46 protein-coding genes (2 of these 46 cut by a window edge) are annotated in these 57671 nt (G+C 72.0%); 29 read left to right on the forward strand and 17 right to left on the reverse strand.

Annotated features, from left to right (window positions below):
- A protein-coding gene (locus ACIQAC_RS07170; RefSeq protein WP_402187839.1) for a WhiB family transcriptional regulator crosses the window boundary here: on the reverse strand, positions 1 to 217 show its 5' portion. It extends 29 nt beyond the left edge of the window; the window shows 217 of its 246 coding nt (coding positions 1-217); the start codon lies at positions 215 to 217; the stop codon falls past the left edge of the window.
- A gap of 255 nt (positions 218 to 472) precedes the next feature.
- On the opposite strand from ACIQAC_RS07170, the gene ACIQAC_RS07175 reads away from it, so the two are divergent.
- Entirely contained in the window at positions 473 to 1267 is a 795-nt protein-coding gene (locus ACIQAC_RS07175) for a VOC family protein (protein ID WP_402187841.1), read from the forward strand.
- 13 nt (positions 1268 to 1280) lie between these two features.
- On the opposite strand, the gene ACIQAC_RS07180 is transcribed toward ACIQAC_RS07175, so the two are convergent.
- The 3 genes from ACIQAC_RS07180 to ACIQAC_RS07190 form a co-directional block, all read right to left on the reverse strand.
- On the reverse strand, positions 1281 to 2303 hold the full coding sequence (locus ACIQAC_RS07180; RefSeq protein WP_402187843.1) for a LacI family DNA-binding transcriptional regulator: 1023 nt from the start codon (positions 2301 to 2303) through the stop codon (positions 1281 to 1283).
- A 581-nt stretch (positions 2304 to 2884) separates the two neighbouring features.
- Positions 2885 to 3820 (reverse strand): ornithine cyclodeaminase family protein, encoded by a 936-nt coding sequence (locus ACIQAC_RS07185; protein WP_402187844.1) that lies wholly within the window; start codon positions 3818 to 3820, stop codon positions 2885 to 2887.
- Positions 3821 to 3834: 14 nt separating this feature from the next.
- Positions 3835 to 4824, reverse strand: coding sequence for a multicopper oxidase domain-containing protein (locus ACIQAC_RS07190; RefSeq protein WP_402187846.1), 990 nt, complete (start codon positions 4822 to 4824; stop codon positions 3835 to 3837).
- A 168-nt stretch (positions 4825 to 4992) separates the two neighbouring features.
- Here ACIQAC_RS07190 and ACIQAC_RS07195 point away from each other — a divergent pair, with 168 nt between their 5' ends.
- Both ACIQAC_RS07195 and ACIQAC_RS07200 read left to right on the forward strand, forming a co-directional pair.
- Positions 4993 to 7500, forward strand: coding sequence for a ThuA domain-containing protein (locus ACIQAC_RS07195; RefSeq protein WP_402187847.1), 2508 nt, complete (start codon positions 4993 to 4995; stop codon positions 7498 to 7500).
- Positions 7501 to 7559: 59 nt separating this feature from the next.
- The gene (locus tag ACIQAC_RS07200) at positions 7560 to 9713 is read left to right on the forward strand and encodes an OmpL47-type beta-barrel domain-containing protein (RefSeq protein WP_402188205.1); all 2154 of its coding nucleotides are present in this window, start codon (positions 7560 to 7562) and stop codon (positions 9711 to 9713) included.
- A 10-nt stretch (positions 9714 to 9723) separates the two neighbouring features.
- Here the strand turns inward: ACIQAC_RS07200 and ligD are convergent, their stop codons facing one another.
- Positions 9724 to 10773, reverse strand: coding sequence for a non-homologous end-joining DNA ligase (gene ligD, locus ACIQAC_RS07205; protein WP_402187848.1), 1050 nt, complete (start codon positions 10771 to 10773; stop codon positions 9724 to 9726).
- 95 nt (positions 10774 to 10868) lie between these two features.
- Here ligD and ACIQAC_RS07210 point away from each other — a divergent pair, with 95 nt between their 5' ends.
- Positions 10869 to 11939, forward strand: coding sequence for an ATP-dependent DNA ligase (locus ACIQAC_RS07210; protein ID WP_402187849.1), 1071 nt, complete (start codon positions 10869 to 10871; stop codon positions 11937 to 11939).
- Between the two features lie 193 nt (positions 11940 to 12132).
- Positions 12133 to 13128 (forward strand): DUF3048 domain-containing protein, encoded by a 996-nt coding sequence (locus tag ACIQAC_RS07215; protein ID WP_402188207.1) that lies wholly within the window; start codon positions 12133 to 12135, stop codon positions 13126 to 13128.
- Between the two features lie 47 nt (positions 13129 to 13175).
- Here ACIQAC_RS07215 and ACIQAC_RS07220 read toward each other — a convergent pair whose 3' ends face one another.
- Positions 13176 to 13640, reverse strand: a complete 465-nt coding sequence (locus ACIQAC_RS07220) for a MarR family winged helix-turn-helix transcriptional regulator (RefSeq protein ID WP_402187851.1) — start codon at positions 13638 to 13640, stop codon at positions 13176 to 13178.
- A gap of 217 nt (positions 13641 to 13857) precedes the next feature.
- Here ACIQAC_RS07220 and ACIQAC_RS07225 point away from each other — a divergent pair, with 217 nt between their 5' ends.
- The 7 genes from ACIQAC_RS07225 (at position 13858) to pcaD (ending at position 20396) form a co-directional block, all read left to right on the forward strand.
- Positions 13858 to 14613, forward strand: a complete 756-nt coding sequence (locus ACIQAC_RS07225; protein ID WP_402187852.1) for a CoA transferase subunit A — start codon at positions 13858 to 13860, stop codon at positions 14611 to 14613.
- Complete coding sequence (locus ACIQAC_RS07230) at positions 14613 to 15257, forward strand: CoA transferase subunit B (protein ID WP_402187853.1); 645 nt, start codon at positions 14613 to 14615, stop codon at positions 15255 to 15257. The genes ACIQAC_RS07225 and ACIQAC_RS07230 overlap by 1 nt, the downstream gene beginning before the upstream one ends.
- On the forward strand, positions 15254 to 16456 hold the full coding sequence (locus ACIQAC_RS07235; RefSeq protein ID WP_402187855.1) for a thiolase family protein: 1203 nt from the start codon (positions 15254 to 15256) through the stop codon (positions 16454 to 16456). Before ACIQAC_RS07230 ends, ACIQAC_RS07235 begins: the two co-directional genes overlap by 4 nt.
- 151 nt (positions 16457 to 16607) lie before the next feature.
- Positions 16608 to 17375, forward strand: a complete 768-nt coding sequence (gene pcaH / locus ACIQAC_RS07240; protein ID WP_402187857.1) for a protocatechuate 3,4-dioxygenase subunit beta — start codon at positions 16608 to 16610, stop codon at positions 17373 to 17375.
- 5 nt (positions 17376 to 17380) lie between these two features.
- Positions 17381 to 17986: a protocatechuate 3,4-dioxygenase subunit alpha gene (pcaG, locus tag ACIQAC_RS07245; RefSeq protein ID WP_402187858.1), complete on the forward strand. Its 606-nt coding sequence runs from the start codon at positions 17381 to 17383 to the stop codon at positions 17984 to 17986.
- Positions 17983 to 19278, forward strand: a complete 1296-nt coding sequence (pcaB, locus tag ACIQAC_RS07250; RefSeq protein ID WP_402187860.1) for a 3-carboxy-cis,cis-muconate cycloisomerase — start codon at positions 17983 to 17985, stop codon at positions 19276 to 19278. The genes pcaG and pcaB overlap by 4 nt, the downstream gene beginning before the upstream one ends.
- Positions 19275 to 20396 carry a 3-oxoadipate enol-lactonase gene (gene pcaD, locus ACIQAC_RS07255; protein WP_402187862.1) on the forward strand — a complete coding sequence of 374 codons (1122 nt, stop codon included), beginning with the start codon at positions 19275 to 19277 and terminating at the stop codon, positions 20394 to 20396. The genes pcaB and pcaD overlap by 4 nt, the downstream gene beginning before the upstream one ends.
- A 33-nt stretch (positions 20397 to 20429) precedes the next feature.
- Here pcaD and ACIQAC_RS07260 read toward each other — a convergent pair whose 3' ends face one another.
- Complete coding sequence (locus ACIQAC_RS07260; RefSeq protein ID WP_402187863.1) at positions 20430 to 23120, reverse strand: ATP-binding protein; 2691 nt, start codon at positions 23118 to 23120, stop codon at positions 20430 to 20432.
- A 180-nt stretch (positions 23121 to 23300) separates the two neighbouring features.
- On the opposite strand from ACIQAC_RS07260, the gene ACIQAC_RS07265 reads away from it, so the two are divergent.
- Positions 23301 to 24617, forward strand: a complete 1317-nt coding sequence (locus tag ACIQAC_RS07265) for an MFS transporter (protein WP_402187864.1) — start codon at positions 23301 to 23303, stop codon at positions 24615 to 24617.
- A 29-nt stretch (positions 24618 to 24646) separates the two neighbouring features.
- A complete protein-coding gene (locus ACIQAC_RS07270; protein ID WP_402187865.1) occupies positions 24647 to 25816 on the forward strand; it encodes an anhydro-N-acetylmuramic acid kinase in 1170 nt (389 codons plus the stop codon).
- A gap of 506 nt (positions 25817 to 26322) precedes the next feature.
- On the opposite strand, the gene ACIQAC_RS07275 is transcribed toward ACIQAC_RS07270, so the two are convergent.
- Positions 26323 to 28269, reverse strand: coding sequence for an FHA domain-containing protein (locus tag ACIQAC_RS07275; protein ID WP_402187867.1), 1947 nt, complete (start codon positions 28267 to 28269; stop codon positions 26323 to 26325).
- Between the two features lie 327 nt (positions 28270 to 28596).
- On the opposite strand from ACIQAC_RS07275, the gene ACIQAC_RS07280 reads away from it, so the two are divergent.
- Both ACIQAC_RS07280 and ACIQAC_RS07285 read left to right on the forward strand, forming a co-directional pair.
- On the forward strand, positions 28597 to 30453 hold the full coding sequence (locus ACIQAC_RS07280; RefSeq protein ID WP_402187869.1) for a serine/threonine-protein kinase: 1857 nt from the start codon (positions 28597 to 28599) through the stop codon (positions 30451 to 30453).
- Between the two features lie 109 nt (positions 30454 to 30562).
- Complete coding sequence (locus ACIQAC_RS07285) at positions 30563 to 31852, forward strand: DUF2510 domain-containing protein (RefSeq protein ID WP_402187870.1); 1290 nt, start codon at positions 30563 to 30565, stop codon at positions 31850 to 31852.
- Between the two features lie 150 nt (positions 31853 to 32002).
- Here the strand turns inward: ACIQAC_RS07285 and ACIQAC_RS07290 are convergent, their stop codons facing one another.
- Positions 32003 to 32650, reverse strand: coding sequence for a TetR/AcrR family transcriptional regulator (locus ACIQAC_RS07290; RefSeq protein WP_402187872.1), 648 nt, complete (start codon positions 32648 to 32650; stop codon positions 32003 to 32005).
- 191 nt (positions 32651 to 32841) lie between these two features.
- Here ACIQAC_RS07290 and ACIQAC_RS07295 point away from each other — a divergent pair, with 191 nt between their 5' ends.
- A complete protein-coding gene (locus ACIQAC_RS07295; RefSeq protein ID WP_402187874.1) occupies positions 32842 to 33639 on the forward strand; it encodes a phosphatase PAP2 family protein in 798 nt (265 codons plus the stop codon).
- Positions 33636 to 34601 (forward strand): hypothetical protein, encoded by a 966-nt coding sequence (locus ACIQAC_RS07300; protein WP_402187875.1) that lies wholly within the window; start codon positions 33636 to 33638, stop codon positions 34599 to 34601. Before ACIQAC_RS07295 ends, ACIQAC_RS07300 begins: the two co-directional genes overlap by 4 nt.
- A 12-nt stretch (positions 34602 to 34613) precedes the next feature.
- Here the strand turns inward: ACIQAC_RS07300 and ACIQAC_RS07305 are convergent, their stop codons facing one another.
- Positions 34614 to 36668, reverse strand: a complete 2055-nt coding sequence (locus tag ACIQAC_RS07305) for a phosphocholine-specific phospholipase C (protein WP_402187877.1) — start codon at positions 36666 to 36668, stop codon at positions 34614 to 34616.
- A 387-nt stretch (positions 36669 to 37055) separates the two neighbouring features.
- On the opposite strand from ACIQAC_RS07305, the gene ACIQAC_RS07310 reads away from it, so the two are divergent.
- The 9 genes from ACIQAC_RS07310 to ACIQAC_RS07350 all read left to right on the forward strand — a co-directional run bounded on the left by ACIQAC_RS07310 (position 37056) and on the right by ACIQAC_RS07350 (position 47397).
- Positions 37056 to 37583 (forward strand): hypothetical protein, encoded by a 528-nt coding sequence (locus ACIQAC_RS07310; RefSeq protein WP_402187879.1) that lies wholly within the window; start codon positions 37056 to 37058, stop codon positions 37581 to 37583.
- Between the two features lie 435 nt (positions 37584 to 38018).
- Entirely contained in the window at positions 38019 to 40148 is a 2130-nt protein-coding gene (locus ACIQAC_RS07315) for a hypothetical protein (RefSeq protein WP_402187880.1), read from the forward strand.
- Between the two features lie 85 nt (positions 40149 to 40233).
- On the forward strand, positions 40234 to 41757 hold the full coding sequence (pelF, locus tag ACIQAC_RS07320; RefSeq protein WP_402187881.1) for a GT4 family glycosyltransferase PelF: 1524 nt from the start codon (positions 40234 to 40236) through the stop codon (positions 41755 to 41757).
- Positions 41754 to 43160 carry a hypothetical protein gene (locus ACIQAC_RS07325; protein ID WP_402187883.1) on the forward strand — a complete coding sequence of 469 codons (1407 nt, stop codon included), beginning with the start codon at positions 41754 to 41756 and terminating at the stop codon, positions 43158 to 43160. Before pelF ends, ACIQAC_RS07325 begins: the two co-directional genes overlap by 4 nt.
- A gap of 94 nt (positions 43161 to 43254) precedes the next feature.
- Entirely contained in the window at positions 43255 to 44256 is a 1002-nt protein-coding gene (locus ACIQAC_RS07330; RefSeq protein ID WP_402187884.1) for a GDP-mannose 4,6-dehydratase, read from the forward strand.
- A gap of 49 nt (positions 44257 to 44305) precedes the next feature.
- On the forward strand, positions 44306 to 45019 hold the full coding sequence (locus ACIQAC_RS07335) for a sugar phosphate nucleotidyltransferase (RefSeq protein ID WP_402187886.1): 714 nt from the start codon (positions 44306 to 44308) through the stop codon (positions 45017 to 45019).
- Positions 45020 to 45026: 7 nt separating this feature from the next.
- Entirely contained in the window at positions 45027 to 45938 is a 912-nt protein-coding gene (locus tag ACIQAC_RS07340) for an NAD-dependent epimerase/dehydratase family protein (protein WP_402187888.1), read from the forward strand.
- Positions 45935 to 46597: a spherulation-specific family 4 protein gene (locus ACIQAC_RS07345; RefSeq protein ID WP_402187889.1), complete on the forward strand. Its 663-nt coding sequence runs from the start codon at positions 45935 to 45937 to the stop codon at positions 46595 to 46597. Before ACIQAC_RS07340 ends, ACIQAC_RS07345 begins: the two co-directional genes overlap by 4 nt.
- On the forward strand, positions 46594 to 47397 hold the full coding sequence (locus ACIQAC_RS07350; RefSeq protein ID WP_402187891.1) for an endo alpha-1,4 polygalactosaminidase: 804 nt from the start codon (positions 46594 to 46596) through the stop codon (positions 47395 to 47397). Before ACIQAC_RS07345 ends, ACIQAC_RS07350 begins: the two co-directional genes overlap by 4 nt.
- A 73-nt stretch (positions 47398 to 47470) precedes the next feature.
- Here ACIQAC_RS07350 and ACIQAC_RS07355 read toward each other — a convergent pair whose 3' ends face one another.
- The 7 genes from ACIQAC_RS07355 to ACIQAC_RS07385 form a co-directional block, all read right to left on the reverse strand.
- Positions 47471 to 49603, reverse strand: coding sequence for a discoidin domain-containing protein (locus ACIQAC_RS07355; protein WP_402187893.1), 2133 nt, complete (start codon positions 49601 to 49603; stop codon positions 47471 to 47473).
- Positions 49604 to 49708: 105 nt separating this feature from the next.
- Positions 49709 to 51319 carry a glycoside hydrolase family 13 protein gene (locus tag ACIQAC_RS07360; RefSeq protein ID WP_402187894.1) on the reverse strand — a complete coding sequence of 537 codons (1611 nt, stop codon included), beginning with the start codon at positions 51317 to 51319 and terminating at the stop codon, positions 49709 to 49711.
- A 44-nt stretch (positions 51320 to 51363) separates the two neighbouring features.
- Complete coding sequence (locus ACIQAC_RS07365) at positions 51364 to 52224, reverse strand: carbohydrate ABC transporter permease (protein WP_402187896.1); 861 nt, start codon at positions 52222 to 52224, stop codon at positions 51364 to 51366.
- The gene (locus ACIQAC_RS07370; protein WP_402187898.1) at positions 52221 to 53177 is read right to left on the reverse strand and encodes a carbohydrate ABC transporter permease; all 957 of its coding nucleotides are present in this window, start codon (positions 53175 to 53177) and stop codon (positions 52221 to 52223) included. The genes ACIQAC_RS07365 and ACIQAC_RS07370 overlap by 4 nt, the downstream gene beginning before the upstream one ends.
- A gap of 6 nt (positions 53178 to 53183) precedes the next feature.
- Positions 53184 to 54530 carry an ABC transporter substrate-binding protein gene (locus ACIQAC_RS07375; protein ID WP_402187900.1) on the reverse strand — a complete coding sequence of 449 codons (1347 nt, stop codon included), beginning with the start codon at positions 54528 to 54530 and terminating at the stop codon, positions 53184 to 53186.
- A gap of 132 nt (positions 54531 to 54662) precedes the next feature.
- The gene (locus tag ACIQAC_RS07380; protein ID WP_402187901.1) at positions 54663 to 55661 is read right to left on the reverse strand and encodes a LacI family DNA-binding transcriptional regulator; all 999 of its coding nucleotides are present in this window, start codon (positions 55659 to 55661) and stop codon (positions 54663 to 54665) included.
- A gap of 358 nt (positions 55662 to 56019) precedes the next feature.
- A complete protein-coding gene (locus ACIQAC_RS07385; protein WP_402187903.1) occupies positions 56020 to 56691 on the reverse strand; it encodes a hypothetical protein in 672 nt (223 codons plus the stop codon).
- A gap of 224 nt (positions 56692 to 56915) precedes the next feature.
- Between ACIQAC_RS07385 and ACIQAC_RS07390 the strand changes: the two genes are divergently transcribed.
- Positions 56916 to 57572, forward strand: a complete 657-nt coding sequence (locus ACIQAC_RS07390; RefSeq protein ID WP_402187905.1) for a helix-turn-helix domain-containing protein — start codon at positions 56916 to 56918, stop codon at positions 57570 to 57572.
- 32 nt (positions 57573 to 57604) lie between these two features.
- Positions 57605 to 57671, forward strand: the beginning of a protein-coding gene (locus tag ACIQAC_RS07395; RefSeq protein WP_402188209.1) for a toxin-antitoxin system, toxin component. Its footprint extends 455 nt past the window's final position; 67 of the gene's 522 nt are visible here — the first part of the coding sequence; the start codon lies at positions 57605 to 57607; the stop codon falls past the right edge of the window.

Consider the following 57671-nt stretch of genomic DNA (forward strand, 5'->3'; position numbering starts at 1 on the left):
GCTCCTTCTCGGACATCCCGCCCCACACACCGAAGCGCTCGTCGTTCTCCAGGGCGTACTCCAGGCACGCGGTGCGCATCTCGCACATACCGCAGATGCGCTTGGCCTCGCGCACCGAGCTGCCCGGCTCGGGGAAGAAGAAGTCCGCCCCGGTCTGCGCGCACAGGGCCTGGTCCCGCCAGGCGGGGGCGGCCGGGGTAATGGTGTCGAAGTGCATGGTCCAGATGGTGTCGGGCCGCGCAAAACGTTCGCTCAACGCCGGATCAACGCCGCCGTCCATGGCCCCAGGCCGTCCGATCGTGCACCCGCCGGGTGACACGGCGCACGGCGGCGCGCGGACGGCACCGGAACTCGCGGCGTCCGGGCCTTCACCCACCGTCACGGCGAACGCGTCCGTTCCGGCAGCGATTGTCGGTGCGCGGTGCGAGACTCGGCACTGTTGGCAGCGGGCCCCTTTCCCAGGAGGGCGATCATGCTCACCACCCGTTTCGTCACCGGCGCGCCGAACTGGCTCGATCTCGGCACGCCCGACATCGACCGAGCCGCCGGCTTCTACGACGCCCTGTTCGGCTGGCAGTTCCAGTCGGCGGGCCCCGAGGCCGGCGGATACGGCTTCTTCCGGCTCGACGGCCGCACGGTGGCCGGCGGTATGCAGACCGGCGCCGAAGACGGCCCGCCCGCCTGGACGGTGTACTTCCAGAGCCCGGACGCCGACGCCACCGTGAAGGCCGTCGAGAAGGCCCACGGCAGCGTGCTGATGGCCCCCATGGACGTCATGGCCCAGGGCCGGATGGCGCTGCTCACCGACCGCGCGGGCGTGCCCTACGGGATCTGGCAGCCGGGGCAGTTGAAGGGCCTCGACGTGGTCTCCGAGTCGGGGTCGCTGTGCTGGCTGGAGCTGTACACGCCGGACATCGCGGCCGCGGCGGGGTACTACAACGCGGTGCTGGGCTGGGAGACGTCGTCGGTGTCGTTCGACGAAGGTTTCTACACGTGCTTCAACCCCGGCGGTCAGAGCGAGGACACCATGTTCGCCGGTCTCGTCCAGCTCCACGACGACCCGACGGACTCGGGCGCCGCCCCGTACTGGCTGCCGTACATCGCGGTCGACGACCCCGACGGGGTCTGCGAGCGGGCCGGCCAACTGGGCGGCACCGTGCGGCTGGCGCCGACGGACGTGCCGGACGTGGGGCGCATGGCCAAGCTGGCGGACCCGTTCGGTGCCCGGTTCGCGGTGCTGAGGCCGGAGCCGCGGCAGGAGGGGTGACGGGTCCGTCGTCCTAGGCGGAGGCGCGCCGGACCAGTGTGGTCGGCAGGATCACGCTGTTCGACGACCCGGAGTCGAGCGGTTCGTCGCCGCGCAGGGCGCTCAGCAGCCGCCGGGCCATCAACTGGCCCATGCCCAGGATGTCCTGGCGGACCGTGGTGAGCGGCGGGTCGGACTGCTCCACGATGGCCTGCATGTCGTCGAACCCGACCACCGCGACGTCCTGCGGGACCCGCAGGCCCCGTTCCCGCAGCGCGCGCAGCGCCCCCACCGCGGTCAGGTCGTTCGCGGCGAACACGGCGTCCAGGTCCGGGCGCCGGTCGAGCAGTTCGCGCATCGCGCGCTCGCCGCCGAAGTACGTGAAGTCGCCGTGCGCGACGAGTCCCGGGTCGGCGTCGCCGACGACGTCCCGGTAGCCGTCGAGCCGGTCCGCCGCGGAGGTCTGGTCGAGGGCGCCGGTGATGTGCGCGACCCGGGTGCGGCCGAGGGCGAGGAGATGCCGTACGGCCTCGCGGGCGCCGCCGCGGTTGTCGCTGTCGACGTACACCGTGGGTTCCGTGTCCGGCTCCGGACGGCCGCCGAAGACGGCGGGGACGCCCGCGCGCCGGATCAGGGCGGGGAGCGGGTCGTCGAGGTGCAGGGAGAAGACGAGGGCGCCGTCCACGTGGCCGCCGGCGAGGTAGCGGCCCACGCGGGCGTGGTCGTGGCGGCCCTCGGTGAGGAGGAGGACGAGCTGGTTGTCGTGGGCCGTCAGCTCCTTGCTGATGCCGCGGAGCTGGAGGGCGAAGAAGGGGTCCGCGAAGACGCGGGTCTCCGGTTCGGCGACGACCACGGCGATGGCGTCGTGGCGGCGGGTGACGAGGCTGCGGGCGGCCTGGTTGGGGACGTAGCCGAGTTCCTCGACGGCTTGGCGGACTCGTTCCACGAGGGGGGGTCTTACGCCGTCGCCGCCGTTTACCACGCGGGATGCGGTGGCTCTTGATACGCCTGCCAGCGCTGCCACTGCTTCCAGTGTGGGGCGCGCTGTGTCGGTCACGTGGGGGTCCTCTCGGCGGTTGCCGATCAGAATAGCGACGGCCCTCCGGGCGGGGGGTTGGGCGGGTGCGGGTCTGTGACGGTTGTTCGCGCAGTTCCCCGCGCCCCTGTCGATCACGGGCGTCGCCCCGGTGCGGGCAGTTGGTGGCCGGTCGCGCCGTTCCCCGCGCCCCCGAGGGCCCATCGGTCGCCATTCGGCCGCGGGCCCGGTGGGGGTTTGTCGCGCAGTTCCCCGCGCCCCTCAAAAGGTCGTCGGTCGGGCGCGGGCCGGTGGGGGCGTGTCGCGCCGTTCCCCGCGCCCCTGAAAAGGTCGTCGGTCGGGCGCGGGCCGGTGGGGGCGTGTCGCGCCGTTCCCCGCGCCCCTGAAAAGGTCGTCGGTCGGGCGTGGGCCGGTGGGGGTTTGTCGCGCAGTTCCCCGCGCCCCTGAAAAGGTCGTCGGTCGGGCGCGGGCCCGTGGGGGCTGGTCGCGCCGTTCCCCGCGCCCCTGCAAGCCCGCGTAGCCGCGGGAAGGCGTGTCGGTGGGCGGCACGGGTGGGCTTGGTGGCGGACCGTTGCGCCGGGCTGCGCAACGCCCCCCGGCGGTCAGTTCAGGAGGTTTAGCTGTTGGCCTATGTTCCTGTGGGTCGCGTGGTCGTAGGCCAGCCAGGCGAGGGCCAGGTCTTGCCAGGGTTGGCCGACCGGGGCGTAGACCGTGAGGGTGGTTGGGGACGTGCGGCCCGGGTGGGTGCCGTTCAGGACCTCGCCGAGGGTTGCGTCCGCGGCGTCACCCGGCAGTCCCGCCGACGCCAACACACCCGTCTCCAGCGCAAGTTGCCGGTCGTCGACGACCAGCAGCGCCGAAGTCAGCAGATCCGCCGCCAGCTCCCGCTTGCCCGGCTCGTCCGCCCCCAGGCTGGTGAAGTGCTGTCCCGGCGCCGCGTCCGCCAGGGCGAGCAGGGGCTCGCGCGACCACGTCGCGAGTACCACCGTGCCGGCCGCCGCCGCGACCTCCCCCGGCGACCCCGCCACCCGGCCCCCGTGGCGGGCGGCGAAGGACGCGGCACGCTCCGGGTCCGCGTCGTACACCACCAGCTCCCGCCGGTCCCGCAGCGCCGCCAGCCCCCGTACCGTCAGCTCCGCCTGCGCTCCCGCGCCGATGACCCCGACATCCTCCCCCGGCCCGGCCAGGACGTGCGTGCCGAGGGCCGCCGCGAGACCCGTCCGCCACGCCGTGACCGTCGCGGAGTCGAGCAGCGCGAGGAGTTCGCCGTCCCGGCCGCTGTGCAGGCAGACCACACCGCGCAGGGCCGGACGCGCGTCCGGGAACTTGGCGTTGACCTTGACCGTGTAGGCGTCGATGCCGGGCAGCACACCCGGGATCAGCGCGGTCGCCGTACCGGGGAAGGGCAGATCGGTGCGTACCCGCCGGCCGGCCACCGTCGCGTCCGGCGCGCGTACGAACCCCTCCCGCAGCGCGGCCACGCACGCCACGGGATCGAGTACGGCTTCCAGGTCGCTTCGGGTCAGGACACGGGTCACCCGTCCATGATCCCTCAGTGGTCGTGCTCCGCGGCGGCGTCCGGCTTCGCCCCCGTGCCGTGGCCGCCGTGCGGGTCGTAGCCCGGGATCGTGCCGTCCGTCTTCTTCACCAGGAACAGACCCACCATCCCCATGTCCGAGTGGCTCTGGACATGGCAGTGGTACATCCAGGCGCCCGCGCCCACACCCTCGCCCGCGATCACCTGGAAGCCGAAGGAGTCCGCCGGGCCCACGATCTTGTTGTCGATGACCTGGCTGGGGTCGTCGGGGCCGGTCAGCATGCCGGTGCGGTTGTCCGCCCAGCGATGACCGTGCATGTGGAACGTGTGGTAGTACTCGCCGTGCGTGATCATCACGAACTCGACCCGGTCGCCCACCGTCGCCTCGAAGTCGGGGCCGGAGTGCGCGGGCCGGTTGTTGATCTGCATGTCGTTGAAGACGACCGTGTGGGTGCGGTCCGGGAGGATGTCGCCCTTGCGCCGGACGACGACGGGACCGTAGAGGCCGTTGCGGATACCGCCGGTGCCGTGTTCCGAGCCGACGACGTGGTCGTGGTAGTGCCAGTAACCGGCGCTGCCCGCCCGCCAGGTGCCGTCCTTGCGGCGGCCCGGCGCGTGGGTGCGCCAGGTGTAGGTGCGGGTGCCGCCCGGCTCGACGTCGCTCTTGTTCATCCGGGTGCCGTCGCTGGTGATCTCGTAGTCCAGGCCGTGGACGTGCAGACTGACGGCGACGTCCATGGTGTTCTCGAACTCGACGTGCAGGGTGTCGCCCTCGTTCAGCTCGATCAGCGGGCCGGGTATGGACGCCTTGCCCTTCTCGAAGCCGTAGCCCATCCTGCCGCCGTCGAGCCGCTCGGCGTAGAGCTTGATGCGCCGGACCTCGCCGCCGGCCGGTGCCGTCCTGGCCGGTCCGTCGGCGCTCACGGCATCGGGCCCCAGGGACAACGATGTCGCGACCGCCGCGCCTCCCAGCAGCACACTCCGGTTGAACGCGCGTCTTTCCATGCCGAACTCCCCACTCCGGTACGGGATTCAGGACGGTAGCCGGAGCCGAGTCGTTTATCCACACTCAGGACAAAGTTTGTGCCATCCCGGTCATAGCTATTGGCGAAGTGAGCAAAGAGGTCTAGCTTCCTTTGCGCTGTCTGTGACCGACGAGGGGTGGAAGACCACATGCGGTCGACATCGCACCAAAGACCCGTTCCTTCAAGAGGGTTGGGCGCCGGAAGACGAGGCCTCACGGCCGTCCTGGCTGCCGGATTCGTCACCGCGGGGCTGCTGTCCGGCCCGTCCGCGAGCGCGATCCCGGCCCCGGATCCGTCCCTGACAACGATGTCCGTCAAGTCGCCCCCGGGCGGCGCGAACGTACGAGTGCTGGTCTTCTACGGATCCGCCGCGGCCGGTGACGAGTCACCGGTGGTGAACGCCGGCATCGAGGCGATCGAGAAGATCGGCCTGACCGGACCCGCGAACCAGCGCTTCACGACCGTGGCGACGGACGACGCCTCGGTCTTCACCAATGCGACCAAGCTGGGCCGTTACAACGCGATCGCGTTCCTGACCGGCGGCGGCGACATCCTCGACCCGGAGCAGGAGGCCGGCCTGGAGGCGTACATGGAGGCCGGCGGCGGCTTCCTGGGCGTCCACGACGCGGCCAGGGCCGAGCCGTACTCGGACTGGTACACGGGCCTGATCGGCGCCCGTCCGGCCGCGTCGAGCCCGACCGCCGTACAGCGGGCCACCGTTGAGCTCGGGGACCGGCAGCATCCGGCCACCAAGGACCTGCCGCTCACCTGGAAGCGGCCCGACCAGTGGGCGAACTGGGTGAAGAACCCGTCCGGCGACGTGCACACCGTCGCCCGGGTCCGCGAGTCCTCGTACGCGCCGGGTGCGAGCGCCAACGGCGCGGACCACCCGATCAGCTGGTGCCGCGACTACGACGGCGGTCGGTCCTTCTACACCGGTATGGGCGGCACGGTGTCGTCGTACGACGAGACCGACTTCCGTGGTCATCTGCGCGGCGCGCTGCTGTGGACGACCCGTCTGGTGCAGGCCGACTGCACGGCGACGATCAACGGCAACTACAAGGCCGAGCGGCTGACCAAGCCCAACCAGCCGGGCCAGAACGACCAGATCGGTGAGCCGCACGGCCTGGTCACCGCGCCCGACGGCCGGGTGCTGTACATCGGCCGCGGCGGTATGGACTCCACCCAGCCGGTGATCATCGACTGGAACAACCCGGACATCGGCAAGGGCAAGGGCGAGATCCACGTCTACGACCCGAAGACCAAGCAGGTCACATTGGCGGGGGCGCTCACCGTCTTCGGCAACAAGGGCGGCGGCGACGAACTGGTCAAGGTCGAGGAGGGGCTGCTCGGTATCGAGCTGGACCCGCGGTTCGAGCAGAACGGCTGGGTGTACCTGCACTACACACCGCACTCGGGGCTCAACCGCGACACCCGGATCGCCGAGCGGCGCGTCTCGCGCTTCACGCTGGACCTCGCGACCAACAAGCTCGACCTGGGCAGCGAGAAGGTGCTGCTCAAGTGGCCGGTCCAGGTGCACAGCTGCTGCCACTCGGGCGGCGGGATGACCTGGGACTCCAAGGGCAACCTGTACATCGCGACCGGCGACAACAACTCCAGTGGCTTCAGCGGCGGTTACTCGGGCAACAACCCGCAGCCGAACTACAAGGGCGTGTCCTTCGCCGACGCGCGCCGCACCGCCGGCAACACCAACAACCTCAACGGCAAGATCCTGCGCATCCACCCGGAGGACGACGGGACGTACACGCTGCCCGCCGGGAACCTCTTCACCGGCCGGGAGACCGACGAGGGCGGCGGCAAGACACGCGGCGAGATCTATGTGATGGGTGTGCGCAACCCGGCGCGCATCTTCGTCGACCAGCAGACCGACGTGCTCTACGCGGGCTGGGTGGGCCCGGACGCGGGAGCCCCGTCGACCACGTGGGGTCCGGCGAAGTACGACACGTTCGCGGCGATCACCAAGGCGAGCAACCGCGGCTGGCCGTACTGCATGGGCAACAAGCAGCCCTACCGGGACCGCAACCTGCCCGATCCCTCGCAGCCGCTGGGCTGGTACGACTGCAACGCGCCGAAGAACGAGTCGCCGAACAACGACGGCCTGGTCAATCTGCCGCCGGTCACCGGCAACAACATCTGGTACTCACCGCAGGGCGGTGGCCCGGACTTCCCGCGCAACGCGAGCGGTGTCCCCTCCTACAAGCAGGAGGAGGCCACCTACCAGCTGCCGTGGCTCAAGGGCGGCGGACAGGCCGCGATGAACGGCCCCGTCTACCGCTACGACGCGGACAGCACCAGCACCACCAAGTGGCCGTCGTACTGGGACGGCAAGTGGTTCGTCGGTGACTTCTACGACGCCGACCAGCCGCGCAACGCGGTGGTGATGGACCCGAAGACGATGGGTGACGGCGGTATCCCGGTGCACTCGGAGTCACTGAAGAAGATCGTGCCGATCGGCAACGACGGCATCAAGAACCTCATGGACTGGAAGTTCGGTCCGGACGGCGCGCTGTACGCGCTCGACTACGGCCGGGGCTTCTTCACCTCGGACGCCAAGTCGGCGCTGTGGCGGGTCACGTACACCGGCGGCGGTCCGACGCCGACCGCCGACCAGCTCGCGAGGGGGACTGCGCAGTGAGTACAGGGCAGTTGCAGGTGCGCTACCGAAGACTCCTGGTGGTGCTGCTCGCCGTCTCGATGGTGATCGTCGGCCTCCAGACGTCCCGGGCGAGCGAGCGGACCGAGCCGGCCGCCGCCGCGGCCGAGCAGGTGCTGAACTGGACGGCGGGCGACCCGATCGACCGGTATCTGTCGGCGCCGACGACGGCGGTGGCGGGCACGGCGACGATCGTCTTCGAGAACAGCACGGCGACCGGCAACTCCACCGGGATGCCGCACACGCTGACGTTCGTCACCAGTGACCCGGAGTTCAACAGCGACGTCCAGCTGAACATCCTGGCCAACCCGGGCGACGCACAGGGCGGCAAGCACACCGCCCAGGTCAATCTGACACCGGGCCGCTACTTCTACCACTGCACGATCCCGGGCCACGGGCAGATGCAGGGCATCCTGGTGGTGACCGAGGGCAACGGTGAGGACAACACCGCGCCCGAGGCCTCCGCGCACGTCACCGGCACACAGAACGCGCAGGGCCAGTACGTGGGTTCGGCGACCGTGGCGGTGCACGCCACCGACGAGTCCGGCGGCTCCGGTGTCGACCGGGTCGAGTACGCGATCGGCGACGACGGCGCCTGGCAGCCGTACACCACGCCGGTCGTCGTCGACCAGGTCGGCGACCACAAGGTGAGATACCGGGCCACCGACAAGGCGGGCAACACGGCGGCGGAGAAGAGCGTCCAGTTCACGGTCGTGCCGCCGCCGACGGAGGACACGACGGCGCCGGAGACCTCGGCGACCGTGACCGGTGAGCAGAACCCGGACGGCTCGTACATCGACATGGCGACGGTGACGGTCTCCGCCTCGGACACCGGCTCCGGCGTCAACACCGTCGAGTACGCGATCGCAACGGGTGCCTGGCAGCCGTACTCGGCGCCGGTGATGGTGCACTCGCCGGGTGACCACACGATCCGCTACCGGGCCACCGACAAGGCGGGCAACGTGGCCGCCGAGAAGAGTGTGCGGTTCAAGGTGGTGGCCGCGCCGCCGGAGGACACCACTGCGCCGACTACGGGTGTGACGGTCGACGGCTCGCGCAACTCCAGCGGGGCGTACATCGGCAACGCGAAGGTGACCGTGTCCGCGACGGACCACGGTTCGGGTGTCGAGCGGATCGAGTACTCGCTCGACGGCGGGCCCTATCTGGCGTACTCCGCGCCCGTGGTGGTCGACCGTGCCGGTGCGCACGCGCTCGCCTACCGGGCGACGGACAAGGCCGGCAACACCTCCGCGGCGCTCACCACCCGCTTCACGGTGGTGGCGAGCGGTCCGCCCGCGCCCAACTGCGCCGAGTACGACGAGCGGTTGACGGTCATCGTCGGCCAGGTCGACTCGGGTGTGCCGAACCGGCTCACCGAGAGCCGGTGCCGGATCAACGAGCTGATCGAGGACGAGAAGGAGTGGACGTCCCACGCCCTGTTCCTCAAGCACGTGAAGACGGTCCTCGACAAGCTCCTCAAGGACGGTGTGCTCGACCAGCGCGAGTACAACGCGGTCACGAAGGCGGCCAAGCAGTCCGGGATCGGCAAGCCGGGTTCGACCACCGGGTACACGCCGATCTTCGACGGTTCGGCGGAGTCCTTCGCGAACTGGCAGCACGTGGGCGGCGGTTCGTTCGGGCTCAACGCGGACGGGTCGATGACCAGCGGCACCACCCGGGGCGGTCTGGGCATGCTGTGGCTGCCGGAGCGCAAGTACGGCGACTTCTCGCTGCGGCTCCAGTGGCGGGACGACGCACCGGGCACCGGGAACGCCAACTCCGGTGTGTTCGTGCGCTTCCCGTACCTCCATGACCACCCGGAGGAGTCACGGCCCGAGTGGGTCGCCATCAAGTACGGGCACGAGGTGCAGGTGTTCGACTCGCCCGTCGGCGACATGTACAAGACCGGGTCCGTCTACGGCTTCGACCGGGTGGGTCTGGCCGGCGCGGGTGTGACGCAGAAGGGCACCTGGAACGACTACGAGATCCGTGTGGTCGACCAGCACTACTCGGTGTACCGCAACGGTGTGCTGATCAACGAGTTCGACAACACCGGTGGCCAGGCGTTCACTCCGCCGCGCGGGGACGACCCGGGCACGGACGGACGGCGGTTCGCCTCCGGTTACATCGGGCTCCAGGTGCACGGCACGACGGACGTGGTCTCGTACCGCGACATCCGGATCAAGGAGCTGTAGGCCCCGGCAGTCACGTGGCCGAAGGTCCGGGCGGCGCCTCCTCGGGGGGCGCCGCCTTCTTCGCGCGGCTCGGCTGGACCCGCTTGGGCTCGCCCGGCATCTTCGGGTACTCGGGCGGGTAGGGCAGGTCACCGAGCCCGTGGTCCTGCTCGTCCTTCGCGGCCAGTTCGAGGAGGGCTTCGAGGGAGTAGCGCCGGTCGTCCATGTCGGCGTGCACGTCGCCCACCTCGGCGAACCGCACCGGCATGGTCGCGAGGTCGAAGTCCCGCGGATGGGCCACGCCCACCTCGTCCCAGGTCAGCGGCGCCGAGACGGGGGCGTGCGGGCGGGGCCGCACGGAGTACGCGGAGGCGATGGTGCGGTCCCGGGCGGTCTGGTTGTAGTCGACGAAGATCCGCTCGCCGCGCTCCTCCTTCCACCACTTGATGGTCACCCGGTCCGGCATCCGGCGTTCCAGCTCCCGGCCCACCGCGATGGCGGCGCGGCGGACCTGGGTGAAGGTCCAGCGCGGTTCGATGGGCACGAAGACATGGAGTCCGCGTCCGCCGGAGGTCTTGGGGAAGCCGCGCAGGCCGCCGAACTCGTCGAGGACCGCGCGCAGTTCGTGGGCGGCGCGGACGGCGTCGTCGAAGTCGGTGCCGGGCTGCGGGTCGAGGTCGATCCGGAGTTCGTCGGGGCTGTCGACGTCGGCGCGGCGGACCGGCCAGGGGTGGAAGGTGAGGGTGCCGAACTGGGCGGCCCACACCACGGCGGCCTGTTCGGTCGGGCACATCTCGTCGGCGCTGCGGCCGCTGGGGAACATGATGTGCGCGGTGGGGATCCAGTCGGGCATGTTCTTGGGCGCGCGCTTCTGGAAGAAGGACTCGCCGGTGACGCCCTCGGGGTAGCGCTCCAGGGTGGTGGGGCGGTCGCGCAGGGCGCGCAGGATGCCGGGGCCGACGGCGATGTAGTAGCGCGCGAGGTCCAGCTTGGTGAAGCCGCGCTCCGGGAAGAAGATCTTGCCCGGACTGGACAGCCGTACCGTGCGGCCGTCGACTTCCAGCTCCACCGCTTCGCCCATGGACGACACGGTAGGCGCACCACCAGCCCCCCGCACATCGGCCGGCGGCCCCGGATTTCGCGCGGATCGCGGCGATCACGCGCAGAATCTGAGGCATGGATCTCCCGGTGATGCCGCCCGTCAAGCCGATGCTCGCCAAGTCCGTGGCGAGGATTCCGCCGGGCATGCAGTACGAGGCCAAGTGGGACGGGTTCCGCGCGATCGTGTTCCGCGACGGCGCCGAGGTGGAGCTGGGCAGCCGTACCGGAAAGACGCTGACCAGGTACTTCCCGGAGCTGGTGGCGGCGCTCGCGGAGCGGATCCCGCGGCGGTGCGTCCTGGACGGGGAGATCGTGATCGCGCGGGACGGGAAGCTGGACTTCGACGCGCTGACCGAGCGGATCCACCCGGCGGACTCCCGGGTGCGGCAGCTCGCCGAGCGCACCCCGGCCTCGTTCGTCGCCTTCGATCTGCTGGCGCTGAACGACGAGTCGGTGCTGGACGTCGAGCTGGGCGACCGGCGGGCGCTGCTGGCCCGCGCGCTGTCCGGGGTGACGGCCCCGGTGCATCTGGCGCCGGCCACGACGGACGTGGACGTGGCCCGGCGGTGGTTCGAGCAGTACGAGGGCGCGGGCCTGGACGGGGTGATCGCCAAGCCGCTCACGCTGCGCTATCTCCAGGACGAGCGCGCCATGTTCAAGATCAAGCACGAGCGCACGGCGGACGTGGTGGTCGCGGGCTACCGGTTGCACAAGAGCGGCCCGGTGGTCGGCTCGCTGCTGCTCGGCCTGTACGACGACCGGGGCGCGCTCCAGCACGTGGGGGTGTCCGCAGCGTTCACGATGAAGCGCCGCGAGGAGCTGATCGGGGAGCTGGCGCCGCTGCTGATGGAGGACACGTCCGGGCACCCGTGGGCGGCCTGGGCCGAGGAGGCGGCGCACGAGTCGGCGCGACTGCCGGGGGCGCCGAGCCGCTGGTCGGGCAAGAAGGACCTGTCGTGGGTGCCGCTGCGGCCGGAGTGGGTGGCCGAGGTGGCGTACGACCACATGGAGAACGGGGCACGGTTCCGGCACACGGCCCGCTTCCGCCGCTGGCGCCCGGACCGTACGCCGGAGAGCTGCACGTACGCGCAGCTGGAGGAGCCGGTGCGCTACGACCTCGCGGAGATCCTCGGCGGAACCGGCTGAGGCTCCCGCCGCCGGGCGGGGTGCTACACCCCGTCCGGCGGGTCCGCAACTCCACACTGCGCCGAACGGCCGACGCCTTCGCGGGCCATCGGTGTACTTCGCCGTGCTTGTCGATCGCGGACAGAAAACGACCGGGTATGGCCACCAAAGAACCTATAAGCGCACAATTGAGCACACGATTGGGCGGGTGGCGATGGTGGGCAGGGCAGGAACAGCGCGCGGACGGCGCGCGGCGAGAACGGCGGCGCTGCTGGTCGCCGCGGCGGCGGTCGCACTGACGGCGAGCTGCACCACGGGGCACGACCGCGGTCCGCGCGACGACGGCAGGGCACCGGTCAAACCGCCGGCCACCAGCCGGACGGAACCCGCGAAGGTCCCCGGGTCGGTGCTCGCGGTGAAGATCGACAACGTGCCCCAGGCCCGTCCCCAGACCGGTCTCGACGCGGCGGACATCGTCTACGTCGAGCAGGTCGAGGGCGGTCTCAGCCGGCTGATGGCGGTCTACGGGACCCGGCTGCCGGAGGTCGTCGGACCGGTGCGCAGCGCCCGCGAGAGCGATCTGGAGCTGCTGCGGCAGTTCCATGAACCGACGCTCGCCTTCTCCGGCGCCCAGGGCAGGCTGCTGCCCCTCATCGACCGGGCGGAGCTGCGCGCCGAGCCGCCCGGCACCGCGTCCGACGCCTACTTCCGCGGCCCCGACCGGCCCTCCCCGCACAACCTCTTCCTGCACCCCGACGACGTGCTGCCGAAGGCGCCCGGCGCGGAGGGACTGACCACCGGATTCACGTTCGGCGCGCCGCCCGCCGGTGGCACCGAGGCGCACTCGCGGACCGTGCGCTACCCGTCCGCCGAGTTCCGCTTCACCTGGTCCCAGGAGCGGGGGCGCTGGCTGGTCGCCATGGACGGCACGGACGCCGTCTCGACCGACGGCGGGCCCCTGGCGCCGGCCACGGTCGTGGTCCAGCACGTGAAGATCCGCCCGTCCGCCTTCCACGACTCGCTCGGCAACAACACGCCGTACACCGAGACAGTGGGCTCGGGGACCGCCGAGGTGCTGCGCGGCGGCAAGTCCTACGACGTGAAGTGGGAGCGGCCGGAGGCCTCGGACGGCACCCGGTTCACCACAAAGGACGGCAAGCCGGTGGACTTCGCCGACGGACAGGTGTGGGTGGTCTTCACCAAGGCCTGAGCAACTCTGCTTCACCAAGGGCTGAGCACGGTCCGCGTACGGCGGGGTCAGGCCCGGCCGACGAGGGGTTCCGCGGGGTTGCGGAGCCCCTCGGCCGCGTCCGCCACCCGCTGGACGAGATCGAGGAACACGGTCTGCTCGGCGGCGGAGAGCGGGGCGAGGAAGACCTGGTTCATCCGCGCGGTCCGCACGGTCAGCCGGCGGTGGGTACGCACACCCTCCTCGGTCAGGCCCAGCACGAAGCGGCGGCCGTCCTGCGGGTCGCGCACCTTGTCGAGCAGTCCGCGGCGGCCGAGACGGCTGATCACCTCGGCGATGGTCGACCGGTCGAGCCCCACCCGCTCCCCCACGGTCCGCTGGTCCAGGCCCGGCTCGGCGACGAGCGCGTTCAGGACGGCGAACTGCGGCGAGGTGATCTCCTCGGAGACCATGGTGTTCCACAGCAGGTAGTGCGCCTGCTGGAGCCGCCGGGCGAGATGCCCGGGGTGGGCGGAGAGATCCACCGCGGCCATGTGCGCTCCCTCGTCGATTTCATCGGTGCACTGACGATACCCGGACCGGGCGGGGATGTCTGCGGATGCGGAGTCCCGCGTCCCGCCATATCCTCGCAGGTACAGGCCGAGGTATTGACGCCCTCGTATCCCGGTGGCAGCGTGAGTGAAGTCGCGAAATTAATCAGTGCCCTGACTAATACCGTGGTCGGGACGCCTGGCAGATGGGACTTCGCGGATGGACAAGGTGGTCGCCTCGACGCTGGAGGCGGTGTCCGACGTACCGGACGGCGCGTCGCTGGCGGTGGGCGGATTCGGCCTGAGCGGTGTGCCGAACGTACTGATCCAGGCGCTGTACGAGCGCGGGACCGGCGGGCTCGCGGTGGTGTCGAACAACTGCGGCGCGATGGAGTCGGGCCTGGCGGTACTGCTGGCGGCCGGTCGCATCGCGCGGGTGACGGGGTCGTACATCGGGGCGAACAAGGAGTTCGCGCGGCAGTATCTCGGCGGTGAGCTGGAGGTCGAGATGATCCCCCAGGGCACGCTCGCCGAGCGGCTGCGGGCGGGGGGCGCCGGGATCCCGGCCTTCTACACCCCGGCCGGGGTGGGCACCCAGGTCGCCGAGGGCGGACTGCCGTGGCGCTACGACGGCTCCGGCGGCGTCGCGCTGGCCTCGCCGGCGAAGGAGGTGCGGGAGTTCGACGGCACCGAGTACGTGCTGGAGCGGGGCATCCGTACGGACTTCGCGCTGGTGCGGGCCGCGAAGGGCGACCGGCACGGGAACCTGGTCTTCAACAAGTCGTCCCGGAACTTCAACCCGCTGGCCGCGATGGCGGGGCGGGTCACGATCGCCGAGGTCGAGGAGCTGGTGGAGCCCGGCGCCATCGATCCGGACGCGGTGCATCTGCCGGGGATCTTCGTGCAGCGGGTGCTGGCCCTGACCCCCGCGCAGGCGGCGGACAAGCGGATCGAGCAGCGGACGGTGAGTTCCTGATGGCCTGGACACGCCAGGAGATGGCGGCGCGCGCGGCCCGCGAGCTTCAGGACGGGCAGTACGTCAATCTGGGCATCGGGCTGCCGACGCTGATCCCGAACCACCTTCCGCCCGGTGTGGAGGTGGTCCTGGAGTCGGAGAACGGCATCCTGGGCACCGGGCCCTACCCGGCCGAGGACGAGGTCGACCCGGATCTGATCAACGCCGGCAAGGAGACCGTGACGGTCCTGCCAGGGGCGTCCTTCTTCGACTCGGCGCTGTCGTTCTCGATGATCCGCGGCGGGCACATCGATGTCGCCGTGCTGGGCGCGATGCAGGTCTCGGCGGGCGGGGATCTCGCGAACTGGGCGATCCCGGGGAAGCTGATCACCGGGATCGGCGGGGCGATGGATCTGGTGCACGGCGCCCGGACGGTGATCGTGGTGATGACCCACACCGCGAAGGACGGCTCACCGAAGATCCTGCCCGAGTGCACCCTGCCGCTCACGGGCAGGGCGTGTGTGAACCGCGTCATCACCGACCTGGGTGTCCTCGATGTCACGGAGGACGGGATGGTGCTGGTCGAGTGCGCGCCGGGCGTCACCGCCGAGGAGATCGTCGCCGCCACCGGCTGTGCGCTGACCGTCGCGGAGGTGCCGCTGTGAACACGGTCTACGTCGTCGACGCCGTACGCACCCCGATCGGCCGCTACAACGGCGCCCTCGCCACCGTGCGCCCGGACGACCTGGCCGCCCACGCGATCCGTGAACTCCTCGCCCGCACACCGGAGTTGGATCCGTCCCGGATCGACGACGTCTACTTCGGCAACGCCAACGGCGCGGGCGAGGAGAACCGCAACGTCGGCCGGATGGCCGCCCTGCTCGCCGGTCTGCCCACGTCCGTGCCCGGCGTCACCGTCAACCGGCTGTGCGCCTCAGGCCTGGAGGCCGTCATCCAGGCCGCCCGCGCCATCGCCGTCGGGGACGCCTCGATCGCCCTGGCCGGCGGGGTGGAGTCCATGACCCGGGCCCCGTACGTCCTGCCCAAGTCCGACCGGCCCTTCCCGGCCGGCAACGCCGAGCTGTACTCCACCACCCTCGGCTGGCGCATGGTCAACCCGCGTATGGAGCCCCGGTGGACCGTGCCGCTGGGCGAGAGCGCCGAGCTGATCGCCGAGAAACACAAGATCACCCGTGAGCAGCAGGACGAGTTCGCGTACGGCAGCCACCTCAAGGCCGCCGCGGCGCAGGCGGCGGGGCTGTTCGACGCCGAGATCGCCGCGGTGAGCGTGCCGCGGCGCAGGGGTGAGCCGGTGGTGTTCGGCGCCGACGAGTCCGTACGGCCGGATGCCTCGCTGGAGTCGATGGCCCGGCTCAAGCCGTCGTTCCGCACGGAGAACGGGACGGTGACCGCGGGGAACGCCTCGCCGCTCAACGACGGTGCGGCGGCGTTGCTTCTCGTCGACGAGGCGGGGCTTGCCGCCAGCGGGCGTGAGCCGCTTGCCCGGGTGAGTGCGAGTGGGGTGTCCGCGATCGAGCCCCAGTACTTCGGGCTGGCGCCGGTCGAGGCGGTGGCGCGGGCGCTGGGCAAGGCCGGTCGGTCGTTCGGGGACCTGGCCGTGCTGGAGCTCAACGAGGCTTTTGCCGCGCAGGTGTTGGGGTGTCTTGCCGAGTGGCCCGAGTTCGACACCGGGGTGCTCAATCCGCAGGGTGGGGCCATTGCGCTGGGGCATCCGCTCGGCGCGTCGGGGGCCCGGCTCGCCGGGACCGTCGCTCATCAGTTGGCGCGGCGGGGGTCGGGGGTCGGGGTTGCCTCGCTGTGCATCGGTGTGGGGCAGGGTCTCGCGCTTGTGCTGGAGCGGTGATGTCGCGCGAGCGGTGTTGTTCTTCGGCTGCGGGCCGGTCATGGCTGGTCGCGCCCGCGCGGCGGAGCCGCAGACCGATGCCGCCCGCGCCCCTGTCGGCGGCGTCGACGGCCCGGAGTTCACAGTCCACCCCTCGTCCTAGGAAGACGTCATGACTCTTGACCAGCGCGATATTGATCTGGAGATAGCGGCCAGGCACGCCGCTTACGAGAAGGGGGTTGCTGACGGGGGTGTGGTCGAGCATCAGCCTCGGCGGGACTACGCGCCCTATCGGTCCTCCGTTCTTCGGCATCCGAAGCAGGCACTGGTCGCTGTGGCCCGGGATCCGGAGTCGGTGGAGCTGGGGTCGCCGGCCTTCGGGGAGCGGGACCTCAGTGAGAGCGACAGTGATCTGACGGTTCAGCACACCGGGGAGCCGATCGGTGAGCGGATCACGGTGTCCGGGCGGATCCTCGACCGGGCCGGGCGGCCGGTGCGCGGTCAGCTCGTCGAGATCTGGCAGGCCAACTCCGCGGGGCGGTACGCCCATCGGCGCGAGCTGCACGACGCCCCGCTCGACCCCAACTTCACCGGCGTGGGCCGCACCCTCACCGACGCCGAGGGGCACTACCGGTTCACCACCATCCAGCCGGGGCCCTACCCGTGGCGCAACCACCTCAACGCCTGGCGCCCGGCGCACATCCACTTCTCGTTCTTCGGTTCGGCGTTCACCCAGCGGCTCGTGACGCAGATGTACTTCCCGAACGACCCGCTGTTCACCTACGACCCGATCATCCAGTCCGTGACGGACGACGCGGCCCGGCAGCGGCTGGTCGCCACGTACGACCACAGTCTGTCGGTGCCGGAGTTCTCCCTGGGCTACCACTGGGACGTGGTGCTCGACGGGCCGGACGCCACCTGGATCGAGGAAGGTCGCTGATCACCATGACAAGGATCGACACGAATCGTCCGGAGAGTGTGCTGCCCACTCCGTCGCACACCGTCGGGCCGTTCTACGGGTACGCGCTGCCCTTCAACGGCGGCGAGGACATCGCGCCCGTCGGGCATCCGGACACGGTCGCCGTGCACGGGTATGTGACGGACGGGGAGGGGCAGCCGCTGCCCGACGCGCTCGTCGAGGTGTGGGGACCGGACCCGGACGGCAATCTGCCGCAGGTGGACGGCTCGATGCGCCGGGACCCGGCCTCCGGCGGCTTCCCCGGGCGCAACGGTGTGGAGTTCACCGGCTGGGGCCGCGTCCAGACCGACGCGAACGGCCACTGGTACGTACGGACCCTGCGGCCCGGCGCGCGGGGTGGCAACGCCCCGTATCTCAGCGTGTGTGTCTTCGCGCGGGGACTGCTGGTGCATCTGTTCACGCGGATCTATCTGCCGGGTGACGACGCGGTGCTCGCGGCGGATCCGCTGCTGGCCTCGCTGCCGGAGACGCGCCGGGACACGCTGGTCGCGCGTGCGGAGAGCGGTGGCACCTACCGTTTCGACATCCGCCTTCAGGGCGAGGGCGAAACGGTATTCCTGGAGTTCAGGTGAGAGTGCACGATCCCGACACCGGTCTGCTCACCCCCGGGTGGACAGGCTCCCCCGCCGCTGCCGCGACAAGCGACGGTGCCTATCTACAGGCCCTGCTCGACGCCGAGGCCGCACTGACGCGTGCGCAGGCCCTGCTCGGGTCGGTGCCCGTTGAGGCGGGCGCTGCGGTGACCGCGGCGGCCGAGGCCGACCGCTTCGACCTGGCGTCACTCGCCGCTCGGGCGCGCGGCGGCGGCAACCCCGTCATCCCGCTGGTGGCCGACCTGACGGCGGCGGTCGGTGCGGAGTACGGGGCGTACGTCCACCGGGGCGCGACCAGCCAGGACATCCTCGACACGGCGGCCATGCTGGTCGCGGCCCGCACCCTCGGCCCGGTCCTCGACGACCTCGGCCGTACCGAACGCGCGCTGGCCGCACTGGCCGCCGCCCACCGTGACACGGTGATGCCCGGCCGCACCCTCACCCAGCACGCCGTACCCACGACGTTCGGGCTGAAGGCCGCCGGGTGGCGGTCGCTGGTCCTTGACGCCCGGGACCGGCTGACCGCCGTACGGGACGCGCTGCCCGCCCAACTCGGCGGCGCGGCAGGCACGTTGGCGGCCTTCGGCGCCTACGGCACGGCCGCGCCGACCGAGCTGCCGGTGGTGTACGCGCGCGAACTCGGCCTGCGTGCGCCCGAACTGCCCTGGCACACCCTACGGACCCCCGTGGCCGACCTCGCCGGGAGCCTCGCCCTGACGGCGGGCGCGCTCGGCAAGGTCGCCGTGGACGTGCTGACCCTGTCCCGCACCGAGATCGCCGAGGTCGCGGAGGGCGGGGGCGGCGGTTCGTCCGCGATGCCGCACAAGTCGAATCCCGTACGGTCCACGCTGATCGTCGCCGCCGCGCGCCGGGCGCCCCAGCTCGCGGCCACCCTGTACGGGTCGCTGGTCGCGGAGGACGAGCGGCCGGCCGGGGCCTGGCACGCGGAGTGGGAGCCGCTGCGGGAGCTGCTGCGGCTGGTCGGCGGGGCCGCCCGGGACGCCGCCGAACTGGCCGAGGGGCTGCGGGTGCGGCCGGACGTCATGCGTGAACACCTCGGTCTCACCAGGGGCTTGATCGTCTCGGAGCGGCTGTCCGCCGAACTGGCGTCCGTCCTCGGGCGTTCCCGGGCCAAGGAGCTGCTGACGCGGCTGGCCGCAAAGGGGCGTCCGCTCGCCGAGGCGCCCGAGCTCGCGGACGCCGATCTCGATCCCGCCCACTACACCGGCTCCGCGGGAGCCCTCACCGACCGTGCTCTGGAGCGACGTTGACCCTCCTCAACCACCGGGCCGAAGGCCCCGCCTCCGCTCCCCCGCTGCTGCTGGGGCCCTCGCTCGGGACGTCGTACGCCCTGTGGGACAAGGTCGCGCCCGAGCTGTCCGTCGGCCACCGGGTGATCCGCTGGGACCTGCCGGGGCACGGCGGTTCGGCGGCGGACCTGATCGCGCCGGGCGCGACCGTGGGTGACCTGGCCGACCTGGTGCTCGCCCTCGCCGACCACCTGGGCCTCGAACGCTTCGCGTACGCCGGGGTGTCGCTCGGCGGGGCGGTGGGGCTGCATCTCGCCGTGCACCACCCGGAGCGGGTGTCGTCGCTCGCCGTGATCTGTTCGTCCGCGCACTTCAACGGGTCCAGGCCGTGGGAGGAGCGGGCCGCGCTGGTGCGGGCCGAAGGGCTCGCCGGGCTCGCGGAGAGCGCGAACGACCGCTGGTTCACCGCCGGGTTCACCGTGCCGAGGCTGGTCCAGGACCACCGGGACGCGGATCCTGCCACGTACGCCGCCTGCTGCGACGCGCTCGGCGCGTTCGACCTGCGCGACCGGCTCCCGGAGATCTCCGCGCGCACCCTGCTGATCGCCGGCCGCGAGGACCCGGCGACCCCGCCGCCGCATCTGCGGGAGATCGCCGACGCGGTGGCCGGGTCCGCGCTGGTCGAACTCCCGGGCGCCTCGCACCTGGCGCCCGCGCAGTGCCCGGAGGCGGTCCTCACCGCCCTGCGCACCCATCTGGACGGTCCGGCGCCGCGCGGTATGGAGGTGCGCCGCGAGGTGCTCGGGGACGCGCACGTCGACCGCGCGCAGGCCCGGCAGTCCGCGTTCACCGCCCGCTTCCAGGACTTCATCTCGCGCTACGCGTGGGGCGAGATCTGGACCGACCCGACCCTGTCCCGCCGCGAACGCAGCATGATCACCCTCACCGCGCTGGTCGCGCACGGCCACTACGACGAGCTGGCCATGCATGTCCGGGCGGCCCGGCGCAACGGTCTGACGCCCGACGAGATCGGGGCCGTGCTGATGCAGACGGCCGTGTACTGCGGGGTGCCGGCCGCGAACTCGGCGTTCCTGGCGGCCCAGCGGGTGCTCGCCGAGGAGGGCGACGACCAGGGGTGACCCCGCCGGTTGTTCCCTCCGACCGCGGCGCGGCTACACGGGGAAGCCGCTCGGTGCGTCCAGGCGCTCCAGGGCCGCCTCACCGCGCTGCACCAGGCCGTCCGCCCCGCACGAGCGGGCCAGGGTGAGACCGCGGCCCAGTTCGGCGGCGGAGCGGGCGGCGATACCGTGCTCGATCCGGGCCGCCGCGTGCTCGTACTGACAGGGTGACGCCTCCAGATAGGCGACGGCCTGCGCGGTGAGCCTCACCCGGCGCTGGCCGGTCTCCAGTGCGGCGGCGCAGCGCAGGGCCTCGCCGATCGCGGTGTCCGTGCCGAAGCGCTCGGCCTGGCGGCGGGCGTCGGAGGCGAGCCGGGCGGCCCGCACCGGGTCCTCGGCGGCGAGCGCCAGGGCGAGATCCACCGTCCAGGGCGCGAGCACCGGGTTGTGTCCGCCGCGGGCCGCGGCCGCCTTCTCGGCGGACTCCAGCTCGTTGACCCCGTCCTTGGTGCGGCCGACGGCGATCAGCAGCCGGCCGCGCACCGAGCGGGTGTCGGGCAGCACGATCGTCGACGGGTACGGCGGTGCGAAGCCGTACTCCTCGGCGGTGGCCCAGGCCTCGGCGACATGGCCGCGCGCCAGCAGGGTGTCGACCAGTCCGCAACTCGCCGACCAGTACAGCGGCAGGCCGCGCCCGACCCGCTCGGCGATGCGCAGGGACTCGCGCAGCACCGCCTCGGCGTCCTTGAGGCGGCCCTGTCTGCGGTAGGCGAGTCCGAGGAACGCGTGCGCCAGGGCGAGGTGGCCGCCGCTCCAGCCGGACGTGGTGTAGACGCGCAGGGCCTCGGCGAAGAGGCTCTCGGCGCGGTCCAGCCGGTCGGCGTAGGCGTAGCTGCTGCCCAGCATCATCAGCAGTTCGACACCCCACTCGGTGTCGGTCCAGCCGAGGCCGGGCGCGAGCCGGCCGTTGACGAGGGCGCGGTCGCAGAGTTCGACGACCTCCTCGGCGTTCTCGCCGTGGGTCATGGCGTCGAAGGCGCGCAGGATGAGCAGGGCGCGCTCGGAGTTGTCGCGGCCGGTGCAGGTACGGGCGAGCGCGGCGAGCCGGTCGGACCGGCCGGGGGTGGCGGCCTCGCCGTAGATGCCCTCCCACATGTACTGCACGGCCTGGAGCCGCATCCGGGCCGGGCCGTCCTGGTGCCGGGCGGCCTCCGCCTCGACCGTGCGCACGGCGTGCTCCAGCTGGTCGTTGTGGAGGAGCGCCTGGGAGAGGCGGAAGACGGCGTCGACCCGTTCGTCGCCGTCGAGGCCGGGCATGGCGAGGGCGGTCTGGAGGTGGCCGATGGTGGTGGCGGGCGCGGTGAGCAGGGTGGCGCAGCCGAGTTCGTAGAGCACACGCGCGTGCACCTCGGGCCGGGGCGGCTCCTTCAGGGCGCGCTCCAGGCAGCGGCGGGCGGCGTCCGGGGCGCCGACGGCGAGATGTTCGCGGCCGGCCTCGCGGAGCTGGTCGACGAGTTCGGCGTCGTCGTCCGGGTGGACCTGGAGCAGATGCCGGGAGGCGGCCGCGGCGCCGAGCCCGGAGTCGGTGACGACCTGTGCGGCGATGCCGTGCATGGCGGTGCGCAGCGCGTCCGGGATGGAGTTGTAGACGGCCGACGCGATCAGCGGGTGCACGAACTCCAGGTCGCCGGGGGCCGGTTCGGCGCCGGCGGGTTGCGGGGCGGTGAGGATGCGGGCGCTGCGCAGCAGTTCGGCGCAGCGCAGGGCGTCGTCGTGGCTCATGGTGGCGAGCTGGGCGACGAGGTCGACGGAGATGTCGGTGCCGAGGATGGCGGCCGCCCAGGCGAACCGGGTGGCGTCTATGCCGAGGCCCTCCAGGCGGGCGACGAGTCCGCCGCCGCGGGCGGAGCGGTTGAGGGCGCGCAGTTCGCTCGCGGAGGACTCGACGGGGTCGAGTTCGCTGTCGTGGACCTTGGCGAGGAGCTCGACCGTCTCGTACGGGTTGCCCGCGGTGACCGCCCAGACCTCGCGGCAGAAAGCGGGGTCGGCGTGCTCGCCGAGGGTGGCGCGGGTGAGTCCCGCGGTGGCGTCCGGGGTGAGCGCGCTCAGGTTGGTGACCTGGTCGCCCAGTTCGGCGACGGTGTCGAGGAGCTCGGCGCTGTCGCCGCTGACCTCGCCGGGCCTGCGGGCGACCACCACGAGCACGGACAGGTCCTCCAGGCGCGCGGCGAAGGCGGCGAGCCAGCGCAGGGTCTCCTGGTCGGCCCAGTGGGCGTCGTCGATCAGCAGGACCAGCGGCCAGTCCCGCTTGGCGAGCCGGCGCACGGCGACGACCAGGCCGTCACAGACACCCTGCGGGTCGGCGTGGCGCTCGCCGGGTTCCGTGATGCCGAGGGCGGGGCCGGCGATGTCGAACCAGTCGCCGAGGTAGTCCCGTGCCTCTTCCGGCAGCAGGGAGACCAGCGCGGGCTGCAACAGCTGGCGCAGCACGTTGAACGGCACCGACCTGAGGGTCTCGCCGCCACGGGCGGACCAGACGGTGCAGCCGCGGGCCTCGGCGATCCTGCGGGTCTCGGCCAGCAGAGCGGTCTTGCCGAGTCCGGCCTCGCCCGTGAACACCAGCAGACTGCCGGAGGGGGAGCCGTCGGTGCGCAGACCTTCCACCGCCCGCCGCAGGGCGGCGACTTCCACGTCGCGCTCCCACAGGGGAGCCGAGGCGGCCGCCGTGGGCCGTACCTCCGTCATCCCGCTACCTCCCCAAGTCGCCCGAACGACGTACAGAGCTTGAGCGTAGCCGTCCGGCGTGCCCCGTGGTGGTGGGTCCCGGCAGCTCCTGCCGGGTCGGGTGAACCGGGTCGCGCCGGGGCGACGCGCCGGGCCGCTGACCGGGGTTTGCGTGACGGTTGCACGGTCAACAGCCCTGGGATGAAGCAGACTTTCCGCAAACGTGGGACGGACGCGGACCGGCCGGGTGTAAGGGCCTTGCTCGCGGGTTCGGTCGGCAACTTCATCGAGTGGTACGAGTTCGGTGTCTACGGCTACTTCGCGACCGTGATCGCCGCCCGGTTCTTCACACCGGAGGGCGGGAGCGAGGCGGAGGCGCTGGTGCGGACGTACGCGTCGTTCGCGCTGGCGTTCTTCTTCCGGCCGGTCGGGGCGGCCGTGTTCGGACGGCTCGGCGACCGGATCGGGCGGCGGCCGGTGCTGATCCTGGTGGTCTCGCTGATGACGGGCGCGACAACGCTGATCGGGCTGCTGCCGACGTACGCGGCGGCCGGGGCCCTCGCGCCGTGGCTGCTGACGTTCCTGAGGGTGGTTCAGGGGCTGTCGGCGGGCGGGGAGTTCGGTGGGGCGGTGGCGGTGATGACGGAGTCCGCGCCGCCGGGCCGCCGGGGTCTGTACGGGGCGTGGCAGTCGTTCACGGTGGCGCTGGGGCTGCTCGGCGGGGCCGGGGTGGCGGCGGTCGTGGCGACCGCGCTGACGGAGTCCCAGGTGCAGTCGTGGGGCTGGCGGCTGCCGTTCCTGCTGGCGGCGCCGATGGGGGCCGGCGCGCTGTGGCTGCGGTTGCGGCTGGACGAGACGCCGGAGTTCCGCCGGGAGCGGGCCTCTTCCGGGACGCTGGCGGCCGTACGTCCGCCGGGGCGGGAGGTGGCCGGGGCGATCGCCCTGGGCGCCGGGCGGATCATGGGGTGGGCGGCGGCCGGCTACACCTTCCTGGTGGTGCTGCCGTCGTATCTCCAGAACACATTGGACGCGAGCTTCCAGCAGGCGCTGATCGCCACGGTCCTGGCCAACCTCGGGTTCGCGGTGACGATCCTGCCGGCCGGGCTGCTGAGCGACCGGATCGGGCGCAGGCCGGTGATGCTGACGGGGGCGGTGCTGGTGGTGGTCCTCGCGCTGCCGCTGCTGGATCTGCTCCAGGACACCGGTACGTCCGCCGGTGTGCGGGGCCTGGCGGTGTTCTGTGCCGGTGCCGTGGTGGGGCTGATGGCGGGGCCGGGTCCGGCCATGCTGGCGGAGATGTTCCCGACCACGGTCCGCTACACCGGCCTCGGTCTCGCCTACGCCCTGTCCAACGCCGTCTTCTCCGGCTGTGCCGGGCTCGTCATCACCGAGACGGTCGAACGCACCGGGAACGCGGACATTCCGGCGTACTACGCTGCCGCGACCTGCGCGGTGAGTGTGCTGGCGCTGGCGACCGTGCCCGCGGTGGCGGGCGCGGTGCGCGGGGAGGCCGGGTGAGTGGGGGCGGGGTGAACGGAGGTTCGTCCATGCGGGTGATCGGGCTGATGTCCGGGACGTCGTACGACGCCATCGACGCGGCGGCGGCCGAGCTGCGGCTCGACGGGGACACGCTGGTGCTGCGGCCGCTCGGGATGGTGAGCGACGCCTACGACGACGAGCTGCGGGCGGCGCTCGCGGCGGCGCTGCCGCCCGGGGTGGTGTCGATGGCCGACGTGTGCCGGCTCGACACCCGGATCGGACAGGCCTTCGCGGCGGCGGCCGTCCGGGCGGACCGTGAACTGTGCGGTGGGCGGGGCGAGTTGGTGGCCTCGCACGGGCAGACCGTCTTCCACTGGGTGGAGGGTGGGGTGGTGCACGGGACGTTGCAGCTGGGGCAGCCCGCGTGGATCGCGGAGGCGACGGGGCTGCCGGTGGTCGCCGACTTCCGGCCACGCGACATCGCCGCGGGCGGGCAGGGCGCGCCGCTGGTCAGCCTGGTGGATCTGCTGTGGCTGCGGGGGCGGGAGGGGGTGCCGGTCGCGCTCAATCTCGGCGGGATCGCGAACCTCACGGCGCCGGACGGTACGGCGTTCGACACCGGGCCCGGGTGTGCGCTGATCGACGCGGCGGCGCGGGGGTTCAGCGGGGGGCGGTTGTCGTACGACGTCGACGGGCGGCTCGCTGCGCGGGGGCGGGTGCATGAGGTGTTGCTGGGGCGGCTGTTGGACGAGCCGTACTACGCGCTTTCCGCGCCGCGGACCACCGGGAAGGAGTTGTTCCATCCCGGGTATCTGCGGGATGCGCTGGCCGGGGTGGGGGGCACCCTGTCCGCCGAGGATGTGATCGCGACGCTCACGATGCTTACGGCTCGGACGGTTGCGGATGCGGTGCGGGGGGTGGGGGCGACGGAGGTGCTTGTGTCGGGTGGGGGTACGCGTAATCCGGCCCTTGTGTCGATGCTCGGCGAGTGTCTGCCGGGGGTGTTGGTACGTCGGTCGGACGTGTGGGGGTTGCCTTCTGACGCGAAGGAGGCGTACGCGTTCGCGGTGTTGGGGTTCTTGACGGTTCACGGGTTGCCGGGGGCGTTTCCTGTCAGCACGGGGGCTCGGCATCCCAGCGTGCTGGGTTCCATCACACCGGGCACGCACGCCTTGCGGTTCCCCCCGCCGGGGGGTCGCGCGCCGAGGCGCCTGGTCATCGAGGGCGGGGCGGGTTGATCGTGTGCGGGTGAGTGGGGCCTGGTCGCGCAGTTCCCCGCGCCCCTTGCCCGGCGGGGATCGGGAGCATCTGCGGGTGCGTGGGGGCTCGTCGCGCAGTTCCCCGCGCCCCTTAGGTGCGTTGCCGGGGCCGGCGTGGACAGGGAGCATCTGCGGGTCAGTGGGGGCTGGTCGCGCAGTTCCCCGCGCCCCTTGGGTGGGATGCCGGACCCGGCGTGGACAGGTGGGCATCTGCGGGTCAGTGGGGGCTGGTCGCGCAGTTCCCCGCGCCCCTTGGGTGGGTGCCGGGGCCGGCGGGGGGAAGGTGGGGGGCGTTTTTGGGAGGCATCGGGTGTGGGGTGCGGGGGTGTGCCGGGCCCCCGCGACGCCGCCAGGGGCGCGGGGAACTGCGCGACGAGCCCCCACTCAGCCGCAGATGTCCATGTCCGCCCCGGCTCCGTGACGCCGCCAGGGGCGCGGGGAACTGCGCGATCGGCCCCCACCCACCCGCAGCCGCACACCCCGCGTTATGGGGCTACCGCTCCCGGAGGGCTCGTGGCGTCGTAGGGGTTGAGGGGGAGGGCCTCTTGGGGGACGCCGGCCGGGGGGACCGTGCGGGGGTCGGGCTGGCGGGGGACGTAGACCGGGGCGTCGTTGCGGTAGAAGAGGTCGATGTCAGCCTCCTCGCCGCCGACGATCAGCGTGTCCCAGGCGCCACTCTCCCGCAGGGTGCGGAGGGTGCCGGGCGCGACGGAAGTCAGATGGTCGCGGAGTTCGTCGTCCGTCGGCATACCCGGCAGTCGCGGAGCCAGGCGCTCACGGATGGCGGACATCCGGTCGAGGAGGTCGTCGAGGTCGGGGCGGGCCGACACCGCGCCCGGCGCATCCGTGCTGGCCGCGATGACGTCCTTGATGGCCCGGGTGACACCCTGCTCGTCCGTGGTGACCATGGCGTTCCACGCACGGCTCTTGTGCCGGTACTGAAGCATGGACATGGCCGCCTCGTGCCGGATGAAGTCCGCGTCCCGCAGCGCCCTCCCCTGCCAGGTGCGGCTCAGCGACCGGGCGAGCGAAGTGGCGGACGCCAGCCCGCTGTTGAGCCCGCGCCCAGGCCAGAAGTGGATGGCGTTGGCCGCGTCGCCGAGAAGGAAGCCGTAGGTACCCGGCGCCGTCGCGGTCGGCGGCGTGAGCTGGGCCGTGAACCGGGGCCGCTGCACCATGTCCAGCCGGAACGAGGTGATCGCGGACAGGTCGGCCTCGGGGACCCCGAACAGGTTCAGACCCTGGAGGATCTCCTTCCACAGCGGCGAACTGCGCAGCAGCGCCGGCAGGAAGAGCGTCCCGTGGGTCGGACAGCGGAACTCGTTGCCGTCCTCCTCGCGGGTCATCAGACAGGGGCGCGCGGCGACGCACTCCTCGAAGACCTGGCGGACCGGGTCGATACCGATGACGCTCTTGGCCTCCTCGCGCGTGAGCCGCATGTTCAGGAAGCCCTCGCCGCGCAGGGAGTTCAGCAGGAAGCGGTTCTGCGAGACGGTCAGCAGCACGCTCATCGGGTCCGACAGCCGCGACTTGACACGCAGGCCGAGGACGAAGTCCTGGAGGTGCTCGCCGTCGAGGGAGTAGATCGAGGCGTCGGCCGCGCCGAACCGGTCGGCGTAGAACTCCCGGGTACGGGACCGCCCGCCCTCGGCGATGACCAGGACGTGCTCCTGCGCGAGCCGGCCCTGCTCCTCGGGGTCGAAGCGGTTCGGGACGAGCCGGATGCCCCGCCGGGTGTTGGCCAGCGCCAGGAGCCGGTCCTCGATGTAGGCGATACGGATGTTGCGGGGCGGCCGGCCCTCGACGGAGTCGGGTCCCAGCGGCCACATCTCGGAGAAGGCCGCGTCGTCGTCGAAGAGCGCCGAGCGCACCTCGTCGGAGAGCGCGAGGTACTGCCGGCTCTGCACGGTGACGACCTGCTGACGCCGTACGTTGCCGTCCGTCTCGTCCTTCCAGACGACCGCGGAGCCCTTGCGCGTCCAGCGCCCGTCGTACACCGTGACGGCGACCCGTCCGCGCAGCGACTCCTCCAGGGACAGCGCGAAGGCCAGACCCACCGGACCACCGCCGGTGACGGTGACCCGCAGGACGCCGGGGTCGCTGGTGTCCACGCGGGGGGCGTCGAGGAGGGAGAGGTCCATGACCGTCTCCAGGGCGTCCTGCGCCTCGTAGAGGAAGGTCTCCTCACCGATCCGGATGAGGTCGTTGGGGCGCAGCACGTGCCGGGTGATCCGCTGGTCGTTGACGAAGGTGCCGTTGCGGCTGTCGCGGTCGTGCAGGACGTAGCCGGCGTCCTCCACGACTATCTCCGCGTGCAGCCGTGAGGCCCGCTGACTCACGATCACGACGCCGTTGTCGCTCTTGCGCCCGAAGGTGAGGGGGGCGTCCCCCAGGACCACGCTCTGTCCCGCGAAGGGACCCGTGCGCCCCACGATGACCGATGGCAACTCGTCACGCCTTTCGATTGATTCCGGTTACGCCGGTCCAGCGCCGGCAGCGGAAAACGGGCCCATCCTCGGTGGCCGATCGTGTCCCTGTCCAGGCCCGCAAAGGACAACACGTGGCGGCATGCGGTTCGGTTTCCACCATGTCCCGACAACTTCGGTCGCGCGCGTACCAGGAGCGTTCGGGAGAACTCCCCTGCCCCGCCGCGAAATTACGGACCCCTCGCGGAACCGCCGGGCCTCGCCCGAACGTAGTGTTCGAGTGCCATGCCCGCGCACCGCCGCGCACCGCACCGGAGAGGGAGAAGCGCCCTGATGCACAACGAGCAGACCACACCGGGAGAACCAGAGGGTGGGCCGCTGATAGCCGGCCGCTACCGCCTGCTGTCGCGTCTCGGTGAGGGCGGCATGGGCACGGTGTGGCGCGCCCGTGACGAGACCCTGCGCCGGGAGGTGGCGGTCAAGGAGGTCCGCGCTCCCGTCGGCATGTCGGAGGCCAACGTGGCCCGGATGTACCGGCGTCTGGAGCGTGAGGCGTGGGCGGCGGCCCGGATCAGCGCCCGTTCGGTGGTGACCGTGCACGACGTGGCCGTGGACGACGGCCGCCCCTGGGTCGTGATGGAGCTGATCCGCGGCCGGTCGCTCGGTGAACTCCTCAAGGCCGAGGGTCCGATCGGCGCACGGCACGCGGCACGGATCGGTGCCGAGGTGCTCGCCGCGCTGCTCGCGGCGCACGCCGTGGGTGTCGAGCACCGGGACGTGAAGCCCGCGAACGTGATGCTCGCCGACGACGGCCGGGTCGTCCTCAGCGACTTCGGCATCGCCATGGTCGAGGGCAGTTCGAACCTGACGATGACCGGTGAGCTCGTCGGCTCCCCGGAGTACCTGCCGCCGGAGCGCGCCCTGGGCCGCCCGTCCGGCCCCGAGTCGGACCTGTGGTCCCTCGGCGTGCTGCTGTACACCGCGGTCGAGGGCACCTCCCCCTTCCGCCGTGACACGGCCCTGAACACCCTGCGCGCGGTCGTCGACGCCGAACTCCCCGCCCCGCGCCGCGCCGGCCCCCTCACCCCCGTCATCGAGGGGCTCCTCCGCAAGGAGCCGGCCGACCGTGTCTCCGGGGCCGAGGTCGCCACCGCGCTGGAGCGGATCACCGGCGAACCGGCGCCGGCCACCGGCGCGGAACCCGCGGACAGCGCGCCCGCCGTCACGAACCGGCCGACGGACCCGCGTCTCGCCGTGACGAACCCCACGGTGACCGCGCTGACGGAGACGGCGGTGACCGAGGTGGAGGTGACCGAGGTGACCGAGGTGACTGAGGTGACTGAGGTGACTGAGGTGACGCCAACGGCCGGTGGGGCGACGGAGGTCGGCTCACTGACCGCAACGGACCGGACCACCGCGGATACGGCCACCGTCGGGGGCCACGAGGAGACGGCGAGCACCGGGTTCGCTACGACAGCTGACCAACCCGGGGGGACCACAACGGAGTCGGGGACGACGGCGGCCAATACCGGGTCGACCGTCGCCGCGCCCGCGGTGGAGGAAACGGCCACCCACGTGGCCGCACCACGTACGCCAGTACCAGCAGCACCCGTCCCCCACACCTCCCCCGCTCCCCACACTCCCCCCACCCCGCCCGCCGACCCCGTCCCCGCCCACGGCGAAACCCCCGCCCGCCGCAGGCCCCGCCCGGTCCTGATCCTGGCGGCCGCCGTCGTCGCCCTCGCGGTGATCGGCGGGGTGACCTACACCCTGGCCGGAGGCGGTGACGAGGGCGGTGACAAGGACCCGGCCGCCACCGGCGGCACCGGGCAGGCGGCGCAGGACACCGGCGGGCAGGGGCTACAGGTGGGCGTGGCCGGTACGAACACCACGTACTCGGGGGCGTGTCCGCCGTCCGAGGGACAGGCGCCCACGTTCACCGCGACCTTCACCTCCGACGAGCCGACGCAGGTCTCCTTCCGCTGGGTCTCCGAGGACGGCTCGCTGGTCGACCCGCACTGGAGGCTGCTGTCGGTCGGGGACAGCGGGGACGAACGGGAGCAGGACACCGTACGGCTCACCACGTACTCCGAGGCCGGGACCCTGAACAGCAGGATCGGCGTCGAGCTGCGGGAGCCCTTCGCGGCCACCTCCGAGGCCGTGGCCTTCTCGATCACCTGCGAAAGCTGAGGGACACCTTGACGCCAGGCACGGCTCCTGACAGTTCCCTGAGTGGGATTGGCGAAGTCCGACCGGTCCCTCTCATCCCGCTTTCACAGATGCCTCATACGGTTGGGTCATGACGCAGGTGACTCCTCCCGGGTGGTATCCCGACCCCGGGCAGACAAGTGACGGTCCGCCCACCGAGCGCTGGTGGGACGGCAAGGCATGGACGGAACAGACCCGTCCGGCGGGCCCGGCCGCCGCGTGGGGTCCCCCGGGGCAGCCGGCTGCCGCCGGGGAACCGCCGGCCGACATCACGCCGGAGGCCACGCCGGAACCGGCCGACTCGGCCCCCTCCCCGGCCTCCCCGGCCTCCACCGCGGAGAGTCCGGCGGCGTCCGCGGAACCGGACCCGCGGGCCCCGGACCAGGCGGCGCCCGCGGCTCCAGCGGCGCCGCAGGATCCGGCCCAGCATCCGACGCAGACGGCCTTCCCGGCGTATCCCGGCCAGCCGGGCGCTCCGGTCCACCCGGGCCGGCCCGGCGGCCCCGTGTACCCGTCCGCGGCGGATCCCTCGGGCCACCCGGGCTATCCGGGGCAGCCGGAGTACCTGGCCGGCTATCCCGGGTATCCGGGGCAGCCCCCGGCCGGTGGCCGGCGCCGGCTGCGGACCGGTGTCGCGGTCGGGGTCGCCGCGGCGGTCCTGGCGAGCATCGGGGTCGGTGTGTACGCGCTGACGAACGACAGCGGCACCGGCTCCGACACCGCGGGCAGCACCCAGAGCCCGAGCCCGCAGGGGTCCGGCGGTCCGGGCGGTCCGTTCGGCGGGCCGGGCGGGGGCGGCGGTGAGGGCGGCGAGTCGCCCGCGCCGCAGCAGTCGACGCCGCCGCCGGTCGAGGGCGGCGGTACCGTCCCGGACCCGGTGAACGCGATCAGCATGCCGGTGCCGGAGGGCTGGACCGGTCAGGGCATGACGGTCGGCGCCCAGGTGACCTCCGAGGACACCTACGACTGCCCGGGCGACACGTCCAAGTCCTGCACGAAGGGCGGCGCGTACTCGGCGCCCGCCATCGCGCTGGGCACGGAGGGCTCGACGCCGGAGGCGGTGGCGAAGGCGGACATCGAGGCCAACGCCGAGGAGTCCTACGGCGGCACCACCTACGGCAAGATCACCTCGCACGAGGAGCTCTCGTCGGAGGCCGTGACGGTGGCCGGGCAGAAGGGCTGGAAGGTCCGCTGGAAGGCGGTCACCAGCAAGGGGGCGGACGGCATCGTCGAGTCGCTGGTCTTCCCCTCGCCCGCCAATCCGGAGCAGCTCGTCGTGGTCCGCTTCGGGGTGGACGCGGACCAGCCGCAGAGTGTGATCGACGAGATCACCAAGGGCATCAAGGCGTCCTCGGGCGGCGGCAGCGGCCAGGACATCTGACCGGCCCCCCTGTCGTAGCGACACCCCCGCGACACCCCGTGAACCAGTCGGCCGGGTGGGGCGCCTCTCCGCTCAAGAGGAACCCCACCCGGCCGGGGGGTGCGCGCCGCCCCCGTCCCCACGGTGCGGCGCGGTCAGGTCACCGTCCGGTCATGCGTCGGACGGCGGCCTGGGTCTTGTGGTGGCGGTGAGTCCGAGCGCGGGCAGCACGGCGGCCTCCACGAACCGGACCAGATAGTCCGGGTCCGCGTCCGCGCCCTCCAGCACCGGCCTGGCGCGCAGGACGCCGAACATCTGCGCCGGCACGTACTCCAGCGCGGGATGCCCCGCGGGTACCTCGCCGCGCTCCACACCGCGCCGCAGGATGTTCTCCAGCGCGGTGATCTCGGGCTCGACGATCGCCTCGCGCAGCGCGCGGGCCAGCGCCTCGTCCTGGACGAAGGCGTGGCCGAGCGCCTGGAACAGCCGGGTGTCGTGGACCGAGATGTCCCCCGCGGCCCGCGCGGCCTCGCACAGGTCCCCGGCGAGCGAGCCGGTGTCGATGCCGGCGAAGCGCACGCGCCGGTTGGAGCGCAGCGCCGCCGCCACGAACTGCGGTTTGGTCTTCCACTGCCGGTACAGCGTGGACTTGCTGCACCGCGTGCTCGCCGCGATGCCCTCCATGGTGACCGCGTCGTATCCGCACTCGCGGAGCTGCTCGATCACGGCGTCGAAGAACTCCTGCTCACGCTCGGGCGTCAGCTTGGAGCGGCTCGAGGCTCCAACCGTCTCCGGTCGGTCCGCGGCCTGCGACGTCATGGGCTCTTCTCCTCGCCTCTTCGCGCTGAACGGGCCTGGGTCCCGGCCGCACCCGGGCTTTCCCACCCGAGTGTGCCGAACGCCATCGATACGCCAGTGTACCGGTACCCGACCGTATCGGTACACTGGCGTTTCGGTACGAAGCAGTATCGATGCCATATGCAAGCGTCGTCAGCGAAGGGGCACGGGGGATGAACACACCGGCCGAGCCTTCTCCAGTGGAGTCCGACCCACCCGGACGTCCGCCGATACTCCGTGAGCTCCTGCTCGTCGCGGGGCTCTTCCTCGTCTACAAACTCGGCCGCCAACTGGCGACGGGCCACACCGGTGAGGCCTTCCACAACGCCCACTCCGTGTGGGACTGGGAGCGCGCGCTGCGGCTGCCCGACGAGGACTCGGTGCAGTCCCTGCTGCTGCACGGCGACACGCTGGTGCACATCGCCAACACCTATTACGCGACCGTCCACTTCCCGGCCACGGCCGCCTTCCTGGTCTGGCTGTACCTGCGCCGCCCCGCGCACTACGTGTGGGCGCGCCGGGTGCTCGCCGCCGTCACCGGCGCCGCGCTCGTGCTGCATCTCACGTTCCCGCTGGCGCCGCCGCGGATGCTGACGGAGACCGGCATGATCGACACGGCCCGGATCTACGGCCCCTCGGTCTACGGGCCGCCGCAGACCGACCAGTTGTCGAACCAGTTCGCGGCGATGCCCTCCCTGCACTTCGGCTGGGCCCTGATGGTGGCCGTCGGCCTGATCGCCGCCACCCGGTCGCGCTGGCGCTGGCTGTGGCTGCTCCACCCGCTGCTCACCCTGACGGTGATCGTCGGCACGGCCAACCACTACTGGCTGGACGCCGTGGTGGCCGCCGCCCTGCTGGGCATCGCGCTCGCCGTGCTGCACGCCCCGCGCCGGACCGTCACGCCGGCGGGCCGCGCGGCCGGTGCCCGGGTGCCCGCCAAGGACCAGGCACTGGTCGGAGCGGGCCGGTGAACGCCGCGGTCGTCGCCGTCGTCCTCTCGCTCTTCTCCGCCGTCGCCTACGCCGCCGCGGCCGTCGCCCAGGAGCGGCTGGCCGCCCGCTCCCCCGGCACCGGTCTGCTGCGGCTGCTCGGCCGGAGCGCCTGGTGGTGGTCGGTACTGCTGAACGCGGGCGCCGCGCTGCTGCACGTGGTGGCCCTCAAGTACGGGCCTTTGACCGTCGTCCAGCCGCTGGGGGCGCTCACCCTGGTCGCCGCGGTGCCCCTCGGCGCGCGGCTCGCGGGCCGCCGGGTGAGCGGCACGGAGTGGCGGGGTACGGCGTTCACGCTGGCCGGTCTCGCCGCGCTCCTGGTGACCGCGTCGGGGCCCGCCCCCGACGATGTGCTGAGCGGGTCCGAGGCACTGCTGGTCGCCGGGGCGACGGCGCTGGCGATCGGAGTGCTGTGCCGTCCCGGCACCCGGCCGGGGCTGCGGCACGCCACCGCGTCCGGCTTCGCCTCCGGCGTGGCCTCGGCGCTCACCCAGACGGTGACGGTGGCCGCGACGGACCGCACCGGGCCGCTGCTCAGCGGACAGGTGATCGGCGTGGCCCTGCTCGTCGCGGCCTTCGCGGGCGGCGGGCTGCTGCTGTCGCAGGTCGCCTACCGAGGTGGCCTGGGCGCACCGCTCGCGGTGGTCACGCTGGCCAACCCGGTGGCCGCCGCGGTGATCGGCGTGAGCCTGCTGGGCGAGCGCTTCCAGGGCGGCCCGGCCGGCATCCTGCTCGCCCTCGTGGGCGCCGGGCTGGCGGCGTGGGGTGTGGTCCTGCTGTCCCGCTCCACCCGGGAGACGGCGGCCGCGAAGGTCACGGACCTGCCGGTCACCGTGATCCCGCGGCCCGCCTCACCGGCGCCGCTCAGGACACCGGAGGTACAACCCGTATCGCCGGTGCCCCGGGAGCCGCTCTCCGGTCCGGGGCACCTGACGGCACACTGAGCGGCCGGTCGCCTACTCGGTGATGATCGCCGGGTCGCTCACACCCGGGCGGCCGTTCTCGACGTGGCCGGCGAAGCGGCGCAGGAACGCGGGGTCGGACCCGGACGTGACCGTCACGTCGTACCAGCGGCGGCTGCGCTCCAGGTCCACGGTGAGCCGGGTCCTGGCGCCGGCCCGCAGCTTCACGCTCTTCGGGCGGCCGCCGTAGCCGTTGGCGACCCTGAGGGTGACCGTGGCCGAACCCCGGTTGGTGAGGGTCAGCTCGATGTCGTCGCCGTGGTGGCGGGCGGTGACCTCGGGGCCGGCCTGCTTGCCCGGGCCCTTGAAGACACGCACGAAGCCGTTCGGGCCGTGCACGGTCAGGTCGTACGCGCCGCCCGAGTACGCCGAGTTCCAGGTGTCCGAGATGCTCTTGCCGGCCTCGGTGGTGTACTGCCAGGGGCCGTCGGTGCGGTTGCCGGACGTGACCAGGAAGGCTGCACCGGCCCTGGCGCCGGAGGCGAAGCTCAGCGTGAACTTCCCGGCCGCCGGGTCCGCCGAACCGTCCACAAGGGGCGCGTACTTCAGCGGGCGGGACGGGCGCAGTCCGCGCTCCTGCTTGGGCATGTCCGGGTCGGCGGGCGGCGTCGGGCTGTAGTCCGGGTGCCGTACGCGGTCCGGCGGCTCGTAGTCGTCGGTGTCGGGCAGCCGGGCGGGCCTGGTGTCCTTGCGGGAGAAGTCGAACGCGGCCGTGAGGTCGCCGCAGATCGCGCGCCGCCAGGGCGAGATGTTGGGCTCCTCGACGCCGAAGCGGCGCTCCATGAACCGCACGACCGAGGTGTGGTCGAGGGTCTCGGAGCAGACGTAACCGCCCTTGCTCCACGGTGAGACGACGAGCATCGGCACCCGCGGGCCGAGGCCGTAGGCGCCGGCCGGGCGGTTGCTGTCGCCCGGGTACAGGTCGAGCGAGACGTCGACGGTGGACCTGCCCTGCGCGGCGGACTTCGGCGGCAGCGGCGGCACCACGTGGTCGAAGAAGCCGTCGTTCTCGTCATAGGTGATGAACAGGGCCGTCTTCGCCCAGACCTTCGGGTTGGAGGTGAGCGCGTCGAGGACCTTCGCGATGTACCAGGCGCCGTAGTTCGTCGGCCAGTTGGAGTGCTCGGAGAAGGCCTCGGGGGCGGCGATCCAGGAGATCTGCGGCAGCCGGTCGGCCTTGACGTCGGCTTCGAGCCGGTCGAAGTAGCCGTCGCCGTTCTTCACGTCGGTGCCGGTGCGCGCCTTGTCGTACCAGGGGTCGCCGGCCTTGGCGTTGCGGTACTTGTTGAAGTACAGCAGCGAGTTGTCGCCGTAGTTGCCGCGGTAGGCGTCGTTGATCCAGCCCCAGCTGCCGGCCGCGTCCAGGCCGTCGCCGATGTCCTGGTAGATCTTCCAGGAGACGCCCGCCGCCTCCAGGCGCTCGGGGTAGGTCGTCCAGTCGTAGCCCAGTTCGTCGTTGCCCAGGACCGGGCCGCCGCCCTTGCCGTCGTTGCCGGTGTGACCGGACCACATGTAGTAGCGGTTCGGGTCGGTGGAGCCGATGAACGAGCAGTGGTAGGCGTCGCAGACGGTGAAGGTGTCGGCGAGCGCGTAGTGGAACGGGATGTCCTCGCGGGTCAGGTATGCCATCGTCGTGGTGCCCTTGGCGGGCAGCCACTTGTCGTACTTGCCGCCGTTGTACGCGTGCTGGCCGTCGGTCCAGCCGTGCGGGAGGCCCTCCAGGAACTGCATGCCGAGGTCGTCGGCCTCCGGGTGGAACGGCAGGATCTCCTCGCCGCCGCTCTGGGCCTGGTGCCACACCGACCTGCCGTTGTCGAGGTTCACCGGGCGCGGGTCGCCGAAGCCGCGGACGCCGCGGAGCTTGCCGTAGTAGTGGTCGAAGGACCGGTTCTCCTGCATCAGGACGACGATGTGCTCGACGTCCTCGATGGTGCCCTTGCGGTAGTGGGCGGGGAGCGCTGCCGCGCGCTCGATGCTGCTGGACAGCGCGGAGAAGGCGGTGGTCGCGCCCGCTATCTGGAGGAATTTGCGCCGATTGACTTCGGGCATGGGTGAGGCACCTCTCGTACTGATGTGTTTCGACCGGCCGAACTGGCACATTGCGCGCGGAAGGAGTGTTCCAAGAGCACCAAACGTCAGGGAAGGGTGCAGTGACCCTGATGTGAAAGTCCGAGGTACGCGAGGTGTGGTCATACGGGGGTGAGCGGTGGGAAACTCGCCAATTCCGCGTCGGCGCACTCCCGCCGCGCGGGGCGGCCCCGCCCGTCCGGCGCTCGCGCCCCGCTCCGGCGCTGTGGTGCGCGGATCGGTCTCCCGGCCGTCCGTGAAGGCGGCCTCACAAGTTCTTCACGGATCATGCACTTTCAGCCGTCCGGCGGCACACCGGCCCGACGTAGTACTGACGGTGCGGGCACCCGCTGCCTAGCCTCCGTGGCCATGCGATCACCCTTGCTGAGACGCCTCGGCCTCTCCTCCGTCCTTGCTCTGGCCCTCGCGCTGTTCGGCCTGACGCCGCAGGCAAGCGCCGCCCCGGCCGCTCCGGCCGACCTGACGTTCAGCACCAGCGCCGCCACCACCACGCCCGGTGGCACGGTGAACCTGTCCATGACGCTCACCAACAACCAGACGTACGACGTCTGGTTCGTGTACCAGACGATCGAGCCGACCTGGCTCACCACCCAGCGGCCCGACCTGAAGTACAGCTTCACCGGGTGCAGCCTGGCCACCGACGCCGGCGCCGTCCCGTGTTCCGGCACCGGCCCGGCCAACCTGGGCACCAACTACGGCGCCACCATCCCGCCCGGCCAGAGCCGGACCGTGACCCTGACGCTCCAGGTCGCCGCCGACTCCGGCTGCAACGGCAACATCGGCTTCTACTCGTACTACTACGCCGAGTTCAGCGACACCACGAGCACCAGTGGTGGCCCGGTCTTCACCCCCGAGACCCGGGTTCTCTGCGCCTGACAACCAGACTTCGGGGCGGCCGGCGACCCGCCGGCCGCCTTTCGTATGCCCGCGGCGCGCTGTGAACCGTCCGAAACCAGACGTACACGCGAGCAACCCAAAGGCCGATCCACTCGTCAACAAACAGTCGTCTACGGGCGGTTGACGGCCGTCGCCGGGCCTTGGACCAGGGCACAGAGGGGACAGATCGCCTCAAGACGCGCCCGGCTCATCCGTTTCCCACCGGTGACCCACAGGTTTCGAACTCACTCGACACCTGCACTTTTCCGTCACGTTTCGCGCCTGGACCACAAAAGCTACACAAGAACATCACCATGGTTGCGGCGAACGCGTCGCCGACTGACGTCTGAGGGGGGCGTGGCGCGACGCTGGGGGTGGTCCGCTCCGCGCGGGAGCGGTGCTCACCCCTGCCCGGGGAGAGGACCACATCACCGCATGAGACAGACCATCCGCACCACCGCGCTGGCCGTGAGCGCGCTCATAGCCTCGCTGGCCGCTCCGGCGGCCACGGCCCAGGCCGACGCGGCCACACCCCGCATCGATCTGCGGGTCCTGATCGTCAGCGACGGGGGGCCGTCGACGGACGCCATCGCGGCCGAACTCGACTTGACGGGAACGCCGTACACCGAGATCGACCTCAACGCCCCGGGCCGGCCCGTGATCGACGCGGGTTTCCTCGCCGACACCGTGGACGGCGTCCCACGGGCGAAGTTCCAGGCCGTGGTGCTGCCCAACGACAACCCGTTCGCGGCCGGTTCCGCCGAGATGACGGCCCTCGCCACCTACGAGCGGACCTACGCGATCCCCCAGGTCGACGCGTACACCTACGCGCGTCCCGAGGCCGGCCTCCAGTACCCGATCGGCGCCACCGGCTACGCCGGGAGCGTGGACGGCGTGACCGCCGAGGTCACCGACGCGGGCGCCGCGGGACCCTTCGGCTACCTGGAGGGTTCCGTCCCGTTCGAGGACAACTCCCCGACCGTGGGCGAGAGTTACGCCTACCTCTCACAGCCGGTGCCGGGCGCCGACTTCACCCCGTACGTCCAGGCGGCCATCCCGGGGCGGGCCACCAAGGGCTCCCTCGTCGGCGAGTACCGGCACGACGGCCGCCGTGAACTCGTCGTCACGTTCGTCTACAACCAGTACCAGCAGCAGTTCCGGCTGCTGGCCCGCGGCATCGTCGAGTGGATGACCGGCGGAGTGCACCTGGGCGCGTCCCGCAACTACTTCGCCGTGCACGTCGACGACGTCTTCGGCGCCGACGACCGCTGGGACTCCACCCTCAACTGCACCCCCGGGGACATCGACTGCCCGCCCGGCCAGGGCGTCGCGAACCCGATCCGGATGACGCCGGCCGACGTGGACCACGCCGTGCAGTGGCAGAGCGACCAGGACTTCACGCTCGACATGGTGTACAACGGCGCCGACAGCGTGAACCAGCGCGAGGACAACAACGGCGTCGACCAGCTCGCCGACGCGCTGCTCGCCGACCGGAACGAGTTCCGCTGGGTCAACCACACCTACTCGCACCCCTACCTCGGCTGCGAGCAGGACGTCACCGTCGTGCCGTGGAAGTGCGCCACCAACGCCGACGGCAGCACCAAGTGGGTGAGCCGGAACGAGATCTCCGACGAGATCGCGAACAACCGCGTCTGGGGCGAGACCAACGGACTCCCGCTGGACAACAGCGAGTTGGTCACCGGCGAGCACTCGGGCCTGCGGATCCTGCCGCAGCAGCCCACGGACAACCCCAACCTGGCGCCCGCCCTCACCGACAACGGCGTGAAGTGGCTCGCCTCGGACTCCTCCCGTGACCCGGTTCAGCGCCAGGTCGGCCCCGCGGCCACCGTCTCGCGCCACCCGATGAACGTCTTCTACAACGCCGGCCGCGCGGCCGAGCAGGTCGACGAGTACAACTGGATCTACACCAGCCGGGCCCAGGGCGGCAGCGGCATCTGCGAGGACAACCCCGCCACCTCGACCTGTCTGGCCGCCCCGCTGGACACGGCCACCGGGTACGCCGGGTACATCGTGCCGCTGGAGACCAGGACGGCCCTCGGCCACGTCCTGTCCAACGACCCCAAGCCGCACTTCATCCACCAGTCGAACCTGGCCGAGGACCGGATCGCCTACCCGGTGCTCGACGGTGTGATCGACGGGTACGACGCCCTGTTCGCGGCCGACACCCCGATCGTCAACCTGCGGCAGAAGGACGTCGGCGTCGAGATGCAGCGGCGGGTGGCCTGGGACGCGGCGCTCGACGCCGGCCAGGTGACCGCCTACCGGGTCGGCGACACGGTGACCGTCGACGCGCCCAGCGGTGTCTTCGTCACCGCGACGATGCCCACCGGCACCACGGGCGGCGGTACCGCCTTCGGGAGCGCCTACGCGGGAGCGGCCTCCGGCTGGACCGCCTCGGCCGGACAGCCGCTGGACCTGACCCTGCCGGCCGCCCCGGCCGCCCCCGCGGCGAACGCCCCGGCGTCCGCCACCACCTCCACCACTCCCCCGACCACGGTGCCCGCCGGAGCGCGCGAGCAGGTGCCGTTCGTCCCGGAGGACTGAGCTCGGCCCGCACGACGGGTCCGGCCGCCCCTGGCGGCCGGACCCCGGTCAGCCCGCCACCGACCTCGGCCGTGGAGCCCACACCATGCACGTTCACGACAGTGCGCGCCGCTCCGGCACGCGCGTCACGCTGCTCACCGAAGGCACCTATCCGCACAGTCACGGCGGAGTCAGCGTCTGGTGCGACCAGCTCGTCACCGGAATGCCCGACCTCGACTTCGAGGTCGTCGCCGTCACCGGCACCGGACGCGAGGCGCTCGCCTGGGACGTCCCCTCGCATGTGCGACGGGTCGTCTCCGTCCCCATGTGGGGTGCGCCGCCGCCCGGCCGCCCGCCCCGGGGACGCTCCGAACGCCACCTCGCGGAGGCCTACGAGTCGTTCCTCGCCGCCCTGCTCGACCCCCGGGCGGAGTCCGGGTTCGCCCCGGCCCTGTACACGATGGCGCGTGCCGCGGCCGACGGTGTACTGAGCCCGTTCCTGCGCGGCGACCGGGCGATCACCGTGCTCGCCGCCCTGTGGAACCGCCCCGGCCTGACGGTGCGTGAGGCCCGCCCGACCCTGCACGACGCCCTCACCGCGACGGCCCTGCTGGAGCACGCCCTGCGGCCGCTGGCGACACCGCCGCCCGAGCACGGCGTGGCGCACGCGGTCAGCGGCGGCGTGGCCGTCCTGCCGGGCCTGGCCGCCCTGGACCGGCACGGTGTCCCGCTGCTGCTCACCGAGCACGGCGTCTATCTGCGCGAGCGCTACCTCGGCTACCGCACGGCCCCCTACCGCTGGCCCGTGAAGGCGCTGATCCTCGGCTTCTTCCGGCTGCTGGCCGAGGAGACCTACCGCCGGGCGGCGCTCATCACGCCCGGCAACCGCTACAACCGGCTGTGGGAGGAGCAGGGCGGCGCCGCGCCCGCCGCGATCCGCACCGTCTACAACGGCGTGGACCCCGGCGCCTTCCCGCCCGCCGGGCCCGAGCCGGAGAGCCCCACCCTCAGCTGGGCGGGCCGGGTCGACCCCATCAAGGACCTGGAGTCCCTCATCCGCGCCTTCGCGCTGGTCCGGGACCGCCTCCCGGCCGCGCGGCTGCGGCTGTTCGGCGGCACGCCCCGGGGCGGCGAGGCCTACCGGCAGCGCTGCGAGAAGCTCGCCGCCGACCTCGGACACGCCGACGCGGTCACGTTCGAGGGCCGCGTCGACGACATCAAGGACGCCTACGCGGCGGGGAACGTGGTGATGCTCTCCAGCATCAGCGAGGGGTTCCCGTTCACCCTGATCGAGGCCATGTCGTGCGGGCGGGCGACCGTCTCCACGGATGTCGGCGGGGTGCGGGAGGCGGTCGGGGACACCGGGCTCGTGGTGCCACCGCGCGACCCGGCCCGGATGGCCGCCGCCGCCCTGGAGCTGCTCGCCGACCCGGCGCGCCGGCGCGCGATGGGCGAGGCCGCGCGGGCCCGGGTGATCGAGCAGTTCACCCTGCGCCAGACTGTCGAAACGTTCCGCTCGATCTATCTGGAGCTGTCGGCCCACGGCCGGATCCGCACCCCGCAGCCCCGGACGGCACCGGTCGGCGCGCAGGTCGGGGCCGTCGCCGGGACGGGGAGCCTGGCCGGATGAGCGGACCCATGGCCCTGGAGCCGGACGGCTCGCAGGGCGACACCCTGTCCCTGCGGCTGGCCGAGGACAGCGCGCCCCGGCTGCGCCGGGACGTGGAGCGCACCCTGAGCCTGCGTCAGCCGCGCTGGGGCGGGGACCACGCGGCGGTCGACTCGCTCGCCGCGGAACTGGCCGACCGGATCGGCCCGGCCGTCCACCCCTACGAGGTCGCCGCGCTGCTGGAGTCGGAGGGGCTGACCGCCGAGGTCATCAGGGAGCGGTACGGGCACCCGAACCTCTTCTCCCTGGCCCGCGCCCTGTACGAGCGGGTGCCGCGCACCTTCCCCGAACCCCCGCCGGCCGCCGATCCCTGGCGCCCGGACCACGTCCGGTGCGCGCTGCGCGGCGCCCTGTTCGCCCTGCCGGGCCTGGGCTATCTGCTCACCGCCCCGCTGTGGGACGCCGAACGCGCGGTCACCGGGCTCGTGGTGGCCGGTCTGCTCTCGTGGGCCTGGGGCCAGGCGCTCGGCCACCGCGCCTTCGTGCGGATGACCTCGGGGCGGCGGGAGGCGGCCCGCACCCTGCTCAGGGGCGCCCCGCTCGGCGCCGCCGTCGCGACCGGCGCCGGCGCGCTCGTCACCGGCTCCGCCACGGCGGCACTCGCCTCGGGCGTCCAGTCGCTGTATCTCGCGGCGGCGGGTGTGCTGCTGGTGCTGGGCGGTGAACGGCTGCTGCTGGCGGCCCTCGCACCGCTGATCGCGGGGGCCGCCGTCCTGCCGTGGTGGGAGCCCGGCACCGTGCTGCGGGCCGGGCTGCCGCTGCTCGCCCTGCTCGGCTCGGTCGCGGCGGCGGGCTGGACCCTGCGTACCGCCCTGGCCGCGGACCCGGCGCAGGGAGCGGTCCGCCCGTCCCTGCTGGCGTCGCTGCCGTACGGGATGTTCGGGCTGTCCGCCGGCGCGCTGGTGCTGCTCGCGGGCCGCGAGGACCCGTACGCGGTGATCGCGCTGACCGTGAGCATGGGGCCCGCCGAGTGGCTGCTGTACCGGTACCGGGGGCTGTCGGTGGCCGCGCTGCGCAGAACGGGCACACCGGCCGCGTTCCGGCTCTGGTCGGCGGGTGTCCTCGCGCTCTGTCTCGGCGTCTATCTGCTGCCCCTCGTCCCGGCCGCGCTGCTCACCGGGTCGGCCCCGGCCCCGCTGCTGCTGCTCGCGGCGGCCCTGTGGACCGCGCTGCTGCTCCAGGCGTTCGGCGTGGCCTGGCCGCCCGCCGTGGTGTGTGCCGCCGCCGCGGGCACGGCCGGCGCGCTCACCGTTCTCGGCCCGCTGCCCCGCGCCGACGTACTCGCCCTGTGTACGGGCGCGGCCGCCCTGTGGCTCACCGGGTGCGTGCTGCACCTGCTGGGACGGCCCGCGCGGCACGCCTGACCGACCGGTCCGGCCCGGGCGCGAGGCCGCCCGGGCCGGACAGGGCACCGCCCCATCCCGCTCAAGGAAGCACCACTCAACGGAAGGAACCGAGTTGACCACCGCACCGCTCGCCGCCGTCACCGGAGCCGAGGGATTCATCGGCTCACACCTGACCGAGGCGCTGGTCGCCGCCGGGCACCGGGTGAGGGCCATGGCGCAGTACAACTCCTTCTCCTCCTACGGCTGGCTGGAGACGCTCGCGCCGGACGTGCTCGACCAGGTCGAGATCGTGCTCGGCGACGTCCGGGACCCCGGCTCGGTCCGCGGCCTCCTCGAAGGCGCCGACACGGCCTACCACCTGGCCGCGCTGATCGCGATCCCGTACTCCTACCAGGCACCGCACAGCTATGTGGACACCAATGTCACCGGCACGCTCAACGTGCTGGAGGCGGTCCGCGCGCTGGGCACACCCCGGCTGGTGCACACCTCCACCAGCGAGACCTACGGCACCGCGCAGACCGTGCCGATCACCGAGGACCACCCCATCAACACCCAGTCCCCGTACGCCGCTTCGAAGGCGGGCGGCGACCGGCTGGCCGACAGCTACCACGCGAGCTTCGAGACCCCGGTGGTGACCCTGCGGCCCTTCAACACCTTCGGGCCGCGCCAGTCGATGCGGGCGGTCATCCCGACCGTCATCGGCCAGGTGGCGGCCGGGGAAAGGACGATCACCCTCGGCGACCTGCGCCCCACCCGTGACTTCACCTACGTCAAGGACACCGCGCAGGCCTTCCTGACGGTGGGCACCGCGCCCGCCGCGCAGGTGGTGGGCCGCACCTTCAACGCCGGTACGGGCGGCGAGATCTCGGTCGGCGATCTGGTCACGCTGATCGGCAAGGTGATGGACACCGGCCTCGACGTGCGCGAGGACACCGCCCGCATCCGGCCGGCGGCCTCCGAGGTGATGCGGCTGGTCTGCGACGCGAGCCGGCTCACCGCGGCCACCGGCTGGGAGCCCGCGCACTCCCTGGAGGAGGGCCTCGCGCGGACCGTGGAGTTCTTCCGCGACCCGGCGAACCTCGCCCGCTACAAGACCGGCATCTACAACATCTGACCGACCGGCACGTCCACGAGGAACACGAAGGACACCAAGGAGGAGTCCCATGCATGCTGTGATCCTGGCCGGGGGCAAGGGCGTCCGGCTGCGGCCCTACACGACCGCGCTGCCCAAGCCGCTCGTACCGATCGGCGACGAACACGCGATCCTGGAGATAGTGCTGCGCCAGCTGGCCTCGGCGGGCTTCACCCGCTGCACCATAGCCATCGGACACCTCGGGGAGATCATCCGCGCCTATGTGGGCGACGGCAGCCAGTGGGGCATGACGGTCGACTACACCACCGAGGAGAGCCCGCTGGGGACCATGGGCCCGCTGCTCACCATGCGCGACCGGCTGCCCGAGACGTTCCTCGTGATGAACGGCGACATCCTCACCGACCTCGACTACGCGGACGTGCTGCGCCGCCACCGCGAGTCCGAGGCCCGGCTGACCATCGCGACGTACGCCCGCAAGGTCCGGATCGACTTCGGGGTGCTGACCACCGACGACAGCCGGGTGGTCGCCTTCACCGAGAAGCCGAGCATCGACTACCGGGTCTCCATGGGCGTGTACGCGCTGTCCCGGTCCACGCTGGAGGGGTACACGGCGGGGCTGCCGCTGGGCTTCGACGAGCTGGTCCTCGACCTGCTCGCCCAGCAGAGCCCGCCGCACGCGTACGACTTCGACGGCTACTGGCTGGACATCGGCCGCCCGGACGACTACGACCGGGCGAACGCCGAGTTCACCTCGCGCAAGCCGATGCTGCTCAAGGGAGCCTGAACCCGCCATGCGCATTCTCGTCCTCGGCCTGACCGGCTATCTGGGCGGCCATGTCGCCGGACATCTGCGCGCCCTGCCGGGCGTGCGGGTGCTCGGCGGCGGCCGCTCGCCCGCCGCGGAGTTCGGTGTGGACCTCGGCACCGCCTGCGCGGACGAGCTGGCGCGGACCCTCGCCGACGCCGCGCCGGACGCCGTCGTGAACTGTGCGGGCGCGACCGGGGGCGACCCGGTGACCCTGGCGGAGGTCAACGCGCGCGGCCCCGCGGTGCTCTGCGCGGCCCTGCGCAAGGCGGCCCCGGCGGCCCGGCTGGTGCACCTGGGGTCGGCCGCCGAGTACGGTCCCGGCACCCCGCACACCCAGGTGCCCGAGTCGGGGCCCACCCGTCCGCTGGCCCCGTACGGCGCCACCAAGCTCGCGGGCACGGTCGCGGTCACCACGTCGGGGCTCGACGCCGTGGTGCTGCGGGTCGGGAACCCGGTCGGCGCCGGGGCGCCGGCCGCCGGGCTGCCGGGGCGGATCGCGGGGCTGCTGCGCGAGGCGGGCACGGACCCGGACGCGGAGATCCGGCTGGGCGACCTGTCGGCCTGGCGGGACTTCGTCGACGCGCGGGACGTGGCGCGGGCGTGCGCGCTCGCCGTGTCGGCGGTGGGGCCCCTGTCCGGGGTCCTCAACATCGGCGGCGGACGGGCGACCGTCGTCCGGGACCTGGTGCACGGTCTGGCGCGGATCGCCGGGTTCCGCGGCCGGATCGAGGAGGGCGGCGGCGGTTCGGCCCGGTCCGGAGAGGTCTCGTGGCAGTGTTCGGACATCACGGCGGCGCAGCGGGTGCTCGGCTGGCGGCCCTCCTTCACCCTGGACGACTCGCTGGCCGCGCTGTGGGCGGCGACGACACCGCAGGGCGGCGGGCCGCCCCGGTGAGCCTGCTCGTTCCGCTGTACGTCCATCCCGCCGAGGACCCCGGCGCCTGGCACCGGCTGATCGGGGCGGCGGACCGCACCTACGCGGTGGTGCTCAACCCGGCGGACGGGCCGGGCACGGAACCCGACCCGGCGTTCACCGCGGCCGCCGAGGCGCTGCGCACGGCGGGGGCCCGGCTGCTGGGATACGTCGACACCGACTACGGGGCGCGTCCGCACGCCGACGTACGGGAGGACGTCGTCCGGCACCGCGAGTGGTACGGCGTCGACGGCTGCTTCCTGGACCGGGTGACGGCCGCGCCGGAGGAGCTGTCCGCGTGCCGGCGGCTGGTGCGCGGGGTGCGGCGGCTCGGTGCTTCGCCCGTGGTGCTGAACCCGGGCGCGTACCCGGCGCCGGGGTATGCCCGTATCGCCGACTTGATGGTGACGTTCGAGGGGCACTGGTCGACGTATGTGTCGGCGTTCAGCCGTCCGGACTGGACGGCCCGGCACGCGCCGGAGAAGTTCTGCCACCTGGTGTACGGCGTGCCCGAGGCGCTGGTGCCGCTCGCGCTGCGTACCGCCCGTGAGCGCGGGGCGGCGGTCGCCGGCCCGGTCACGGGTGATCTGCCCAATCCCTGGGCCGAGTTGACGCCCGCGCTGGGGGAACCGGAACGATGAGACGTGCCGGATGGGCGTGGGGTGTGCTGTGTGCCCTGGTGCTGACCGCGTGTGCCGGTGACGGCGGCGGTAACGGCGGCGACGGCGGGGAGGGGGTGCGGCAGCGCTGGCAGCCGCGGCCCGGCCTGGCGTGGCAGTGGCAGCTCGACGGCAGGGTGGACACGTCCGTGGACGTGCCGGTGTACGACATCGACGGCTTCGAGAACTCGGCGGAGGTCGTCGACCGGCTGCACCGCGACGGCCGCAAGGTCATCTGTTACGTCAACGTCGGCGCCTGGGAGGACTTCCGCCCCGACAAGGGCGACTTCCCGAGGTCGATGCTGGGTGCCGAGAACGGCTGGGCGGGCGAGCGCTGGCTGGACATCCGGCGGCTCGACGAGCTGCGCCCGCTGATGGCGCGCCGGATGGACATGTGCCGCGACAAGGGGTTCGACGCGGTGGAGCCCGATCTGATGGAGGGGTACGCGAACCGGACCGGTTTCCCGCTGACCGCGGACGACCAGCTCGCCTACAACCGGATGATCGCCGGTCTCGCGCACGACCGTGGGCTGGCCGTGGGCCTGAAGAACGACCTCGCCCAGATCCCGCGGCTGGTGGGCGACTTCGACTTCGCGGTCAACGAGGAGTGCGCCGAGTTCGACGAGTGCGCCGCCCTGAGCCCGTTCGTGAGCGACGGCAAGGCGGTGTTCCATGTCGAGTACGCGGTGCCGAACGACGAGTTCTGCGCCGACGCGAAGCGGCTGAGGCTGTCGTCGATGCGCAAGCAGCTGGAGCTGGGCGTGTGGCGCAAGCCCTGCTGACGCGCGGTGCCCGGCCCGCCGACGCGGCCCGCCCCTTGACGGGCGGACCGCATCGGCCGGACGCGGGAGGCGGTCAGGGGTTCGCGTACACCTCCACTTCGCTGAACTGGCCCGCCGGCCAGCCGGTGTTGGCGGTGACGTTGAGCCGCAGGTAGCGCAGGCTGGTGCCGGCGGGCAGGGCGACGGTGACCGAGTTGCCGGTCGCCGGGTCGAAGCGGTGGCCCTGCGACCCGACCACGGTGGAGAACGTGCCGGCCTGGGTGCCGCCCTGCACGGACAGGGTCTGGGTACGGGCGCCCCAGGCCGTGGCGGGCGGCAGCTTGAGGACCAGCCGGCGCACGGCCTGCGCGGAGCCGAGGTCGACGGTCAGGGACTGCGGGAGGGCGTTGTTGGCGGACTCCCAGTAGCTGTTGGCGTCGCCGTCGACGGCCCTCGCGGGTCCGTAGTCACCCGTCTGGCTGCTCGCGGTGGCCGGGCGGCCCTGGGCGAGGTTGCCGGTGGGCTCCGGGTTGGGGTTGCCCTGGCCGGGCTGCGGCCAGGCCGCGCAGTTCGACCAGGTGCTGCTCCAGCCGGAGTTGCCACCCCCGTCGGTCAGGGTGAAGGTCCCGGAGGGATAGGGGCAGTTGTAGATGCCGGCGGCGCCGACGCCGGTGGCGGTGACGTTGCGGAAGGTGGCGGCTCCCGCGGTCTCGGCCTGGACGACGACGGTGCCGGTGTTGCGTACGGTGGCGCCTTCGACGGTGATGTTCCTGGCCGCGAGGCCGCGCCCGCTGCCGGAGACGAACTCGAAGGCGCTGTACGGGCTGTCGGTGATCGTGGTGTTGGTGATCCGGACCTGGGCGTCGATCGCGCTGTCGTAGGAGTCGACGCGCAGCGCGCCCATCGGGTGGTTCCAGTTGGGGTTTATCGCGCCGGTGCGCACGAGGGTGTTGCCGTCGACGGTGATGGTGCCGGCCAGCGGGTGGAACGGGTCGAGGAACTTCTGGTTGGAGATGGCGATACCGCTGCCGAGGGCGTTGGTGTCGGAGATCAGGTTGTTGCGTACGGCGATGTCGGTACCGCCGTAGATCGCGATGCCGTTGGCGAGGTTCGGCTGGGTGATGGTGTTGTTCTCGAAGCTGCTGTTCACGTCGGGCGCGTTGAGCGACCACATGGCGAGCGCGTCGTCGCCCTGGTTGCGCAGGAAGTTGTTGCGGACCCGCACCCCGCGCGCGTTGCCGTTGAGGTTGAGGCCGTCGGCGGTCATGTCGAGGAACCGGTTGTTCTCGACGACGAGGTTGTCGTTGTTGCCGGTCAGCCAGAGGCCGACCTTGAGGTGCTGGAGCCACATCCCGGACACCGAACTGTTGGGCCCGAGGGACCCGTTGACGAAGTTGTCCGGGTTGGAGTCGACCCGTTCGGTGACGTCGCCGATGACGGCGAAGTCCCTGATGCGGACGTTTCCTGCGCCGCCGGACTGGTCGATGAACCGGGAGCTGCGGACGACGGAGTGCCAGTGCCCGGCGCCCTGGAGGGTCACGTTCTGTACGCCGTTCAGGGACGACGTCAGCCGGTACTGGCCCGGCGGGATCCACACGACCCGGCCCTGCGCGGCGGCGATGGCGTTGCGGAAGGCCTGGGTGGAGTCGCCCTGGCCGCTGGGGTCGGCGCCGTGGGAAACGACGGAGACCGAGCCGGCGGGCTGCGCCGAGGGGCCCGCCGCCTGTTCGAAGTCGGCGACGTCGACGGTGACCTGGGTGCCGGTCGCCTGGACGGCCACCCGGTCGCCGGCCTGCACGTTCTGGCCGAGCAGCAGCCGGGAGTTGTCGTAGAGGTGGTGGGTCCTGGCGCCCGCGATCCAGGGGGTGTCGACGTAGGAGTACCTCGACGTCACGGGCAGCGTCCTGGCGATCTTCGTGCCGTTGACGTAGACGTCGAGGGTGCCGGACTGGCCGTCCGGGACGCTGTAGGCGAGGTTCAGCGCGTTGGCGGCCCGGGGGACGGTGAACTCGACCCGCTGGCCCGCGTTGAGCCGTACGGCCTGGCGGCCGGAGGCCTCGGAGGCGAGGGTGCCCTGGGTGTAGTCGGGTCCGATCCTGGTGCCGGTGGTTGTGGCGGACTCGGCCTCCACCGAGCCGAACGGCAGGGTGGCACCGGCCGCCGCGTGCGCGGCGGGGGTACCGAGGGCGACGAGGGTCCCGGCCGCCAGGGCGACGGCCGTGGCCATGATGGACATGTACCTGACAGATCTTGCGGTGCGGGTGTACATCAGCTGATCCCTCCGTGTGGGGGTGTGGGGACAGCGGTGGGGTGGGGGGTGGCCGGGGACGGATCAGGCGCGCAGCCAGACCGCCGTGTCCTGCGGCAGCCGGCCCTGCGGGTCCAGCGGGCCGCTGCCGAGCAGCAGTTCGGAGTGGTCGGGCAGGTCGACGGGGGTGGCGGACAGGTTGACCAGACAGTGCGCCGCCCCGTCCTGGCGGACGAAGTGCAGAACGCCGTCGGGGGCGGGCCGCCAGGTGAGCGGGCCGTCGCCGAAGGCCGGGCGGAGCCGGATCGCCTCGCGGTAGAGACGCAGCATCGAGCCGCTGTCCTCGGCCTGGAGATCGGCGGCGTACGAGGACCAGTTGACGGGCTGCGGCAGCCAGGTCTCCTGCTGCGAGCCGAAGCCGGCGTACGGGGCGTCCGCGACCCAGGGCAGCGGCACCCGGCAGCCGTCGCGGCCGGGGTCGGTGCCGCCGGAACGGAAGTGCATCGGGTCCTCGATGCGGTCGCGGGGGATCTCGACCTCGGGCAGGCCCAGTTCCTCGCCCTGGTAGAGGTAGACGGCGCCCGGCAGGGCGAGGGAGAGCAGGGCGGCGGCGCGGGCCCGGCGGGTGCCGAGGACCAGGTCGGTGGGGGTGCCGTAGGCCTTGGTGGCGAAGGCGAACGCGGTGTCCTCGCGGCCGTAGCGGGTGGCCGTGCGGGTCACGTCGTGGTTGCACAGCACCCAGGTGGCGGGGGCGCCGACCGGGGCGTGCTCGGCGAGTGTCTCGTCGATGGAGGTGCGCAGCCGCTCCGGGTCCCACGGGCAGGACAGGAACGCGAAGTTGAACGCGGTGTGGAGTTCGTCGGGGCGCAGGTAGCGGGCGAAGCGCTCGGTGTCGGGCAGCCAGACCTCGCCGACGAAGATGCCGTCGTAGTCGTCGGCGACCCGGCGCCAGGAACGGTAGATGTCGTGCAGTTCGTCGCGGTCGACGAACGGGTTGGGGTCCCGGCCCTCGACGAAGTCGGGCAGCTCCGGGTCCTTGGCGAGCAGGGCGGCGGAGTCGATACGGACTCCGGCGACACCGCGCTCGAACCAGAACCGCAGCACCTCCTCGTGCTCGCGGCGGACCGCCGGGTGCGCCCAGTTGAGGTCGGGCTGCTCGGGGGTGAACAGGTGCAGGTACCACTCGCCGTCGGGCAGCCGGGTCCACACGGGTTCGGTGGAGCCGGCGAACTGGGACGGCCAGTCGTTGGGCGGGAGTTCGCCGTGCTCGCCGCGTCCGGGCCGGAAGTGGAACAGCTCGCGCTCGGGGCTGCCGGGGCCGGCCGCGAGGGCGGCGCGGAACCAGGAGTGCTGGTCGGAGACGTGGTTGGGCACGATGTCGACGATGGTGCGGATGCCCAGCTCGCCGGCCTCGGCGATCAGCTTCTCCGCCTCGGCGAGGGTGCCGAAGGCCGGGTCGATCGCCCGGTAGTCGGCGACGTCGTAGCCGCCGTCCTTGAGCGGCGAGAGGTACCAGGGGGTGAACCACAGGGCGTCCACGCCGAGTTCGGCGAGGTACGGCAGCCGGGCGCGGACGCCGGCCAGGTCGCCGGTGCCGTCGCCGTCGCCGTCCGCGAAGCTGCGTACGTAGACCTGGTAGATGACGGCGGAGCGCCACCAGTCGAGGTGGGTCCGGGCAGGGGTGGGCTGTGCCACGGTACTGGCCTCTCTGTCGGTTCGTGGGGGGTGCGGCGGCGGTGTCAGCCCTTTGTGCTGCCCGCGCTGATCCCGGCGATGATGTGGCGCTGGAAGATCAGGAACATCGCGACCATCGGGATGCTGGCGATCACCATGGCGGCGATCAGGACGGTCAGCTGGATGTTCTGCGACAGCTGGACGAGTGCCACGCTGATCGGCTGCTTCTCGGTGTCGGAGAAGACCATCAGCGGCCAGAGGAAGTCCTGCCAGACGGCGACCAGGGCGAAGATCGACACCACGCCGAGCACCGGCCGGGACATGGGCAGCACGATCGACCAGAGGGTGCGCAGCTTGCCGGCGCCGTCGATCTCCGCGGCCTCCAGCACATCGCGCGGGATCTGGTCGAAGAACCGCTTCAGGAGGTAGAGGTTGAAGGCGTTGGCGACGGCCGGCAGCCAGATCGCGAGCGGGTCGTTGAGCAGCCCGAGGTCGGCGACGGTCAGGTACTTCGGCACCACGAGCGCCTGGGCGGGCACCATCAGGGTGGCGAGGATGCCGCCGAGGATCACCTTGCCGAAGACCGGCTTCAGCCGGGACAGGGCGTAGGCGGCGGCGGTGCACAGGACCAGCTGGAAGATCCAGGCGCCGGCCGCCTGCACCACCGTGTTCCACAGATGGGTCGGCAGGTCCATCAGTTCCCAGGCGTCCGTGTAGCCGGTCAGGCTCCACTTCTCGGGCACCAGGGTCGGAGGTGTCCGGGCCACCTCGTCCGGCGACTTCATCGCCCCGGACACCATCCAGTAGACGGGGAACAGGAACGCCACGACGAACAGCAGCAGGACGCCGCCGAAGACGGTCCAGTAGGCCGCCCTGCCGCGTGGGCGGGCGAGGGTCGCCGGGGAGACGAGGGTACGGGTGCTCATTCGCTGTCCCCCTCCGAGCGGGTGAGCCGCAGATAGACGGCGGCGAAGGCGCCGAGGAAGACCAGGAGCATCACGCTCAGGGCGCAGGCGCCGCCGAAGTCGTTGTAGAGGAAGGCGTACTTGTAGATCAGGTAGAGCACGGTGACCGTGGCGTTCTCCGGGCCGCCGCCCGTGATGACGAACGGTTCCGTGAAGACCTGCATCGTCGCGATGATCTGGAGGAGCATCAGCATCAGGATCACGAACCGGGTCTGCGGGATCGTGACGTGCCGAATGCGCTGGAGCAGGTTGGCGCCGTCCAGTTCGGCGGCCTCGTAGAGCTCGCCGGGGATGGACTGGAGGGCGGCCAGGTAGATCAGGACCGTGCCGCCCATGTTGGCCCAGGTCGCGACGATGACCAGGGAGATCAGGGCGGTGTCGGCGCCGTTGGTCCAGTTCGACGTGGGCAGGTGCAGAAAGCGCAGTGCCTCGTTGGCGAGGCCGGTGCCGGGGTCGTAGAACCACTTCCACAGCAGTGCGCTGACCACCGGCGGGATCATCACCGGCAGATAGACGACCACGCGGAAGAAGGCCTTCGCGTGCCGCAGTTCGTTCAGGACCAGGGCCATGACGAACGGGATCGCGAAGCCGACGAGCAGGGCGAGCAGGGTGAAGGTGAACGTGTTGCGCCAGGCCGCGGTGAACTCCGGGTCGTCCAGGACGCGGGTGAAGTTGTCGGTGCCCACCCACTCGGCCGGGGCGCCCGGCGTGTACTTCTGGAACGAGATCACGACCGCGCGGATCGCCGGGTACCAGGAGAACAGCGCGAAGCAGATCAGTCCGCCGATCAGGAATCCGTAGGCACGGAGCTGGTCGGAGAGCCGGCGCCGCCCCCGGTCCCCTGCCGGGGGCGGCGCCGAGACCGGGCTGACCGCGACCTTCGCCTCGGTCCGCCGCTGAGCCGTCTTGGTCATCGTGGGTCAGCCCCGGGCGAGGATGTCGTCGATCTTGCCGGAGGCGTCGCTCAGCAGTCCGTCGATGTCGGCGTCCTCCTTGGTGAGGACCGCGGAGACGACACCGTCGAGGACCGAGTAGATCTGCTGGGCGTTCGGCGGCTCGATCTTCATGTCCAGGCTCTGGTTGCCGTCGAGGAAGGCCTGGTAGTTCTCCACCGGCACGTTGGCGTTGGCTTCCTTGACCTGCTGGTCCTTCTCGTCGGCGGCACCGGTGAACAGCCGCGGCTCCGGCAGGCCGACCGGCGCGTCCTGCTTGTTGGCGCGGGCGTAGTCGCCGAGGAAGCCGTCACCGGGGGTGAGGAACATGCTGTCGAGCCACTTGAGGCCGGCGCGGATCTGGTCGGGGCTGGCCTTCTTGTTGAACATGTAGCCGTCGCCGCCGATGAGGGTGGCCTCGCCGCCGGGCATCGGCGCGAGGGCCATGTCCTCGTACTTTGCGCCCTTCTCCTTGACCAGGATCGGGATGTTGTCGGGGGCGGCGAGGTACATGCCGAGCTTGCCGGAACCCATCATCTGCTGGACGTCGTTGATGACCAGGAGCTGCTTGCTGCCCATCGAGTTGTCGGTCCAGCGCATGTCGTGCAGGGTCTGGAGGACGGCCTTGCCCTCGGGGGTGTCGACGGTGGCCGACTTGCCGTCGGCGGAGACCACGTCACCGCCCTGCGAGTACAGCTCGGCGGTGAAGTGCCAGCCGCCCTGGTTCTGCGCGCTGTAGTCGGCGTATCCGACGGTGCCGTTGCCGAGTTCGGCGATCTTCTTGGCGGCGCTGCGGACCTCTTCCCAGGTGGTGGGCGGCTGGTCCGGGTCGAGGCCGGCCTTCTCGAAGAGGGCGCGGTTGTAGATCAGGCCCATCGAGTAGCCGGTGCGCGGGATGCCGTAGATCTTGCCGTCCACGGTGTAGATGTCGCGCAGCTGCTGCTGGATGGTCTCGTAGCTCTTCAGCTCCTTGACGTACGGAGTGAGGTCGGCGGCCTGGTTGATGTCGACGACGTGCCGGGCGTCCGTGAAGTACGTGTAGAACACGTCCTCCATCTGGCCTCCGGCGAGCTTGGCGTCGAAGGTCTTCGGGTCCTGGCACGGGAAGGCGTCGTGCGCGGTGACGTCGATGTCCGGGTTCTGCTTCTCGAAGGCCGCGATGTCGGCCTCGAAGAACTGCCGGTCGACCTTGGCGCTCTTCGGCGGCATGCAGTTGACCGTGATGCGGGTCTTGCCGCTCGCCGAGTCGTCTTCGTCACCCGAGCCACAGGCGGTCAGGGCGAGCGAACACGCGGCGAGCGTGATGAACGTACGGCGGAACCCGGTGCTTCTCATCGGTGGACCCCTTTGGGCAGGAGCGGCAGTGCCCCTTCGGGCGGAGCGGTGGGCGCCGCACACTCAAGCACCGACGGCATCACTACGCAAGATGTCGCGCAGAGATTGCAATTAATCGACAACCTTCGGGGGTCAGTTCCGCGGCGCTTGCGCGGTGGATCCGCGCACCACCAGCTCGGGCTCGAAGAGCAGCTCCTCGGCGGCCACCACAGTGCCTCCGATCTGCGCGTTCAGCAGTTCCACCACGGCCCGGCCCATGGACTCGATGGGCTGGCGGACGGTGGTCAGGGGCGGCTCGGTGCAGTTCATCAGCGCCGAGTCGTCGTAACCGACGACGGAGATCCGCGAGGGCACGTCGAGGCCCTTGCGGCGGGCCGCGCGCACCACGCCGAGGGCGATCGGGTCGCTGGCGCAGATGAAGCCCGTGATGCCCCGGTCGATGAGTTTCGCGGCCGCCGCGTGGCCGCCCTCGATGGAGAACATGGCCCGCGCGACATGCTCGTCCGGCAGCTCCCCGGCGATCTCCCGGGCGGCGGCCAGCTTGCGGGCCGAGGGCACGTGGTCGCCGGGGCCGAGCACCAGGCCGATGCGCTCGTGGCCCAGCGAGGCGAGATGGCGCCAGGCCTGCTGGACGGCGACCGCGTCGTCGCAGGAGACGCCGGGCAGGCCGAGGTGCTCTATGGCCGCGTTGACCAGCACGACGGGGATGTTGCGGTCCGCGAGCAGGCGGTAGTGGTCGTGCGGGGCGTCGGACTGCGCGAAGAGGCCGCCGGCGAAGACGACGCCGGAGACCTGCTGCTGAAGGAGGAGTTCGACGTAGTCCGCCTCGGAGACGCCACCCTTGGTCTGGGTGCACAGCACGGGGGTCAGGCCGAGCTGCGCGAGGGCGCCGCCGATCACTTCCGCGAGGGCCGGGAAGATCGGGTTCTGGAGCTCGGGCAGGACCAGGCCGACCAGCCGGGCGCGTTCGCCGCGCAGCTGGGTGGGGCGCTCGTAGCCGAGTACGTCGAGGGCGGAGAGGACGGACTGGCGGGTCGCGGCGGAGACGCCGGGCTTGCCGTTGAGCACCCGGCTCACTGTCGCTTCGCTGACCCCGACCTTCTTCGCCACTTCAGCAAGTCGTCGCGTCATGGTCGCAAGAATAGCGCAAGGTACGCAAGCGGCTTGCGTTACGGGTTGCGATCAGGACGGGGGGCTCCGCCGTGGGGTGGGGCTTCGGGTAGCGGGTGGGTGGGGGCTTGTCGCGCGGTTCCCCGCGCCGCTGATCGGGGTTGCCCGGGGCGGGGTGATGATGTGCCCGGCGTCGGGCGCGCCCGCGCGGCGGAGCCGCACGTCGACAGCGCCCCGCGCCCCTGGCCGGCCGCCGGTGTCGTTACGTGCGCGTGCTGCCCTTGCTGAAGGCGGGGGCATGCCGGACGTGCCGTGGGGCGGGGGCGGGGACGGGGTCGACCGTGGCGCCGTCGGCGACCTGAACGCCGACGGTGCCCGGTCAGTTCTCGGGGGCGGGGACCACCGTCAGATGGCCGGCCGCCGCACGCCGCGCGCGACCGCGGTGCGGACCGGTGGCAGGCCTGCGGGGCTCGCGCAGCACCAGCGTCAGCCGGGTGCAGCCCAGCTCCCGCAGGGCCCTGGGCGTCTCGACCACGACCCGGCAGTCGGTGGCGCCCCAGCGCGGATCGGGGTGCAGCAGCGGGCGGACCGAGCCGTCGTGCTCGAAGGCGTCCTCGCCCATCGCGCGGATCCAGTGCGGCAGCCCGTGCCGGTACGCCGCCTCCATGATCGGATCCTGGGCGATGTCCCGGCGGATCGACTGGAGTTGGCGGTCGTGGCTGTACCGCTCCACCGCGCCCGCGAAGTGCGCCAGCATCGGCAGGCACCACTGCGACTCGTGGTCGCCGAGGATCACGCTCGCGTCCGGATGGAACAGGACGAACCGCAGGAAGTTGTCGTCCGGCATGGCCGTCGGATGGGGTCCGACACCGCGGAAAAGTGTCTCGAACGCGCCGTTGGCGAGGACCACGTCCCAGCTCCGGTCGACGACGAACGACGGAAAGGGGAGCGCCTCCAGGAGCGTGGCGTAGTCCTCGAGGTACGCCTGGGCCTCGCGGCTCGTGGGGACGGACCGCGGCACCGACCGCTGTCCACCTGCCTGATATGCCATCGGGAGGTCACCCCTCTTGCCTATGCGGCCTTCTCGCGGCGCCCCGATCCTGCGGCCCCGACCAGCACTGTGTCAACTATCGTGGCATTCGGCGACGGTTGACGGCTGAAATTGGCCACAGTTGTGGCGAGACCTGGATGTGAGTTCGAACCAGCCGGTACGCTCCGGGAAGTTCACGGCAACCCGCTTGTGAGATGGCTGTGAGAAACGTAGGAGACCCCTCGGTGACGGATGGCTACGAGGTTCCGGGCGCCACGGCGTCGGTAGTGCTGTCGGCCGTAGTCGTCCGCGTCGCCGCACTCACCGACCGGCTGGGCATCGCGCACTCCGAGGTCTTCGACACCGGGCGGCTCTCCGTGGCCAGCGGTGTCCCCGAGCCCGTGGTGCGGGAGCTGCTCGGCGGCCGGCCCGCGGGCGAGCCCGATGTGCAGGCGCGGTTCCTCCAGCGGCTGGAGATGCTGCGGCGCACCCGGCTGAAGTCCAACGGCCGCAAGTACACCCAGCAGGAGATCGCGGACGGCGCCGGGATGTCCCGGCAGCAGGCCGGTGCGCTGATCAACGGCGACCGGCGGCCCACGATGGAGCACTGCGACGCCATCCAGCGGTTCTTCCGGGTGCACGCCGGGTTTCTGACCGCGGAGGATCCCGAGGCGCTCGCGGGCACGTTGCAGCGCACCGAGCAGGATCTGCTCCAGAAGCTCGCCGACCGGGAGCGGGAGGCGGCCGCGAAGGCCGAGGACCCGCTGGAGAAGCTGTTGCAGGACCACGGGGTGCGCGGCATCGCGTGGCGGGCCGCGCAACTGCCCACGGACCAGCACCGCGACAAGGTCGCCGAATGGCTGGACATGCTCCTGGAGAGCGTCAAGCGGCCCGAGTCGTGATGCTGGGGATGACTGTGGGCACCGGTAGGCGAATGCGCCGCCTGTGCGGTGAGCTGGTCGCCGAGGTCGGCGTTCCGGCGCCCGCGCGGCCGGCCGACC

The organism is Streptomyces sp. NPDC088387 (assembly GCF_044753385.1).
GTDB lineage: Bacteria > Actinomycetota > Actinomycetes > Streptomycetales > Streptomycetaceae > Streptomyces.

Excerpts from the sequence above, each read along its gene's own strand:
- ACIQAC_RS07175 (WP_402187841.1), top strand. The coding sequence starts at position 473 with ATGCTCACCACCCGTTTCGTCACCGGCGCGCCGAACTGGCTCGATCTC.
- ACIQAC_RS07190 (WP_402187846.1), bottom strand. The coding sequence starts at position 4,824 with ATGGAAAGACGCGCGTTCAACCGGAGTGTGCTGCTGGGAGGCGCGGCG.
- ACIQAC_RS07195 (WP_402187847.1), top strand. The coding sequence starts at position 4,993 with ATGCGGTCGACATCGCACCAAAGACCCGTTCCTTCAAGAGGGTTGGGC.
- ACIQAC_RS07200 (WP_402188205.1), top strand. The coding sequence starts at position 7,560 with ATGGTGATCGTCGGCCTCCAGACGTCCCGGGCGAGCGAGCGGACCGAG.
- ligD (WP_402187848.1), bottom strand. The coding sequence starts at position 10,773 with ATGGGCGAAGCGGTGGAGCTGGAAGTCGACGGCCGCACGGTACGGCTG.
- ACIQAC_RS07210 (WP_402187849.1), top strand. The coding sequence starts at position 10,869 with ATGGATCTCCCGGTGATGCCGCCCGTCAAGCCGATGCTCGCCAAGTCC.
- ACIQAC_RS07215 (WP_402188207.1), top strand. The coding sequence starts at position 12,133 with ATGGTGGGCAGGGCAGGAACAGCGCGCGGACGGCGCGCGGCGAGAACG.
- ACIQAC_RS07220 (WP_402187851.1), bottom strand. The coding sequence starts at position 13,640 with ATGGCCGCGGTGGATCTCTCCGCCCACCCCGGGCATCTCGCCCGGCGG.
- ACIQAC_RS07225 (WP_402187852.1), top strand. The coding sequence starts at position 13,858 with ATGGACAAGGTGGTCGCCTCGACGCTGGAGGCGGTGTCCGACGTACCG.
- ACIQAC_RS07230 (WP_402187853.1), top strand. The coding sequence starts at position 14,613 with ATGGCCTGGACACGCCAGGAGATGGCGGCGCGCGCGGCCCGCGAGCTT.
- pcaH (WP_402187857.1), top strand. The coding sequence starts at position 16,608 with ATGACTCTTGACCAGCGCGATATTGATCTGGAGATAGCGGCCAGGCAC.
- pcaG (WP_402187858.1), top strand. The coding sequence starts at position 17,381 with ATGACAAGGATCGACACGAATCGTCCGGAGAGTGTGCTGCCCACTCCG.
- ACIQAC_RS07260 (WP_402187863.1), bottom strand. The coding sequence starts at position 23,120 with ATGACGGAGGTACGGCCCACGGCGGCCGCCTCGGCTCCCCTGTGGGAG.
- ACIQAC_RS07265 (WP_402187864.1), top strand. The coding sequence starts at position 23,301 with ATGAAGCAGACTTTCCGCAAACGTGGGACGGACGCGGACCGGCCGGGT.
- ACIQAC_RS07270 (WP_402187865.1), top strand. The coding sequence starts at position 24,647 with ATGCGGGTGATCGGGCTGATGTCCGGGACGTCGTACGACGCCATCGAC.
- ACIQAC_RS07280 (WP_402187869.1), top strand. The coding sequence starts at position 28,597 with ATGCACAACGAGCAGACCACACCGGGAGAACCAGAGGGTGGGCCGCTG.
- ACIQAC_RS07285 (WP_402187870.1), top strand. The coding sequence starts at position 30,563 with ATGACGCAGGTGACTCCTCCCGGGTGGTATCCCGACCCCGGGCAGACA.
- ACIQAC_RS07290 (WP_402187872.1), bottom strand. The coding sequence starts at position 32,650 with ATGACGTCGCAGGCCGCGGACCGACCGGAGACGGTTGGAGCCTCGAGC.
- ACIQAC_RS07295 (WP_402187874.1), top strand. The coding sequence starts at position 32,842 with ATGAACACACCGGCCGAGCCTTCTCCAGTGGAGTCCGACCCACCCGGA.
- ACIQAC_RS07305 (WP_402187877.1), bottom strand. The coding sequence starts at position 36,668 with ATGCCCGAAGTCAATCGGCGCAAATTCCTCCAGATAGCGGGCGCGACC.
- ACIQAC_RS07310 (WP_402187879.1), top strand. The coding sequence starts at position 37,056 with ATGCGATCACCCTTGCTGAGACGCCTCGGCCTCTCCTCCGTCCTTGCT.
- ACIQAC_RS07315 (WP_402187880.1), top strand. The coding sequence starts at position 38,019 with ATGAGACAGACCATCCGCACCACCGCGCTGGCCGTGAGCGCGCTCATA.
- pelF (WP_402187881.1), top strand. The coding sequence starts at position 40,234 with ATGCACGTTCACGACAGTGCGCGCCGCTCCGGCACGCGCGTCACGCTG.
- ACIQAC_RS07325 (WP_402187883.1), top strand. The coding sequence starts at position 41,754 with ATGAGCGGACCCATGGCCCTGGAGCCGGACGGCTCGCAGGGCGACACC.
- ACIQAC_RS07335 (WP_402187886.1), top strand. The coding sequence starts at position 44,306 with ATGCATGCTGTGATCCTGGCCGGGGGCAAGGGCGTCCGGCTGCGGCCC.
- ACIQAC_RS07340 (WP_402187888.1), top strand. The coding sequence starts at position 45,027 with ATGCGCATTCTCGTCCTCGGCCTGACCGGCTATCTGGGCGGCCATGTC.
- ACIQAC_RS07350 (WP_402187891.1), top strand. The coding sequence starts at position 46,594 with ATGAGACGTGCCGGATGGGCGTGGGGTGTGCTGTGTGCCCTGGTGCTG.
- ACIQAC_RS07355 (WP_402187893.1), bottom strand. The coding sequence starts at position 49,603 with ATGGCCACGGCCGTCGCCCTGGCGGCCGGGACCCTCGTCGCCCTCGGT.
- ACIQAC_RS07365 (WP_402187896.1), bottom strand. The coding sequence starts at position 52,224 with ATGAGCACCCGTACCCTCGTCTCCCCGGCGACCCTCGCCCGCCCACGC.
- ACIQAC_RS07370 (WP_402187898.1), bottom strand. The coding sequence starts at position 53,177 with ATGACCAAGACGGCTCAGCGGCGGACCGAGGCGAAGGTCGCGGTCAGC.
- ACIQAC_RS07375 (WP_402187900.1), bottom strand. The coding sequence starts at position 54,530 with ATGAGAAGCACCGGGTTCCGCCGTACGTTCATCACGCTCGCCGCGTGT.
- ACIQAC_RS07380 (WP_402187901.1), bottom strand. The coding sequence starts at position 55,661 with ATGACGCGACGACTTGCTGAAGTGGCGAAGAAGGTCGGGGTCAGCGAA.
- ACIQAC_RS07385 (WP_402187903.1), bottom strand. The coding sequence starts at position 56,691 with ATGGCATATCAGGCAGGTGGACAGCGGTCGGTGCCGCGGTCCGTCCCC.